The 55124-nt window shown below is 64.2% G+C and carries 52 protein-coding genes and 5 pseudogenes (1 of these 57 running past the window's edge); 22 read left to right on the top strand and 35 right to left on the bottom strand.

From position 1 onward, the window contains the following. The 5 genes and pseudogenes from B5D38_RS04165 to B5D38_RS04185 form a co-directional block, all read right to left on the bottom strand. Positions 1-188 (bottom strand): annotated as a pseudogene (locus B5D38_RS04165) (replication initiator protein A); the annotation flags it as partial. Beyond that, positions 188-469: a helix-turn-helix transcriptional regulator gene (locus B5D38_RS04170; RefSeq protein ID WP_078707140.1), complete on the bottom strand. Its 282-nt coding sequence runs from the start codon at positions 467-469 to the stop codon at positions 188-190. The pseudogene B5D38_RS04165 and the gene B5D38_RS04170, both read right to left, overlap by 1 nt. A 131-nt stretch (positions 470-600) precedes the next feature. Beyond that, positions 601-1140 carry a DUF2285 domain-containing protein gene (locus B5D38_RS04175; protein WP_078707141.1) on the bottom strand — a complete coding sequence of 180 codons (540 nt, stop codon included), beginning with the start codon at positions 1138-1140 and terminating at the stop codon, positions 601-603. Next, positions 1046-1372, bottom strand: a complete 327-nt coding sequence (locus tag B5D38_RS22165; protein ID WP_165690783.1) for a transcriptional regulator domain-containing protein — start codon at positions 1370-1372, stop codon at positions 1046-1048. Before B5D38_RS22165 ends, B5D38_RS04175 begins: the two co-directional genes overlap by 95 nt. 121 nt (positions 1373-1493) lie before the next feature. Beyond that, the gene (locus B5D38_RS04185) at positions 1494-1757 is read right to left on the bottom strand and encodes a DNA -binding domain-containing protein (RefSeq protein ID WP_116002575.1); all 264 of its coding nucleotides are present in this window, start codon (positions 1755-1757) and stop codon (positions 1494-1496) included. Between the two features lie 183 nt (positions 1758-1940). On the opposite strand from B5D38_RS04185, the gene B5D38_RS04190 reads away from it, so the two are divergent. Beyond that, positions 1941-2165: a helix-turn-helix domain-containing protein gene (locus B5D38_RS04190; RefSeq protein ID WP_078707142.1), complete on the top strand. Its 225-nt coding sequence runs from the start codon at positions 1941-1943 to the stop codon at positions 2163-2165. A 65-nt stretch (positions 2166-2230) separates the two neighbouring features. Here the strand turns inward: B5D38_RS04190 and B5D38_RS04195 are convergent, their stop codons facing one another. Further along, positions 2231-2557 carry a DUF736 domain-containing protein gene (locus tag B5D38_RS04195; protein WP_078707143.1) on the bottom strand — a complete coding sequence of 109 codons (327 nt, stop codon included), beginning with the start codon at positions 2555-2557 and terminating at the stop codon, positions 2231-2233. Positions 2558-3254: 697 nt separating this feature from the next. Here B5D38_RS04195 and B5D38_RS04200 point away from each other — a divergent pair. The 4 genes from B5D38_RS04200 to B5D38_RS04215 all read left to right on the top strand — a co-directional run bounded on the left by B5D38_RS04200 (position 3255) and on the right by B5D38_RS04215 (position 7415). Next, entirely contained in the window at positions 3255-4346 is a 1092-nt protein-coding gene (locus B5D38_RS04200; RefSeq protein WP_078707144.1) for an ABC-three component system protein, read from the top strand. Continuing rightward, on the top strand, positions 4331-4837 hold the full coding sequence (locus B5D38_RS04205; protein WP_078707145.1) for an ABC-three component system middle component 2: 507 nt from the start codon (positions 4331-4333) through the stop codon (positions 4835-4837). The genes B5D38_RS04200 and B5D38_RS04205 overlap by 16 nt, the downstream gene beginning before the upstream one ends. Further along, the gene (locus B5D38_RS04210; protein ID WP_245318822.1) at positions 4834-6714 is read left to right on the top strand and encodes an ATP-binding protein; all 1881 of its coding nucleotides are present in this window, start codon (positions 4834-4836) and stop codon (positions 6712-6714) included. The genes B5D38_RS04205 and B5D38_RS04210 overlap by 4 nt, the downstream gene beginning before the upstream one ends. Positions 6715-6851: 137 nt before the next feature. Further along, positions 6852-7415 (top strand): flavin reductase family protein, encoded by a 564-nt coding sequence (locus B5D38_RS04215; RefSeq protein WP_078707146.1) that lies wholly within the window; start codon positions 6852-6854, stop codon positions 7413-7415. Between the two features lie 8 nt (positions 7416-7423). Here B5D38_RS04215 and B5D38_RS04220 read toward each other — a convergent pair whose 3' ends face one another. The 6 genes from B5D38_RS04220 to B5D38_RS04245 all read right to left on the bottom strand — a co-directional run bounded on the left by B5D38_RS04220 (position 7424) and on the right by B5D38_RS04245 (position 14380). Next, entirely contained in the window at positions 7424-8350 is a 927-nt protein-coding gene (locus B5D38_RS04220; RefSeq protein ID WP_078707147.1) for a DUF2493 domain-containing protein, read from the bottom strand. Between the two features lie 391 nt (positions 8351-8741). Then, a complete protein-coding gene (locus B5D38_RS04225) occupies positions 8742-9806 on the bottom strand; it encodes a DUF7146 domain-containing protein (protein ID WP_078707148.1) in 1065 nt (354 codons plus the stop codon). Positions 9807-9904: 98 nt separating this feature from the next. Next, a complete protein-coding gene (locus B5D38_RS04230; protein WP_078707149.1) occupies positions 9905-12064 on the bottom strand; it encodes a ParB/RepB/Spo0J family partition protein in 2160 nt (719 codons plus the stop codon). A 182-nt stretch (positions 12065-12246) separates the two neighbouring features. Further along, a complete protein-coding gene (locus tag B5D38_RS04235) occupies positions 12247-12762 on the bottom strand; it encodes a GNAT family N-acetyltransferase (RefSeq protein WP_078707150.1) in 516 nt (171 codons plus the stop codon). Further along, positions 12750-13016 carry a type II toxin-antitoxin system TacA family antitoxin gene (locus B5D38_RS04240; protein WP_078707151.1) on the bottom strand — a complete coding sequence of 89 codons (267 nt, stop codon included), beginning with the start codon at positions 13014-13016 and terminating at the stop codon, positions 12750-12752. Before B5D38_RS04240 ends, B5D38_RS04235 begins: the two co-directional genes overlap by 13 nt. A gap of 161 nt (positions 13017-13177) precedes the next feature. Beyond that, on the bottom strand, positions 13178-14380 hold the full coding sequence (locus tag B5D38_RS04245; protein WP_078707152.1) for a DUF932 domain-containing protein: 1203 nt from the start codon (positions 14378-14380) through the stop codon (positions 13178-13180). Positions 14381-14806: 426 nt separating this feature from the next. Here B5D38_RS04245 and B5D38_RS04250 point away from each other — a divergent pair, with 426 nt between their 5' ends. Genes B5D38_RS04250 through B5D38_RS04265 form a run of 4 tightly spaced genes read left to right on the top strand, consistent with a single transcriptional unit; the run spans position 14807 to position 17092 of the window. Beyond that, positions 14807-15016 carry a transcriptional regulator gene (locus B5D38_RS04250; protein WP_078707515.1) on the top strand — a complete coding sequence of 70 codons (210 nt, stop codon included), beginning with the start codon at positions 14807-14809 and terminating at the stop codon, positions 15014-15016. After that, positions 15013-15636 (top strand): GNAT family N-acetyltransferase, encoded by a 624-nt coding sequence (locus tag B5D38_RS04255; RefSeq protein WP_078707153.1) that lies wholly within the window; start codon positions 15013-15015, stop codon positions 15634-15636. The genes B5D38_RS04250 and B5D38_RS04255 overlap by 4 nt, the downstream gene beginning before the upstream one ends. A gap of 11 nt (positions 15637-15647) precedes the next feature. After that, a complete protein-coding gene (locus B5D38_RS04260) occupies positions 15648-16127 on the top strand; it encodes a helix-turn-helix domain-containing protein (RefSeq protein ID WP_078707154.1) in 480 nt (159 codons plus the stop codon). A 29-nt stretch (positions 16128-16156) separates the two neighbouring features. Continuing rightward, positions 16157-17092, top strand: a complete 936-nt coding sequence (locus B5D38_RS04265) for an ImmA/IrrE family metallo-endopeptidase (protein WP_078707155.1) — start codon at positions 16157-16159, stop codon at positions 17090-17092. On the opposite strand, the gene B5D38_RS04270 is transcribed toward B5D38_RS04265, so the two are convergent. From B5D38_RS04270 to B5D38_RS21800, 4 genes are read right to left on the bottom strand one after another with little or no spacing between them, the layout of a single operon-like run. Continuing rightward, positions 17062-17454, bottom strand: a complete 393-nt coding sequence (locus B5D38_RS04270; RefSeq protein ID WP_207552888.1) for a ubiquitination-like system serine protease family protein — start codon at positions 17452-17454, stop codon at positions 17062-17064. The two genes, B5D38_RS04265 and B5D38_RS04270, sit on opposite strands and share 31 nt — an antisense overlap. Continuing rightward, positions 17451-18848: a ThiF family adenylyltransferase gene (locus B5D38_RS04275; RefSeq protein ID WP_207552889.1), complete on the bottom strand. Its 1398-nt coding sequence runs from the start codon at positions 18846-18848 to the stop codon at positions 17451-17453. Before B5D38_RS04275 ends, B5D38_RS04270 begins: the two co-directional genes overlap by 4 nt. Continuing rightward, on the bottom strand, positions 18848-19228 hold the full coding sequence (locus B5D38_RS21795; RefSeq protein WP_116002577.1) for an E2/UBC family protein: 381 nt from the start codon (positions 19226-19228) through the stop codon (positions 18848-18850). Before B5D38_RS21795 ends, B5D38_RS04275 begins: the two co-directional genes overlap by 1 nt. Beyond that, on the bottom strand, positions 19225-19716 hold the full coding sequence (locus B5D38_RS21800; protein WP_116002578.1) for a multiubiquitin domain-containing protein: 492 nt from the start codon (positions 19714-19716) through the stop codon (positions 19225-19227). The genes B5D38_RS21795 and B5D38_RS21800 overlap by 4 nt, the downstream gene beginning before the upstream one ends. A gap of 122 nt (positions 19717-19838) precedes the next feature. Between B5D38_RS21800 and B5D38_RS04285 the strand changes: the two genes are divergently transcribed. After that, positions 19839-20201, top strand: a complete 363-nt coding sequence (locus B5D38_RS04285) for a helix-turn-helix domain-containing protein (RefSeq protein WP_207552890.1) — start codon at positions 19839-19841, stop codon at positions 20199-20201. After that, positions 20198-21094: an ImmA/IrrE family metallo-endopeptidase gene (locus tag B5D38_RS04290; RefSeq protein WP_078707157.1), complete on the top strand. Its 897-nt coding sequence runs from the start codon at positions 20198-20200 to the stop codon at positions 21092-21094. The genes B5D38_RS04285 and B5D38_RS04290 overlap by 4 nt, the downstream gene beginning before the upstream one ends. A gap of 638 nt (positions 21095-21732) precedes the next feature. Here the strand turns inward: B5D38_RS04290 and B5D38_RS04295 are convergent. The 4 genes and pseudogenes from B5D38_RS04295 to B5D38_RS04310 all read right to left on the bottom strand — a co-directional run bounded on the left by B5D38_RS04295 (position 21733) and on the right by B5D38_RS04310 (position 25751). Next, positions 21733-22939: pseudogene (locus tag B5D38_RS04295) on the bottom strand (IS91 family transposase). A 4-nt stretch (positions 22940-22943) separates the two neighbouring features. After that, positions 22944-23851: pseudogene (locus tag B5D38_RS22780) on the bottom strand (tyrosine-type recombinase/integrase). Between the two features lie 237 nt (positions 23852-24088). Beyond that, positions 24089-24385 carry a MerR family transcriptional regulator gene (locus tag B5D38_RS04305; protein ID WP_116002579.1) on the bottom strand — a complete coding sequence of 99 codons (297 nt, stop codon included), beginning with the start codon at positions 24383-24385 and terminating at the stop codon, positions 24089-24091. Continuing rightward, positions 24378-25751, bottom strand: a complete 1374-nt coding sequence (locus B5D38_RS04310) for a tyrosine-type recombinase/integrase (protein ID WP_078707158.1) — start codon at positions 25749-25751, stop codon at positions 24378-24380. Before B5D38_RS04310 ends, B5D38_RS04305 begins: the two co-directional genes overlap by 8 nt. 430 nt (positions 25752-26181) lie before the next feature. Here B5D38_RS04310 and B5D38_RS04315 point away from each other — a divergent pair, with 430 nt between their 5' ends. Next, positions 26182-27165, top strand: a complete 984-nt coding sequence (locus tag B5D38_RS04315; protein ID WP_078707159.1) for a CAP domain-containing protein — start codon at positions 26182-26184, stop codon at positions 27163-27165. Between the two features lie 178 nt (positions 27166-27343). Here the strand turns inward: B5D38_RS04315 and B5D38_RS04320 are convergent, their stop codons facing one another. Genes B5D38_RS04320 through B5D38_RS04330 form a run of 3 tightly spaced genes read right to left on the bottom strand, consistent with a single transcriptional unit; the run spans position 27344 to position 31304 of the window. Then, complete coding sequence (locus tag B5D38_RS04320) at positions 27344-28726, bottom strand: cytochrome c (protein ID WP_078707160.1); 1383 nt, start codon at positions 28724-28726, stop codon at positions 27344-27346. Positions 28727-28739: 13 nt separating this feature from the next. Then, positions 28740-30509: a GMC family oxidoreductase gene (locus B5D38_RS04325; RefSeq protein ID WP_078707161.1), complete on the bottom strand. Its 1770-nt coding sequence runs from the start codon at positions 30507-30509 to the stop codon at positions 28740-28742. A gap of 3 nt (positions 30510-30512) precedes the next feature. Continuing rightward, a complete protein-coding gene (locus B5D38_RS04330; RefSeq protein WP_078707162.1) occupies positions 30513-31304 on the bottom strand; it encodes a gluconate 2-dehydrogenase subunit 3 family protein in 792 nt (263 codons plus the stop codon). A 457-nt stretch (positions 31305-31761) separates the two neighbouring features. Between B5D38_RS04330 and B5D38_RS04335 the strand changes: the two genes are divergently transcribed. After that, positions 31762-32469, top strand: coding sequence for a type 1 glutamine amidotransferase (locus B5D38_RS04335; protein ID WP_078707519.1), 708 nt, complete (start codon positions 31762-31764; stop codon positions 32467-32469). 181 nt (positions 32470-32650) lie between these two features. After that, complete coding sequence (locus B5D38_RS04340; RefSeq protein ID WP_131829863.1) at positions 32651-34873, top strand: methyl-accepting chemotaxis protein; 2223 nt, start codon at positions 32651-32653, stop codon at positions 34871-34873. Between the two features lie 117 nt (positions 34874-34990). Here B5D38_RS04340 and B5D38_RS04345 read toward each other — a convergent pair whose 3' ends face one another. Further along, complete coding sequence (locus tag B5D38_RS04345) at positions 34991-36712, bottom strand: SulP family inorganic anion transporter (protein ID WP_078707520.1); 1722 nt, start codon at positions 36710-36712, stop codon at positions 34991-34993. A gap of 218 nt (positions 36713-36930) precedes the next feature. Here B5D38_RS04345 and B5D38_RS04350 point away from each other — a divergent pair, with 218 nt between their 5' ends. Continuing rightward, positions 36931-37320: a lysozyme inhibitor LprI family protein gene (locus B5D38_RS04350; RefSeq protein ID WP_165690784.1), complete on the top strand. Its 390-nt coding sequence runs from the start codon at positions 36931-36933 to the stop codon at positions 37318-37320. Positions 37321-37356: 36 nt separating this feature from the next. Here the strand turns inward: B5D38_RS04350 and B5D38_RS04355 are convergent, their stop codons facing one another. Genes B5D38_RS04355 through B5D38_RS04365 form a run of 3 tightly spaced genes read right to left on the bottom strand, consistent with a single transcriptional unit; the run spans position 37357 to position 40199 of the window. Continuing rightward, the gene (locus tag B5D38_RS04355) at positions 37357-37593 is read right to left on the bottom strand and encodes a FeoC-like transcriptional regulator (protein WP_078707165.1); all 237 of its coding nucleotides are present in this window, start codon (positions 37591-37593) and stop codon (positions 37357-37359) included. 18 nt (positions 37594-37611) lie between these two features. Beyond that, entirely contained in the window at positions 37612-39930 is a 2319-nt protein-coding gene (gene feoB, locus B5D38_RS04360; RefSeq protein ID WP_078707166.1) for a Fe(2+) transporter permease subunit FeoB, read from the bottom strand. Between the two features lie 35 nt (positions 39931-39965). Further along, a complete protein-coding gene (locus tag B5D38_RS04365) occupies positions 39966-40199 on the bottom strand; it encodes a FeoA family protein (protein ID WP_078707167.1) in 234 nt (77 codons plus the stop codon). Positions 40200-40617: 418 nt separating this feature from the next. Here B5D38_RS04365 and treS point away from each other — a divergent pair. Continuing rightward, positions 40618-42333: pseudogene (gene treS, locus B5D38_RS04370) on the top strand (maltose alpha-D-glucosyltransferase); the annotation flags it as partial. Positions 42334-42445: 112 nt separating this feature from the next. On the opposite strand, the gene B5D38_RS04375 reads toward treS, so the two are convergent. Beyond that, positions 42446-43633 (bottom strand): NnrS family protein, encoded by a 1188-nt coding sequence (locus B5D38_RS04375; RefSeq protein WP_078707168.1) that lies wholly within the window; start codon positions 43631-43633, stop codon positions 42446-42448. A 273-nt stretch (positions 43634-43906) separates the two neighbouring features. Between B5D38_RS04375 and B5D38_RS04380 the strand changes: the two genes are divergently transcribed. Further along, a complete protein-coding gene (locus tag B5D38_RS04380) occupies positions 43907-44608 on the top strand; it encodes a Crp/Fnr family transcriptional regulator (protein ID WP_078707169.1) in 702 nt (233 codons plus the stop codon). Positions 44609-44618: 10 nt separating this feature from the next. Here B5D38_RS04380 and B5D38_RS04385 read toward each other — a convergent pair whose 3' ends face one another. The 7 genes and pseudogenes from B5D38_RS04385 to B5D38_RS04415 form a co-directional block, all read right to left on the bottom strand. Then, a complete protein-coding gene (locus tag B5D38_RS04385; protein ID WP_078707170.1) occupies positions 44619-44912 on the bottom strand; it encodes a DUF6522 family protein in 294 nt (97 codons plus the stop codon). After that, the gene (locus B5D38_RS04390; protein WP_245318825.1) at positions 44909-45217 is read right to left on the bottom strand and encodes a DUF1858 domain-containing protein; all 309 of its coding nucleotides are present in this window, start codon (positions 45215-45217) and stop codon (positions 44909-44911) included. Before B5D38_RS04390 ends, B5D38_RS04385 begins: the two co-directional genes overlap by 4 nt. Positions 45218-45356: 139 nt before the next feature. Beyond that, a pseudogene (locus B5D38_RS04395) lies at positions 45357-45722 on the bottom strand (response regulator transcription factor); the annotation flags it as partial. 509 nt (positions 45723-46231) lie between these two features. After that, positions 46232-46585: a MarR family winged helix-turn-helix transcriptional regulator gene (locus B5D38_RS04400; protein ID WP_245318827.1), complete on the bottom strand. Its 354-nt coding sequence runs from the start codon at positions 46583-46585 to the stop codon at positions 46232-46234. A gap of 441 nt (positions 46586-47026) precedes the next feature. Then, entirely contained in the window at positions 47027-47407 is a 381-nt protein-coding gene (locus B5D38_RS04405) for a response regulator (RefSeq protein WP_165690785.1), read from the bottom strand. Positions 47408-47502: 95 nt separating this feature from the next. Beyond that, complete coding sequence (locus B5D38_RS04410) at positions 47503-48135, bottom strand: response regulator transcription factor (protein WP_078707174.1); 633 nt, start codon at positions 48133-48135, stop codon at positions 47503-47505. Further along, positions 48132-50384 (bottom strand): ATP-binding protein, encoded by a 2253-nt coding sequence (locus B5D38_RS04415; RefSeq protein ID WP_131829864.1) that lies wholly within the window; start codon positions 50382-50384, stop codon positions 48132-48134. Before B5D38_RS04415 ends, B5D38_RS04410 begins: the two co-directional genes overlap by 4 nt. A gap of 580 nt (positions 50385-50964) precedes the next feature. Here B5D38_RS04415 and B5D38_RS04420 point away from each other — a divergent pair. The 5 genes from B5D38_RS04420 to B5D38_RS04440 form a co-directional block, all read left to right on the top strand. Further along, positions 50965-51789 (top strand): N-acetylmuramidase domain-containing protein, encoded by an 825-nt coding sequence (locus B5D38_RS04420; protein ID WP_078707176.1) that lies wholly within the window; start codon positions 50965-50967, stop codon positions 51787-51789. A 56-nt stretch (positions 51790-51845) separates the two neighbouring features. Beyond that, positions 51846-52565, top strand: a complete 720-nt coding sequence (gene otsB, locus B5D38_RS04425; RefSeq protein WP_078707177.1) for a trehalose-phosphatase — start codon at positions 51846-51848, stop codon at positions 52563-52565. A gap of 111 nt (positions 52566-52676) precedes the next feature. Beyond that, positions 52677-54071, top strand: a complete 1395-nt coding sequence (locus tag B5D38_RS04430; RefSeq protein ID WP_078707178.1) for an alpha,alpha-trehalose-phosphate synthase (UDP-forming) — start codon at positions 52677-52679, stop codon at positions 54069-54071. Between the two features lie 149 nt (positions 54072-54220). Continuing rightward, on the top strand, positions 54221-54862 hold the full coding sequence (locus B5D38_RS04435) for a 2-dehydro-3-deoxy-phosphogluconate aldolase (protein WP_078707179.1): 642 nt from the start codon (positions 54221-54223) through the stop codon (positions 54860-54862). Between the two features lie 188 nt (positions 54863-55050). Further along, on the top strand, positions 55051-55124 hold the beginning of the coding sequence (locus tag B5D38_RS04440; RefSeq protein WP_245318828.1) for an alpha/beta hydrolase. 682 nt of this gene lie beyond the right edge of the window; only the first 74 of its 756 coding nucleotides appear in the window; its start codon is at positions 55051-55053; its stop codon lies beyond the right edge, outside the window.

Below are 55124 nucleotides of genomic sequence, written 5' to 3' on the forward strand. Positions count from 1 at the left end.
GGCACCGCCTCGACGCGGATGACGATGGTGCCAGCGCGATAGTCGATCGGCGCCAGACGCTTGGACTTGGCCAGAGAGAAGAACGGATAGGCCATGAGGTCCTGGGCGTCGCGCGGGGCAAGATCACCGGGCAGCGCCCGGAAGAGATCGAGCTGCTCGCGTTCGGCCTTGTGGGGATGAGCCGGCATCAGCGGGCGTCGCGCCCAGTGGTCCGCAGCAACGGCGAGGCATGCCGCTTGGCGGGAAGCAGCGAGCCGCGCGGATCGGAAGTCGAGGTGACGGCGCCGCGGTCGGCCCAGGCCTGGAGATCGTCGAGGCAATAGACGACACGGCCGCCGAGCTTGCGGTAGGCGGGGCCGGTGCCATAGGTGCGGTGCTTCTCGAGGGTGCGGCCGGAAAGACCAAGGAAGCGGGCGGCTTCGGGCGTGCGGAGATAGCGCGGCGGCAAGCCGGGGATGGTGGGCGTCATGATCGGGCCTTCGAGGGTTGAATGAGGCCGCCGGCGATCGGCGGCGAACGAAGGCCACGGTGGCGGAGAAGCGCCGCGCAGAGGGAGGGCGAAGAGGGAAAGCGAAAAATCGCCCCCTCGGCGGCAAAGGGTCAGTCGTGGCGGCGATGGCGGAAGAGATCGCGATAGCCGCCGCCGACCAGGCGGGTGCCCTCGCGCACGAGCCGTTTGACCTTGTCGCGCAGAGACGAGGTCTTCCACATCTCGTCGGCGAGCCGACCGGCACCGAACAGGACCGCAGCGATCTCGCGGTGGGTGGCGCCACAGCTTCGTCCGTCGAAGGCCTGCAGCGCTTGCCGGATGGTGTGGCGCCGCTGCGGCGTCAGCCGATCGTCGGGCGGAATGCGGCGACCGGCGAGCACATGCCGGTAGCGCTCCAGCGCGCGCAGCCGGTCAGGAAGATCGGCATCCAGCGGAACGATGGCGGCAAGGGCATCGTCGGCCGCGATGCCCGGCAGAACGAAGACATGGAGGGAGGAGAGGCCGGCGCCGAAGGCAAGGTCGAGACCATCAGTGCCAGCCGGAGCGGCGCCGGCGTCAGGCGGCGGAGCAACCTCGCCGGCAACAGGGGCAAGAACCGGCTTCTGCGTCAGCAGCACCGTCGCCGGATCGACCTCGGCCGTCCAGAACACCGTCGCATCGTTCGCCGTCTCGCTCGGTGCCGTTGGGAAATCGGATCCCCCAGCGCAGCCGCATCAGGCGCGCCAGATGCGCGGCGTTGCGCGCATGGTCCTGCACCTCGGCAAAGTCGCGCTGATAGTCCGGATTGCGGCGCAGGCACTCCCAGGCGAGATCGGAACCCGTGAGATCGTCGAGATAGTCGTAGTCGGACGAAGACCGCCATCGCGATGCATCAGGCACCATGGCATCCTCCTTGCCGCAAAACGCGCGGCTGCTGATGCCTTGAAAGATTCCCGCTGCGATTGTGCTTGGGAAGTCCGCCTGCCGGCATCACCCGATGCGGCGCCAGCATCACGGGGTGCAGTCAGTGCTGCTCTTCGCGCGCGAGAAAGCGATAGCCGGTCGTGCTCATCCAGCGGGCGCGGGCGAGATGGGCCTCATAAACATGCCTTGCGCGCTCCGGCTCCCGTGCCGGATCAAGCCCGAACAGCACAGCAGCCACCTCCTGCCAGTCGGCGCCGTCGGCCGCCGCGTCGAGAAGCCGCACGTAGAGCTTCACATGCGCGCGGTCGTAGTCGGTCAGCCCGTCGCTCTCGGGCGGCGCATCGTGTAGTGGCGAAGTGATCATGGCGGCCCTCGCAGAGGCTCCAGCGTCGGCGCTGCGATAGCACGGCGGCGGGATCGGCAGAAGCAGCGAAGCGGCACCAGATCGCGGCCCTCACTCCCGGCGCCGGATGTCGCCAGCATCGGCCTGTTGAATACGCACTATAGTTGATAAACTCATAGTATGTAAACGCGGCACGCCTTGCGCATGGATATGCGCAAGCTGGTCGGCCGAAACTTCGCCCGACTGCGTCGGGCTCAGGGCCTGACGCAGGAGGATGTCGAGGCGCGCTCCGGCTTCAGCCAGCAGTATCTCAGCGGCCTGGAGCGAGGGCGGCGCAATCCGACGATCATTACGCTCTACGAGCTCGCCCAGGCTCTCGGCGTCAGTCATGTCGATCTGGTCCAGCCGGACGATGAGGACGATCGTTGACGCGCCATCCTGCGACGCTGTGAAAGCTCCCTGGCCGGCCGGAGCCGACCAGGGAACGAGGTCCGTCAGTCGCCGGTCCGGCGGCTGGGGCGAGACCAGATCAGGCTGTAGCCGTCGCCGTTCTCGTCGTCGAAGAGGTTGGCGAAGATCGGAGCGGTGAAGCTCGGATCGTCGAGCTTGAGGCCGAGATAGTCGCGGCCCTCGCTGGAGCGCTTGGACCATGCGGCGCCGATTTCCACTCGACCTGCATAGACGCGGTGGCTGGGAGCGTTGTCGCTGGTGGTGCGCACCTCGGGAACGATGCGGACGTTCTTGGCCTGGACGGAAAGGGTGACGATTGCGCCGGTGAACTCGTTGTCGCCGGTCTTCTTGAAGGTGCCGATGGTCGCCATGGTGGTTCTCCTTGATCTCTTGTCTTCGAGCCCGCACCGTTGCGGCCTCGATGGCGATCGACGGGCCGAGGGCGATCGGCGCCGCATCCGCTTGCGGGCCGCAGCGGCAGCGGAGGATGGCAGCCGGACGGCTTTCTTGATCCGCGCGGAATGACGGCGTCCTCGGGGCCCCACGCGGCTCGCCGCGTGGGGTGGGGACCTGACAGGGGAAGAAAGTTGGCCGGCGCCATTGCGGCCAAGTCGATCGAGGCGCAGCCGGCCTTCGGCCAGATCAGCCCATTGAAGAGGCCGTTCGGGAGCGCTCGATCTGCGGGAAGATCAATGGAGACGTCACGGCCGGCGAGAGGAATCAAGGCCCGGCAGCACGTGGGCGCCTCGGTCGTGGACCTGCCCTCGGCGTTGCCTCGCCACATCAAAGAGATACGCGCCATCGGCGACAATCAGCGGCGTCAGGCGCCAGCATCAGGGCTATGCCATCAAGAAATGGGCGCCGATACTGCGCGGGCGGGCGTCGTATCCGGATCGCTGGACAGAGGTACTCCTACGATTGCCACCGTGCGTAGAATCGGTGACAACGGGCCGTCAGCCGAGTGTCAGCTTCCGGGCTGGACGGGGGAGGCAGACAAATTGAACCGCGTGAGAGAGAGACCTTTCTCCGTGAATGCCTTACGTTTGTCGCGGATGCTTTGGGGGAGACGTGACTGCCCATTTCGAAGACATAGGAGCTCCGCCTACCGCTGGCGCGCCGCTGAGCGCAGATCAGGCTGTCGCCGGGCCACGCATTCCGCCCCAACAGCAGATTCTCATATACTCCGCCGAAGAATGGGAAATTTTCATTCAGGAGTGGGCGCACTACTGCCTCAAGCAGGAATACATCAAGGTGCAACGCGCGAGCGGTGCTGGCGACAAGGGAATCGACGTCGCCGGGTTTGCCGGCGTCGCTTTGCTACAGGGCGTTTGGGACAATTACCAGTGCAAGCACTATGATCACGCGCTCTACCCGAGCGACGCCTGGCCTGAGATTGGCAAGATTCTCTGGTACTCGTTCAAGGGAGATTACAACCCGCCAAGGCGCTACTACTTCGTAGCTCCCCGAGGAGTTGGCACGACGCTCGCAGGCTATCTGGGCGATGTGGCGAAGCTCAAGATGCTGCTAATCGAAAATTGGGACAAGAATTGCCGCAAGAACATCACCGATACACAAGAAATCGCCCTTGAGGGCAAATTCTTCGAACATGTGAAGACGTTTGACTTCTCGATTTTCGAAGCCAAGACCGCGCTTGAGATTATCGAGGCTCACCGGGCGAGTCCGGTTCATATCGCCCGCTTTGGCGGCGGTCTGCCCAATCGTCCGGACCCCGGTGCGCCTCCCGAGGAGATCGCTCCGCCCGAAAGCAGGTATGTGGCGCAACTGCTCAGCGCCTATGCCGAGCATACCAATGCACCAATTCCCGACGTTTCCGCCCTGAAAGCATGGTCCAAGCTCAACGACCATTTCGGCCGCCAGCGAGTAGCCTTCTATCATGCGGAGTCGCTCCGCCTCTTTGCTCGCGATACCGTGCCGGAAGGGACATCTGAGTCCCTACAGGATGAGATTCACGCAGGCGTGGTCGATGTTTGCGAGGCGGATCACTGCGACGGCTATGATCGCGTCTGCGCCGTCACCAAGGAAGCTCGGAATCTGCCTATCACATCGAACCCGCTTATCGCACGAGCGAAGGTGCAGGATCGCGAAGGCATCTGCCATCAACTGGCCAACGAGGATCGGTTGGAATGGTCGAAGCCGTAGCCCGACGCAAAGTGCCCGCCACCTTCAATGGGGCCCTAGAAGCGGGCGTGCGCGCTGTTGCTTTGCTCGCCGCCGCGCACCCGTATTCATTCGACTTGCAACGCTTGATCGCATTCGATTATTTGCTCGTGCATACGGCCGATGTTGGAGGACCCGCGAGCCTTCACCCGCCCGCTCCCCTTCATCCCGCAGAGCTGCTCGTACGCCGTAAACTGGTCGAACAGGCTTTGCTGCTCATGATGACCCGCGACCTTGTGCAACGAGAGGTCTCGACCGAGGGCATCCGTTACCGCGCCGGAGAGAACGCGACACCATTTCTGCAGGCGCTTCAGTCCGGTTATCTCGGCGCGCTCAAGGACCGCGCCGCGTGGCTCGTCGGTGAGTTCGGCGCCCAGTCGGATACGGACTTCCGCGCCCTGATGCGGCGCTTCTTCGACCGCTGGGTTGAGGAGTTTCAGGTGGCAGAAAGCAGCCTTGGGGTGGAGTCGTGATCACGCCAGGCTTGCGCATCCGCCATCTTGCATTCCATGGCCCGAACCGCGAAGCGGCTGCAGTCGAGTTTGGCGCAGGGCTCAATCTTCTCTATGGCGCCTCCGATACCGGCAAGTCGTTCGTCGTCGAAGCCATCGATTTCATGCTTGGCGGGAAAACCGCGCTGCGAGACATTCCCGAGCGCATCGGTTACGATCTCGTGTTGCTCGGTATCGAAACCATGGATAGCGAGCAGTTCACGCTTTCCCGGAGCGCAGACGGCGGAAATTTCCGCCTGTTTAGGGGCCTTTATCTTGAGCCACCACCAGCTGATAGCGAGGCGCGCGAACTTGCTGACCAGCACAGCGAGCGGAGTGCCGATAACCTTTCGAGCTTCCTCCTCGAAAAGTGCGGGCTGAATGCCAAGCGAGTGCGCAGGAACAAGCGGGGTGACACGAACAGCCTCAGCTTCCGCAACCTCGCGCGCCTGATGATCGTCACGGAAACTGAGATCACCTCTCAGCGCTCGCCGCTGACCGACGGCAACCCCACTGCCGACACGCCCAACTTCGCGACTTTTAAGCTTCTGCTGACCGGCGTAGACGATTCAGCGCTCGTCGCGCAGAGGGCCGCGACGCCGGAAGACCAAACGCGCGAAGCACAAATCGAGCTGCTCGACCAGCTCATCGGCGAGTACCGGGACCGGATAAAGGGGCTCGCGAAACAGCCGAAGGAGCTGGAGGACCAGCTAGGACGGCTTGAGGGCTCGCTTGACGCATACACACAGCAGCTCACGACCAGTGAAGCGGATTTCCGCCGCCTTTCGGGGCGGCGACGCGAGTTGCGCGAACGACTGGAGCAGGGAAAGGATAGGCGCGCCGAGATCACTTCGCTGTTGGAACGGTTCGACCTTTTAGGGGAGCATTACCGCTCCGATGTAGATCGGCTTCGCGGCATTGAGGAAGCGGGTACTTTGTTCAGCGTGCTCGGTCATACGCAATGCCCGCTTTGCGGCGCGCCACCCGAGCATCATCAGCGTGATGCTGAGTGCGGTGGAAACGTGGAGGCTGTGGTAGCTGCCGCCCGCAGCGAGATTGCAAAAATCGAGCTGCTGCAGAGAGAGCTTGATGACACTGTTGCCGCGCTACGCCGCGAGGGAGCGGGATTCGACCGGCGCTTGCCGAAGGTCGAGGGGGAACTTTCCTCCGTCTCGTCTGAACTCGAGGGCTTGACTGCGCCGAAGCTCAGGCAGCTCCGCGCCAGCTACGGCGAACTGGCAGATAAAAGGGGCGAGGTGCGCGAAGCGCTCGCGATCTACCGCACGCTTCAGGATATGGAGAAGCGGCGCGAAGACCTGGAGCGGGGAAGCGACCAGCGCGCCGCCGCTGTGTCGGATGGCGACCTTCCAACGACAGTGGCGACAAACTTTGCGCAGCGCGTTGAGACCATCCTCAAAGGCTGGCACTTCCCAGGTGCGGACCGCGTGTATTTCGACGCAAAGGCACGGGATCTCGTTATCGGTGGGAAATTGAGAACGGCGCGAGGCAAGGGCCTTCGCGCAATCACCCATGCCGCCTTCACCATTGGCCTTCTTGAATACTGCCGGGAGAACAACACGCCCCACCCTGGCTTTGTGGTCCTTGATTCCCCATTACTGGCGTACCGCGAGCCGGAGGGGGATGACCTAGACCTAATAGGCACAGACCTAAACGCGCAGTTCTACTCGTACCTAGCTAAGCTACCTGTGGACCGCCAGGTGATCGTCATCGAAAACCGGGACCCGCCATCCGAAGTTTCGGCCCGTCCGAACGTGCTCATGTTCAGCAAGAACCCAAATAGCGGCCGCTACGGGTTCTTCCCCCTGGCTGCGGGCGTAGTAGGTACTGCCGCTGAATAGTGCGAACAGCGAGCTTCCAAGTGTCTGCACTGGGATGGTTTGCCATCTCCCAGCATGGTGCGTCTTCGGCGCCAAATCGCCGTCTGAGCGTAATTCGATCCGAGATCGATCCCGTCGAAGCCGAGCCGGGCACACAGATGACCAAGATCCCTGAGAAGCGCGACTTTCCAGTGAGCCAGGTGCGGCGCTACCTGGAGCCGGGGTCGATCGTGCTGGTTTCGTCGAAGTGGCGGGACAAGACGAACATCATGACGCTGGGCTGGCACACGGTGTTGGAGTTCTCGCCCTCGCTGGTGGGGCTGATGATCTCGGGCGGCAACCACAGCTTCCGCATGATCCGCGAGAGCGGCGAGTGCGTGATCAACCTGCCGACGACGGCGCTGACCGACACGGTGGTCGGCATCGGCAACACCAGCGGCGCTGACATCGACAAGTTCGCCGAGTTCGGACTGACGGCCGAGGAGGCGTCACAGGTCGACGCCCCGCTGATCGGCGAGTGCCACGCGAACTTCGAATGTCGGCTTCATGACGACGCGCTGGTCCAGCGCTACAACTTCTTCATCTTCGAGGTGGTGAAAGCGCATGTCGCGCCGTCGCCCGAGCATCCCGAGACGCTGCACTATACCGGCGACGGCGTCTTCATGGTGGCGGGCGAGATCATCGACCGCCGCTCGTTGTTCCGGCCGGAGATGCTGGGCTGACGCGGCGCTTACGCGCCGCCGAACCGCCAGACGGGAATGCCGAGCTTGCGAGCCTTGTCGGCAAGGTTGGCCTGGATGCCGCTGCCGGGAAAGACGATGACGCCGATCGGCAGCGCCTCAAGCATATGGTCGTTGCGCTTGAAGGGTGCGGCCTTGCCGTGGCGGGTCCAATCCGGTTTGAAGGCGATCTGCGGGATCTCGCGATGATCGGCCCAGCGGGCGGCAATCCGCTCGGCGCCCTTGGGCGAGCCGCCGTGCATCAGCACCATGTCAGGGTGCTTGGCGTGGACCTGGTCGAGCTTCTCCCAGATCAGCCGGTGGTCGTTGAAGTCGAGACCGCCGGTGATGGCGACCTTCGGTCCCGCCGGCAGGAGCACTTGCGTTTCGGCCCGCTTCTTCGCGGCGAGGAAGTCGCGGCTGTCGATCATGGCGGAGGTGAGAGCCTTGTAGTTGACCATGGAGCCGGTGCGTGGACGCCAGGATGAGCCGGTGTGGCGCTCGAAATGCTCGGCGGCCTGGTCGCGCATCAGTTCGAAGGCGTTGCGGCGCTCGATCAGGGTCTGGCCCTCGGCCGTAAGGCGCTCCAACTCGACCGACTTCACCTCGGAGCCGTCCTGCTGCTCCCGGCTGCGGCGCTGCGCCTGCTCGTTGGTGTCGAGCTCGCGCTCGATGCGGCCCGTGGCGCGGTGGAAGAGATTGACCGTCGACCAGAGCAGATCCTCGAGATCGGGTTCGAGGCGCGTTTCGCCGAGCGTGGCGACAAGGGCGTCGAAGATGTCGGCGATGGCGCCGGCGACGGCGTTGCCATCGGGAAGTGGCCGCGGGTCCGGCTCGTTCTCGAAGGGGCGGAAGCCGTAGAGCTGAAGCTCGGCGAGGACGTGGCTCGTGGGGGATGCGCTGTGGTGGGGCTCGAAGGTGTCGTCTTCGCTGGTCATGGGATGCTCCTGTCTTGCCTGGACCGCGCCCGCCGCGGCCTTCCATGGCGCCGCAAGACGGTGGACGGGACGGGCCTGCACCCGGAGCGACCGGCATGATCGCCGACAGGCTTTCGGGATCGGATAAGATCATGCCGGGAAGGAGCGAAAGGGCCGCAGCGACAGCGGAGGATGGCGAGAGCCGGTTGTTTTGCCTCGCGCTGCAAAGGCCCTGCCACAAATTCGTGGAAGGGCCGGCGGAAAAGAACCGGCACGAGCCATTGCCGGCCTGTCCCGTCTGCCGTCCGGTCGCCCTCTCAGGAAGGCCCGGGCGCGGCTCTTTGCGAAGAGAACGGAAGCATCTGCAACGAAGGGACGACGCCGGCCTTGGCCCAAGCGCGACATCCTTCCTTCAGGCCGGTACCGAGCGATCCAGAAAGCGCGCGACGTCCTGCGGGGCAAGCTGGACGCGGACAGAGGTCCGCAGTGCGTCGATGCCGAGGTGCTGCAGATCCTCGTTGTAGTCGCCGAGGCTCGGCACCAAGGGCAGCGCCTCGATCCCGGCCGCCTCGGCCCTTTCGGCGAGGGCTCCGCAGACGCCGATGCCCGCCGGATCATTGTCGCGAACGAGATAGAGCCGGCGCAGCGTGTCGGGCAGCAGCAGGGCGGCGAGATGCGCAGCGGAAAGAGCGGCCGCCATCGGCATTGTCGGCAGGACACAGTGCAGCGACAGCACCGTTTCGATGCCTTCGCCCGCCGCCATGACGTCGTGCGCGACACCAAAGCGGACGGCGTGTCCGGCGAGGTCGCCCATGGCGCGGCGCGGCGTGTCGATCGGCGCCTTGCCGAGGGTCGCCTCGCTAAAGCCCACGGGATCGAGATAGGTGCGGTGGACGCCGGTGAGCCGACCGGCGAGATCGGTGACGGCGGCGATCATCGCCGGCCATGTCTCGGTGGGGACATGCTCGCCCGGTCGATAGAAGCAGCGCGGGTGGAACCGAAGGGCAGCCGTGCCTTGCAGCGCAGCGATGCCGCGTCGGCGGAGATAGGCTTCGGCCAGCGTGCCGGCGATCGGCTGGCTCATGGCGAACAACCGCCGTGCCGCTTCCCGCGCGCCAGATGGCGCCGGCAAGGCTTCATAGGTTGATGGCGCTGGTTCCGGCTTGGTCTGCGGCAGGCTGAGAAAGCGGCGCACTTCCGCCAGAACCGCGGCGAAGTCGGCAAGGCCGCAGCTCTCGCGGATGATGTCGAGGAGATCGCCATGCTCGCCGGTGGCCGCATCGGTCCAGTGACCGGCCGCACCCTTGCCGGTATCGGGACCAATAAGCCGGACGAACATCGATCGGCCGGGTGTGTTGTGAACATCGCCGACCGTCCAGTAGCGGCCTTGGCGGCGACCATTGGAGAGATAGTGCCGGCAAACGGCTTCGGCGTTTTGGGCCATCCGGCGCGCCAAATCATGCGGGGTCTCCGTCATGATAGAATCCTCCAAAGGAAAGGCCCGCCGGCGGAGCTCCACGAAACACATTCGCGAAGGCTCCGACCGACGGGCCGGCAAGACTGGATCGCGGTGAGCTATTCGGCGGCGATCGGTTCGACCGCGTCGGCCTCATCAGTGTCGGCGAGGCTGTCCTCTTCGACCACGACCGTTTCGCCGCCGTCCGCTGCCGTTTCCTCGATGGCTGCGTCCGGCTCCGCCGCATCGGCGCCGTCGATGCCTTCCATGGCGTTGGAGACTTCGGCGTCGCTCTGGACCTGCGCGGTCTCATGGCCCGGCGTGCGCAGCGGCTCCGGCAGCCAGCGCGTGCCGGCCAGCAGCGTCTCAGCCTCCGCCGCCATGTCGCCCTTCTTCAGATGAGCGATGCGATCGGCAGCACGCTGGCCCTTCGCGTCCGCGACCGCCTGGAGAATGTGGGCCTTGGTGACGCGGCCGAGGAAGCTCTCCACCGTTGGCGTCCAGCCCGCCGCGGACATGTCGAGATCGACGGCCTCGGCCAGCCGATCGGCATGGGCAAGCGCCCGCGGTCTCCGGTTCCAGGTCTCGTGGGTCGCGTTGACTGACAGGGAGACGACATGGGCGAAGAGCACTGAGCGGCTGTCGGCGTCGAAGGCCTGCAGCGCATCCCAGAGTTCGCCGGGCTCCTTGGGCAGGACCTTGGCCCAGTCCTCGTGCCGGCGGCGGATCGCTTCAGCCGAGGCGCTGTCGGCAAGACCCGGCACCTGAATGCCGAAGCCGGCGCTCTTGAGATCGAGCTCCAGGCAGCTGTCGAGGCTATAGGTGTAGAACACCTTCAGCGTCAGCGCATGCAGGGCGGCGAGGAAGGCAACGTCCGGCCGCTCGCCCAGCGCCTGACGCAAGGCCAGCGTCCGATGCGCCGTCAGTTCCGTCATCAGCCGGTCGGAGATCGGCGTCAGGCCTTCATCTTTCTCCGGTTCTGGGGATGGCGACGAAGGCTCGACCGTGGCGGTATCGCGGTCACCGTCGCCGGTTGCGGCAACGCCATCGGCGTTCTCTGCATCGGCTGGCGCTGCTTCCGGCTCGACGGGCCGCTCGTCCTCGGGACGGACGAAACCGCGCTCGACGCGCAGCATGCCGTCATGGCCGATGCTGACGAACGTGCCGGCTCTCGCCACCTCGTCGGGGTCGAAGGCCGGAGGCCGCGCCTCGAAACCTTCCAGTGCCGTCTCCAGCTCTCCGAGACGCTCGTCGACCGCCTCGGGAAGCTCGTCGGCATCGGAGTGCTCCTCCGTCAGGCGATCGTATTCTGCCTGCAAAGCGTCTCGCGCCGCTTCCTCCTCCGCCGTCAGCGGCATGGGCTCGCCGCGCAGTTGGCGCAGGCCGAAGCTGTGGCCATAGGCGAAGTCGGGCGCCACCTCGATCCACTTCCAGCCTTCGGCGGCAATTGCTTCGGCTTCCGCCGCGAGCTTCTCGACGACCAGTCTGTCGACGAGAGCGACATCCTGTAGCCAACCGCCGTCATCGCCCTGGAAGAGATCGCGCAGTACCGTGCCGCCGGCCTCGACATAGGCCTTGAGACCGATGAACTGCGCCCGCTTGTCGGAGGCGCGCACCGCGCCTTCGGTCAGCATTCGGCGAATGGTATAGGGCTGCCTGTCGTAGGCGTGCTGCAGCCGCTCGAACACCTGTTCCTGGCGCTCGTGATCGCCGGAGACGGAGAACGCCTCCAGCTGTGCAAGCGTCATGCCGTCCTTGGCATAGTCGTCGAGAAGCTTCGGCGAGACCGAGGCGAGCTTCAGGCGCTGCTTGACGACGTTGACCGAGACGAAGAAGGCCGCGGCGATCTCCTCTTCCGACTGACCTTTCTCGCGAAGGGCAAGGAAGGCCCGGAACTGGTCGAGCGGATGCAGTGGCGCGCGCTGGACGTTCTCGGCGAGCGAATCTTCCTCGGCCGCGATGTCGGTGTCGGCCTCGCGGATGACGCAAGGCACCGGCGCGGTCTTCGCCAGCCGCTTCTGCTTCACCAGCAGCTCCAGCGCGCGATAGCGGCGCCCGCCGGCGGGGATCTCGTACAATCCGGTCTCGGCGCCATCGGCATCGACGACGGCGCGGACGCTGAGGCCCTGCAGGAGGCCGCGCCGGGCGATGTCTTCGGCCAGTTCCTCGATGGAGACGCCGGCCTTGATGCGCCGGACGTTCGACTGGCTGAGCACCAGCTTGTTGAAGGGGATGTCGCGCGAGGACGACAGCGAAATCTTGCGAACGGCACTGGCCATGGTGGGATGCTCCGCGACGAGCGCCGAGAGCCTTTCTCTCGGACGGGAAACTCGTCACGAAGCGAAGCGCCGCCCTCTTCCTTTGGGAGGGCAGCGCCGCGGCAACGATGGTCAGGAAGGCGGAAACGCAGAAGCCGGAGCGGTGGCCTGGGTGGCAGGGAGCACTCCGGAACCAGCGGCTTTCAGCCCGCGCCGAAGCCATTCCGCTCGAGGTCCTTGATGCGGACGATCATGGCGCGTCGCGGATCGCCGGGAAGCTCCTCGAAGCCGAAGCGGCGATAGAAGCCGCGGACCTCCTCATCAAGCGGATGGGTGAGAACGCCGAAGCTGCCAATCTGCCGGGACACCAGGACCGATGTCGTCAGGGCATAGAACAGCAGCGATCGGGCAACCCCCATGCCCTGGAACCGACGGTCGACGGCAAGCTGGCCAAGCAGGAAGATCGGGATCGGGTCCGGCTTGTTGCGTTGCGATGCCTTGGGCAGGAACTCGCGCTCGATCTGCCCGGTGCTCAAGGTGACGTAGCCGGCGATGGCGCCGCTTTCGCTGTCTTCGAGCACGGTGGTCCGGGAGACGCCGAGCTGTTGATTGCGCCAGGCGTGGCGCCGGAACCACTGGTTCATCGACTCGCGGCCGCAGTCGAAGCTCTCCCGGTCGTCGCTCTCGTCGAGCGGCCGCGGCGGCTTTAGTCGCGCCATGCCGGCACGGTCTTGGCGAGATCGCTGAGACCCGGCACATCCTTCGCCGGGCTTGCCGCCCAGGCCTCGACCTTCTCCCACTCGGCGGCGGGAATGACCACGAGGTTCTGGTGGACAAGATCGAGTTCGGCCGCCTCCACCGCCTTGCGGCGGATGAAGTCGCTCAGGTTCGTGCGGGCCTGCTCGGCCGCTGCCTCGAGAAGCTCGCGCTCGCGAGCCGAGATGCGGACGCTGACCGGTGCGAGATGGGCCATGGCGATGCTCCGAAGGTCGGTAGGACAACAGCATACATGATGGCGGAGACAAAAGCGATCAAGGTCGTCGGGCGTCTGGTCGAGACCGGAAACCAGACGATACACGAACGCTGAACGGCAAAGCCGGAGACACGGCATTCCCCATCTCCGGCTTGGCGCCATCACGCTGCCCGGTCGAGCAGCTTCTTCGCCCGTGCTTCCATGTCGAGCCGGGCATCCTGGTGCGGCTTGTCGCGCGCGACGGCGGTGATGCCTTGCACGAAGTCGAAGACGCTCTCCGGCTTGCGTCCTTCCTCGGCGAGCACCGTCTCGATGATCTTCGCTGTCTCCCCCTTGGAGAAGCCGCGCTTGCGCAGGAATTCGGTGCGGTCATCGTCGCTGCGCGCGACGATCTTCTCTCGTGCGGCCTTGATGCCGTTGATGAAGGGCATGGGCGAGGAGTTGGCAAAACGGGTCAGCGCCGGCCCCGCCTCATGGGCGAAGCGCGAGGCGGCATACTTCGAATGGCGGATGGTGATTTCCTGGAAATCCTCAACGCCCCAAAGATTGCGGTTCTGGCAGACCGCCCGGAGATACAAGCTCGCGATGCCGAGCGTCTTGGCGCCGACCTCGGAGTTCCAGCAGTAGAAGCCCCGGAAATAGAGGTCCGGCGAGCCATCCGACAGCCGACCCGCCTCGATGGGATTGAGATCGTCGACCAGGAAGAGGAACACGTCCCGGTCCGAGGCATAGAGCGTCGTCGTGTCCTGCGTGATATCGACCTGCGGATTGTAGATGCCGGTCGACCAATCGAGCACGCCCGGCACCTTCCATCGCGTGTCGCCGGTGCCGTTGCCGGCGATCCGTTGCACCGCCTCAACCAGCTCATGGTCGAAGATGCGGCCGTAGTCCGGGCCGGTCACCGCGCGCAGCTCGACGCGGCCATCCTCGATCTCCAGCGTCTTGACCTGCTCGGCGCGGTGCGAGGTCAGGCCATATTGCAGATTGATGCCGGCGAGCGGCGCCGGAAGCTGGCGCAGATAAGCCGCTGGCGCGCCGACGAGGCTCGAGAGCTGGCCGAAACTCCAATGGGTGGGCGCAACGGGCTGCTCGGCGCCCGGCAGCATCAGCGCCAGGCGTTCAGGATCGTCGCGACTTGCCTCGACACGGATAGTGGCACTCTCGACCGTCCGCGTGCGGCTCCGCTCGGTCCGGCCCCGCACGGCGGCATGAAGCTCCGACAGCGACAGATAGCGCTCGTCCGCCGGCCGCGAGAACCACTCCGACGACACGCGGCCGCTCGTCCCGCCGCGGCTTGCATCCACCTTGTAGCCGCCATTATTGCGCTCAACACCAGCGTCGCTCAGAATCTCCACCTGGGTCATGGGACATCTCCATGACGGGCGCCGGAGACCCTCTCTCTGGCTTCCAACCCGTCACGGAAATCTCAGCCAACCTCTTGCTCTCTGGTCAGGCAGAGGCAGAAGTCCGGCGGCAATCTTCAATAGCTCCGGTCCGGCAGCAAGGCGCCATATCAGCCGTTGGTGCTATTTCCAACATCGCCCGCAAGCGGACATCGCAGACCGCCCGCCGGCGGTCGTGGTTGCGCCAGAAGCGGGAGTCGCTACGGTGTACGTCAGAAAAGCGCCTTCGCGGACTGGCGGGTTCCAGACATCTGGCGGCTTGTGCGACCTTCATGAATGCTCTGGGTTGAGGTAAGCAGAGTGCCTCTGCAGCTGGATTCTAGCTATTTTTTAATTGACATATGCTCATTTTATAGCTACAAAACAATGGCATCTATGAGGATTGCCATGAGCAAGAAAACCATGACACTCAACCTCACCGAGGCTGAAATGAGTGCCCTTGAGGCGCTGTGCGCGAAGAAGGACCTCAGCAAGATCGGCCTGATGCGGCAAGCCCTGCGGCTCTACCAGATGATCGACACCCGGGTGGAGCGCGGCGGCAAGCTGTATTTCGAGGACGACCAGACGAGAGAAAAGTCGGAAATCATGATGCTATGACATCGTATTCCGTCTTCATCATCGATGCGTCCTTACGGCAGCCCGTCGAGGCCGAACTGCTCGATACCATCGGCGAGCGACAGCTGCTGGACTGGCAATTCCAGTGGCGCCGGACCCTGGAGACCTATCTGCGGCGTCTTGCCGAAAACGGAGTGACCCGGCAGGGTCTCAACTGGCCGCAAAGCTGGCATTGGGACTGGCGCGCAAAGGTCGACGAAGTGCGCGGTCTGCTCGGCCACACGGGCTATAGCGTTATCTGCCGGGATGTGACCCAGGGCATGATGCGGCTCGATCTGGCGAGCCGCACGGCACGTCTCGACGAGCAGGCCGGCAAGCCGCTGGTTTATATCGACTACCTCGAAATCGCGCCGTGGAACTGGCACGAATCCTATGCCGATCCGCCGCTTTATCGCGGCATCGGCCAGGTGCTGATCCGGACCGCGATCCAGAGGAGCTTCGACGAAGGCTTCCACGGTCGTGTCGGCCTTCATTCCCTGCCGCAGGCGGTCACCTTCTACGAGCACTGCGGCTTCACCAATCTTGGCACCAATCCGAACGAATATCGTGGGCTGCTACCCTATTTTGAGATCACGACGGAGCACACCAGGACGTTCTTATGAGGAGAAGCGCAATGACCTACAGCACGACTGCTGACTGGGCCCTCGCCAGGGCGGCGCTCGATGAGACGTCGACCCCCGGCGCAGGCCCCCTTTCTGCCCGTCCCCATGTGCCGGGCGAAGCCTTTTGGCTCCGAGGCGAGGAAACCCGTCTGGCCTTCGCCCGCTTTGTCAACATGGCGCGTCGCCAGCGCGGCTGGTCGATCGAAAAGCTCGCCGATGACGCCGACATCGAGGTCGGCGAGCTGATGAGCATCGAGCAGGATGCCCATCACGAACCGGAACTGCGCACAATCTGGCGGCTGTCCGAGGTTTTCGATGTCTCGCAGGCGCGATTGATGGAGCTGGCAGGGCTGGCTTCGCCCAAGGACACACAGGCCATCGAGGAAGCTGTCCGTTATGCGGCGCGCTCAACGGCCATCACCGCCCTGACAATTGAGGAGCAGGCCGCCTTTGACGGCCTCGTCTCCGTGCTGCGCGACAAGGCGAAATAACGGGCCGACGGCGGCCCGGGGAGTTCACGATGGCGCGGAACTATATCCTGAGACGCAAAACCCAGCAGGAAATCGACGAGCGTGTCGAGCGTGTCCTGGCGCGTCTGGGGAATCCCGAACCACCACTCGACCTCCGGGTCGTCCGCGATCTGCTTTCGCTCGATCTGACCTACTTCCGGAATGATGACCCCTCGCTTGCCGATGAGGTCATCAGCCGCATGCGCATGGCCAGCAAGCAAATCATCCGGCGTCCCATGCTCTTCTTCGAGGCCGTCGCCAAATTCGATCTGCGCGCGCTCTATCTGCCGGACAACAAGCGCATCCTGCTCGATCAATCGCAGCCCGAACTGAAGCACCGCTGGCATGAAGCGCACGAAATCGGCCACAGCATCATACCCTGGCATGAAGGGGCCATGCTCGGCGATGATCGCTTCACCCTGAACCAGAACTGCCATGACCAGGTCGAGGCCGAAGCCAATTTCGCGGCCGGCCGCCTGCTTTTCCTCCGGGACCGCTTCACTGCCGAAGCCCGCGACCACGCGCCTTCCATCGAAGCCGTGCGCGCGCTCAAGCCGGTCTTCGGCAACACCTACACCACGACCTTCTGGCGCTCTATCGAGACCTGGGGTGTGTCTTTGCCGATTGTCGGCATGATTTCCGACCATCCGCACCCGGCGCGCCGGTCGGCCGATTTTGACCTCGCCACACCCTGCGAGCATCTGGTTCGCTCGCCGGCCTTTGCCGCCGGGTTCAGCGGGGTCGGGGAAGCCGAGGTCTTCGAGCTTGTCTCAGGCTATTGCCAACCGCGACGGGCCGGGCCGCTGGGCGAGGCCGAAATTGTGCTCACCGACGACAATGGCGATGCCCACGTCTTCCGGTTCGAGAGCTTCAGCAACAGCTACCAGACGCTCACCCTCGGGGTCTATCAACGCCCCTACGCGCCGTTAGTCCGGTTCGGCACCTGACGGTGACCGCTATCGCGACACCATTGGACCTGGCCCTGCTTGACCCAGAAGTGACAGCGGCAGGCGTTGAGCTGGCGCACGGAGGGGTCGATCGTCGGCCGCAGCAGCCAGTCGAAGCGCACCGCCCACCGGGGTCGCCGCGATTGGCTCAGCGAGAGCTGGATCTTCTCGCCGCACCCGCCCGGACAGCGGAAGCAGGCCCATTTATCGAGGGCACCGTCACGCACGACGACCAGCGACCCCGCCTGGAGCTGTTCCGGTGTCGGATGCCGGGGGGTGACCCGCGCAACCAGATCGGTGCGGCCGATCAGCCGGCACCGCTCGGCAATCCAGCGGCAAAGATGGCTAAAGGCGCGCATCATCTGATCCGATCCATGAAGGGGTCCATGTCGCCCCGGCCCCAATAGTCCTCGCGCGCGCAAATCGGACAGTGCGGCGCCTGAAGGGCGCCGCGCTTGCGCTCGATGCCCCGGTCCAGCCGGCGAACCCGCTCCCAGGCCCAGCCCCCTTCACCGCGATAGTCGGTCAAGCCCTGTAGCAGCTCATTGACGGCAAGTGCAGCCGTCTCGGTGGTGAAGGTCACCACGGCCGGGGCCGGGTTCTGACCGCCACGGACATAGGCCTCGCGCTTCTGCCGCTCATAGTCCTCCGGCGCTTCCCGCCGCAACGCTTCCTCGCCGGCGATCCTCGGATCGACAACGCCACGGCAGGCCAGACAAGGGGCGCCGGGGGTCAGCACCGTGACCCGCGCCGACATGTCCCGCATGGCCGCCGACGCGGGCTCGATCGCAAGCCCCATGTCGATCACCGGGATCAGATAGAAATGCGAAAAACGATTGAGAAACATCCGGCCGGTATGGTCATCCGTGCAGCCGAAAATCACGTCGCAGGCTTTCAGCGCATCCCGTGCGGCTTCAGCCTCGATCCAGCCGCGATGGGTGTGGACACGCACGCCGAGGCCTAATTCCGTGATCTCGCGCGCGAGTACCTCGACCTTCGGCCGCATGGCGTCGGCATCTGCCCGGCGCGCGCCATGGAGGCGGTTCAGATTGGAGGTCTCGACGATATCGTCGTCGAACAAGGCGAGCTGACCGATGCCGAGCCGGGCCAATAGCATCGCCGTGGCGCTGCCCGTGCCGCCGCAACCGACGACGCCCACCCGCATCGCCGCCAGATGGCCGTTGACGGCTTCGCCGAACAACAGGGCCTGACGCACCAGCGCCGCGTTCGAGGTGCCGGCCTCGCCACCGAAATAGAGCAACCGGGAGCCGACGCTCCGGACGATGTCGGCCGCGACCGGTTCCTTGTCATCGAACCAGGCGCGCGCCATGAAATGATCGCCGCCGGCAAGCAACACACTTGCCATGATCGCCTCAGCGCCATTGCGGTTGCGCAGCAGCCGGTAAAGGTCGCGTTCGTTCGTGTAGTCCTGCCGCGAGAATGCCCGCATGCCGGCCGGATGGCTGTGCGCGATCGCCGGCACCAGACCCTGTTCGGCCGACCGGCGGCACAGGCTCACGAAGGAAGCCGTCGACCAGGTGACATGCCGGGCACTCGCCGAAATCTCGTCGTCCGCCGGGACGGGAATGATCTCGTGAGAAACCAGCCGAAGCCGGCGGCGTCGGGACCAGGGGTCCATCCCCACAGTGTTGCGCCCGAACAGGACATAGGCCGAGGCCTCGATCCCGTCCGGGCGTCGCAGCAGGTTGCGGAGGGTGTCGGCATGGCGCGCCTGCAGGGTCACATCGAGCTGCATCACGCGGCCTCCTGCAGCGCATGTTCGACCCGCTTGAGCATGGTCCAGATGCCGTCCACGCCCGGACGCCAGTTATTGTTGTGCCGGGACCATCGCTGCCACTTCTGATTCTCAAACTGCTGGGGCTGATCCGCGCAGTTGGGATAGCGGCTGGATCGCACCAGGCTCAGCCAGGGCAGCGCATAGAACATGTCCGGCGGCGTGTCGGGATACCCGCGCGGGAGGAGGATCAGGATATCCGCCGTGACGACCTGAAATTTCGCGGTCGGCAGGACGAAACCCGGCAGGATGACGCCCTTGCGGCCGCCATCCTCCACTTCCCGGAAGGCCAGTCCCCGTTCCTCAAGATAGCGCCGATCGGCGGTCGGGAGGAAGCTCATGCCCCGCCCTCCGTCGTCTGGCTGATGCCGGTGAAGAAGCGTTCCAGGCCCTTGCCATCGAGCCGCACCAGCTCGGTGTCGCCGATCGGCCGATCCTCGGCGCCGCGCACCTCCAGCCAGACGCCGTAGGTCTTCGGGTCGACCTGCGCGAGCGTCTTCAACACCCGCCCGCTGATCGCGCAGGCGCCCCATTCCAGCACCTGACCGTCGAGCTCGATCCGAAATGACTCGGCCCCCGGAAAGATGAGGAAGCGTTCGACCTGACCGCCGCGCAGGTCGGTCGTTTCGTCCTGGCGCAGCTCTTCGAGCTCGCCATCCCGCAGGATCTGGAACACCAGATGTTCCTCGGGGATGCGCACGCCGGCGGCTTCGAGGATCTGCCGGCCGGTCGGCACCGGATCGTCGATCCGCACCGGCCGGAAATTCAGGTCGGCGTCCCCCACACTGATGCGGAAAGCGCCGTCGTGTCCGTTCTGCTCTGCAGCCATGATGGCCTCCTATGCCTGTCAAACGGCGAGGCCCTTGCCATTGGCGACCTCGACATGCCATTTATGTCGAGTAGTATAGGAGGGCGCTCGCAGAGCGTCAAGATAAACATGTCGAAATCGCCATGACCATCGGACACGAGAAACCATCGGACATCTTCAAGGAACGACTGCGCGCCGCGCGCGAGAGCCTGCGCCAGATGAGTCAGGCCGCTCTGGCCAAGGAGAGTGGCCTGCCGCCCAGCTCCATCGCCCATTTCGAGGCCGGCACCCGCAAGCCGTCCTTCGACAGCCTGCGCAAACTGGCCAACGCGCTCAGCGTGACCACGGATTTTCTGCTTGGGCGCACGCACAATCCCGAGGGCGCGGCCGAGGCCGATCCGCTCTATCGCGACATGCAGAAGCTGAATGATGAAAACCGACGGCAGGCCGCCGACTTCATGCGCTTCCTGGCCGAGAAGCATGACAAGGAGGCCGGGAAAAAATGAACGGCGACCCCGACCTGAAACAGAAGCAGCTCATGCGCCGCGCCGAGCTGGTGCTCCAGGAGCACGGACTGCTGACGCTTCCGGTCGACCTGGACGCGCTGGCTCAGGCTGCCGGCATCCACCTGCGCGAGATGGACCGCAAAGCCGAGGGCGTGTCCGGCATGCTGCTGCGCTACGGCGACCAGTTCGGCATCATGTACGCCACCCACATCGACAATGAAGGCTTCGAGCGCTTCAGCATCGGTCATGAATTCGGCCACTACTTCGTCGAAGGCCATCTCGATCACATCCCTTTCGACGGTGGGGTGCACCGCTTGAGGGCCGGCTTCATCTCCTATGATCCCTACGAACGCGAGGCGGACTATTTTTCGGCCGGGTTGTTGATGCCATCCTCTCTCATTCGCCCGGTCCTGCGGCGAGCGCAGGAGGGGTTGCCGAGCGTCGAGGCCATCCGCTGCGCGGCGAAGGCGTCGCTGACCGCTTCCGCCATCCGGTATATCGACGAGACCGACGATGCCGCCGCCATCGTCGTCAGCCGGCAGGGCCAGGTCGATTACTGTTTCAAGTCCGAATCCCTGAAGCAGTTGAAAGGACAGAGCTGGCTCCGCAAGGGGGCGGCCCTGCCGGCGGGCACGCTCACGGCGTCGATGGCCGCCCGCCCGGCGACCGAACGCCGTGGCCGCCGGGATGAAACCGAAACCGATATTCTCGACTGGTTCGGCGGGGATCGCGCGGTGCGCGTGGTCGAACAGGTAGTTGACCTTGGCTGCTACGACCGAGTGCTCACCGTCCTCTCCTGCGCGCAGCTTGTCGACGACACCTATCGCGACGAAGACGATTCCGACGAGTCCGACGAAGCCATGGAGGCGCGCTGGACGCCGCGCTTTCGCTGATGAGCAATGACACCGTGTTTTGGGCCACTTCGGCTAGTGGACGATGCTCGGCATTCCCACAAAGGCTGGAGCTGTATCGACACCGAGGGCCTTGGAGCCCCGGAGGCCGTTGGCGAGGCGTCCGAGCGGCAGGTCATCCGTTATCCCCATTCCATGCCACCAGAATGATCCTCGTTTCTTCACCCAGTACGCCGCGACGACCGGGATGGGGTGCACAGCGGTTGTTCTCGCGAGGGCTAAAACCAGCGTCCGCTTCGGGTCAGGTTGAGAAGTCGCGTCGGTCAACCGCTACGTCCGCTTCGATTGGTGGCTTGCCAAAAAGCTGCCAGTCCGCTTACGTACAGGGTTTCGGGCGCCGCGAGGCGTACGAAAGCCTCCGAAGAACGAACCCGTGGGATGCCAGGGGGAGATCTATGAGGTTTTCGTCTGACGGCTGTGCCGGGATGAATCGCGCTGATGTCTGGGCGGCGCTGATTTTGACGTGTGGTGCCGTCGTTGTCGATCGGATGCCGATGCCTGGGAAGCCAGAAGCGGCGGGACGGCGGCGATTGCGATGCCGATATCGGTGTGCCGCACGCGGCTGACTATGACCCGGAGCGCGTTGTCTCGGATCGGTGGTGGCTTGATGCCATGCCGAATCATGGCGAACAGTCCCAGTTTGACGATGGGCGTGGCGGCGGCCCGCGCGGCTGTCGCCAGCCCAGGATGATCCCGACGACGGTCATGCGTCCGCCACAGCAGGGACAAGGCGGGCGAGTATCGGGCGGCTCGGAGACTTCCTGCTGCTCGTCACCGGGTGGTTGCGTCGGGGACGGAGCATCGAGGAGCTTGCGGATGCGATCGAGGCTGGCCTTGCGGTCCGGGCCGGTCAGGAACCCGTACTGCCGGATGCGGTGGAATCCCTTTGGCAGGACGTGAAGAAGGAAGCGACGGATGAACTCGTTGGCCGCGAGCGTCAGAGTGCGATGGCGGGCAGCGCCGTCCTGGCGGTAGTCCTTCGCGGAAGGTGACGCTCGCCCCGTCGAAGGCGAGGATGCGCCGCGACGAGATCGCGACGCGGTGGGTGTAGCGCGACAGATAGGCGAGCACTGTCCTTGGCCCCGCGAAGGGCGGCTTGGCGTAAACCATCCATCGCTTGCGCCTCACGGGCGCGAGATGACGGGCGAAGGCTCGTGGCTCGGCCAGATGTGCCAGGGTGCCGACAAAGGCGAGGCTGCCGGCATCGTGAAGAGCAGAGAGCCCATCGAGGAACAGGCGTCGGAACAGCGCGCTGAGAACCTGGACCGGCAGGAGGAAGGCAGGGCGCGCGGAGATCCTGCGCGTTCCGTCCGGCAAGAGGCCGCCGCCCGGCACGATCATGTGGACGTGAGGATGGTGGGTCATGGCCGAGCCCCAGGTGTGGAGCACGGCGGTGAAGCCGATGCAGGCACCCAGATGCCTCGGATCGGCGGTGATCCTCGTCATCGTCTCTGCTGCCGCCCGGAACAGGAGGCTGTAGATGGCGGCTTTGTTCTGGAAGGCGAGCGCCGCGATCTCGGACGGCAGCGTAAAGACAACATGGAAGTAGCCGACCGGTAGGAGGTCGGCCTCACGCTCGGCAAGCCAGTCGCGGGCGGCCGCGCCCTGGCACCTCGGGCAGTGTCGGTTGCGGCAGGAGTTGTAGGAAACGCGCAGATGAGCACAGTTGTCACAGCCCTCGACGTGGCCGCCAAGGGCTGCGGTGCGGCAGTGCTCGACCGCCGACATGATCTTGAGCTCGGCCAGGCTCAGATGTCCGGCCTTGGCGGCGCCATATAGAGGCCCTGCGGCACGAAAGATGTCGGCGACCTCGATCGAGGCGCGCATGGCCTCAGCCGGGTGCAGGTCCTTCGCCGTCGAACAGGGCAAGCCTGTCGAGGGGGCTGACCACGGCTCGCAGCATGCGTGTGGCGACCTTGGCGTAGAGCGCGGTCGTATTGAGCTTGGCGTGCCCCAGCAGAACCTGGATGACGCGGATGTCGACGCCGTCTTCCAGAAGGTGGGTGGCGAAGGAATGGCGTAACGTATGGGGACCGACCCTTTTGGGAATCTCCGCCGCTCGAGCCGCGTCCACCACGATGCGGTGAAGCTGCCGGGTCGAGATCGGCCGTGTCCAGGTCTGGCCGGGGAACAGCAGCCGTCACGATGCAAGACGCCTTGTCGGTGCCCCTCGATCCACCATTGCCGCAGGAGGGCAAGAAGATCGGCCGACAGCATGGCGTTGCGATCGCGGCCACCCTTACCGTGTTCGATGCGCAGGATCATGCGGGTGGAGTCGACGTCAGCCACCTTCAGGGCTGCGACCTCGGCGACACGCAAGCCCGCGCCGTAGGCGACCGAGAGAGCCGCCAGATGCTTGAGGCAGACTGTCGCGCCGAGCAGGCGACGCACCTCGTCCGGGCTCAGGACATCGGGCAGTTGGCGCGGGTGATGGAGACGCACCAGCTTGCGAGCGAGATCGGGCCGGTCGATCGTATGAACGAAGAAGAAGCGCAGCGCCGAGACAACGGCGTTAATGGTCGGTACGCCGAGGCCGGCCTCCTGCTGGACGATCTGGAACCAGCACAGGTCGTCGGCGGTCTCTGTGTCTGGTGAACGCCCAAGGAATGTCGCCAGGCGCCCAATATCGCGGAAGTAGTTGCGCTGCGTCTCGCGCGGGAAGCGCCGCAGGTCCATCTCATCGATCAGGCGCTGGCGCAACGGGCTGACCGGTGCTGCGGGAACGAGAAAGGTCGTCATTTGGGAGGCTCCGTTCGGTTGAAGGGAGCCAAATCGTCCGCCCATGCCGGCCAACGCTCAATCAGACCATGACGCTCATATCAGGCCGCACATGACGAAGCCGCCGCCCATCCCGCGCCAGCGGGTTCGTTCTACGGCCCAAATCTTCCGTCCCGAAGCGATGCGGAGAAGTTTTCCGCTGCAGCCACCTCATCGAAGTGCAAGGCGCGACGACCGTTGAATACGACCCGCCCCCACTCAAGGCGGCCCATTCCTCGGAATCCCCTTCGACGCCGCTCTCGCGGGCTCCTTGCGATATTGCTCGGCCCACGCTTCCAAGTCAGGTAAAGCGTAGCGCACATAACGGCCGAACTTGTAAAACGCTGGACCGTCGCCGAGCGAACGATAGCATTCGAGCGTGTGAGCTTCCAACGAGAGATAGAGGGCGGCCGCCTCGGTATCGACGAAGCGGATTGGACCAGGATCTCGAGAAAACACGGCACGGCTGATGATTTCAGCTGTTGGCCAGCGGCGCTGAGGATTTTCCTTAGCCATTGGCGGCGGTTCCCTTGCTGGATTTCCGCCCGGCATTTGCTGGCGGCAGTGTTCGTTCCTTATCTTTCCGATGACGATATGGGCGGTAATTCCCAAGGCTCGTGCGGCTTGGAGCAACAGCTTCAACCGAAGACGGCTTCGCTTGCCCGCTTGGTCCCTCAACTAGCCGGCCTTTCGCTGTCTCTGCCGGTACGGCCAAGACAATCTCCCGGCGTCTTGCCGCGACGGCTTCGGCAGCGGCCCGGAGCGGATTGTCCTCATTGTGGACGTAGCGCATGAACATCTGGACGGTTTTGTGGGCCGTCAACGCCATGCCGACCTTCACCGGCACGCCCGAGTTGGCGATATCCGTTGCCGCGCGATGCCGGATGCCGTGGGTGCCCACATGCGGCACACCTGCGCGTTCGAGGATGCGCCTCCAGCCGGCGTGATAGGTACCCTCCGTCATCGGTTTTTCGGGGTCAAAGATTGCCGGGCAGACGTAGGGCGAATTTTCGATGCGAGGCGCTTGGGAGAGCAGGCGGTGGCCTTCCTCGCTGAGGGGCTTGGTCATGTCGCCGGTCTTGCTATCGGGCCAGGTGACCCGACGGCTCTCGAAATCGACCCAGTCCCAGCGGAGGTTGAGGATCTCGGACATGCGGGCTGCGAACTCGAACTGGAGACGGATGGCCAGCGTCAGAATTGGATGCTCGAGCCCTTCGGCATCGGCGCGGTTGAGATAGACGTATAGCTTGCGCAGCTCATCGTCCGTAATGAAGCGGGTCTCACCCTTCTCTGGATATTTTTGGACGTGCCGGCACGGGTTGGATCCGTCTGGACGATATCCCCAAACCTCGGCGAGATTGAACATCTTGCGCAGGCAGGCAAGGGTGCGGTTAGCGATGATCGGGCGATCCGACATCCCGCTCATCATCGCGAAGACGTCGGCGCGCGTGACGTCCGGAACCTTCAGCTTTCCCAGACGGGGAAGAATGTGGTTCTTGATGTTCATCTGGTTCGTTTCGACCGTGCTCGGCTTGTTGTGGTGCTTCGAGTAGTCCTCGATGAACCGATCGCAGAGTTCCTTCACCGTCGGCGCCGCCCTCATGGCCGTGCGTTCTGAACTTGGGTCATTGCCGATACGGACGTCCGCCAGCCAATCCTGCGCGATCTTCCTGGCCTGCTCGACGGTCAATTCACCGTACCGGCCGATCGACGGCTTGCGGCGGATCCCGGATCGCGTCTGATAGTTGAGCATGAAGACCTTCCGTCCAGCGGGCGTGACCTTCACCATGAAGCCGGGTATGAGCGTATCGCGGAGATCGTAGTCGCGTTCCTTCGGGCTCGCGGCCTCGACCGCCGACTTGGTGAGTTTGAGCTTGGGCATTTTCCACCTCCTGAGAGGCTGGAACCAGGTGCGATATAGGTGCAACTAGGGATCCAACCGTAGCGTACAACCGGCTGGAACGGGAACCCGGATCAGAGATGAAAGTCCATACGGATCAGTCTCTTATCGGGTTCTAGCGTATGGCCGGATACACAACGGATAGCCTATTTTGGCGCGCTCAAAATCCAGTTCTGGTGACAGAGTGTCGGTTCGATTCCGACCACCCGCACCAATCGAGACCAATACTCCTCTTCAGACAAAGCTTGTCGAGATATCATGGTCACGAGCATGGACCCGCGCGGCGCAAAAGGCTTGGCACGATAAGCAGCGTGGGCGCCGATGCGGTCTTCGCCAGCGCCACCGGAACGCGTGTTCGTCATTTGCCGTTCCGGATTGAGGACTTCCTCGCAACAAGCTGAAGGTTCGATCGATGGCGATCCATTCAGATCAACGGCACTCGGTCGCTAGACCCATGTGCTGCTCGGCGGCCGTCTTCGTGGCGGTCCTTCTGGCGAACCGTGAAGCACCCGCCGCGCCGCCCGATAAACTCGATCAATGGCGCGAGCAGGCCCTGGAGTTGGTCAACGAGGATCGCAAGGGCGAGGGGCGCGAGGCTCTTACGCTCGGCGATGCGCTCGACGAAGCGGCGCAGTTTCATGCGAACGACATGGCCAAGCGCAACTACTATTCCCACACCTCGCCGGAGGGGAACGACGTCCAGGATCGCTTCATCGACGTCGGCGGCAGTCGCTGGGAACTAGTAGAGGAAAACATCGCCCGCTGCTCCGGGTGCCGGCCGCCCATCACCGCCGAAACGATCCGCGAGCTTGAGAAGGGCTGGATGAACAGCCCACATCATCGCGAGAACATCCTGCGCCAAGGGATCAGCCGCTTCGGCTTCGGCATCGTCCTTGATGACAAGGACGGCCTCTACGCCGTGCAGACCTTCGCCGGCCCCGGCACGCCGCGTGGATCGGAGGCGGACGAGGCGCCGAAGGTCCTGACGTCCGACGAGATTTCCGCAAGAGCCGCGCAACTTCTCAATCAGGCGCGGAAGAAGGAGGATGTCGGTACGTTCGAAGTGAGCGCCGCTCTGACCGAGGTCGCGCAGTCGCTCATGCCTGATCCAGCATCTGAGAACCTATCCTTGAGCACCGGCGGGGGCCTCTTGGAGGCGCTGCCCGCCAACCAACGGACCAAGTGGCGGTCGCTGTCGGTTGTCTCCGCCGCCTGCGGCGGATGCGGAACCCGCCCGACGCTGGAAGATCTGCGCTCGTTCCGTCGGCAATGGCTCGACAACCCGCAATACAGCCAGCGACTGCTCGATTCAAAGATCAGCGCGATCGGCTTCGCGCTCCAAACCACGGGATCGGGGCGCAAGGTCGCCGTGCTGGTACTGGGGCAGCCCCGCTAGTCAGCGGCGACCGTGTTGCGCGACGTCGGCAACCTTCTCCATTCTTTCTGATGCGCTGGAGACTTCATGCGCTCCAGCGGAGATGGTCGCCGGCTTTTGCAGAGCCTTGCTCAGGCTTGTCGCCCGACGCCGCTGGCGCCGGGCGGTTCTGCCGGAAACGGCGGGACGCCTAAACGCCTCATCGTCCCCCGCTCTGCTCGGCAGCCTGTTCGCCACCCTGTTTGCGCAGCGCCGACACGCTGTCCGCCGTGACCGCACCGGCGTTGTTCGACCAGCCCTGCCGCACGAAGGTCGCCAGCGCCGCAACCTCGTCATCCGACAGCCTGTCGGCGAAGCCCGGCATTCTGAGGCGGTACGGGCGCTTTGCGGTCGAGGGGAGTTCGGCGCCGTTCAGGATGACGCTGATCAAGCCTGTCGCGTTCTGCGAATTCACCAGCGAGTTGCCGTCGAGTGGCGGAAAGACCTCGCTCGCCCCTTTTCCGTCGTTGAAGTGGCAGGCGTTGCAGTTATCGAGATAAAGGCGTGGTCCCAGCGCCATCCCTGGATCGGCCGATGCCAAGAGCTTTGATGTGTCGTTCTCACTCGTCGCGGGCGTCGGCGTGCCGGCCGGCGATTTGTCGCCCGAGGATGCTGGCGCTGAGGACTCCGGCGCCGGTCCGTTCGTTCCGATCCTGCGCAGGTAGGCGACGACGGCGGCCATGTCATCGTCGGTGAAATATTGCAGAGAATCCTCGACGACGAGCGTCATCTCGCCGGTCACGGCCTGATGGGCGTTGCGGCCGGTGGCCAGGAACAACGCGAGCTGCTCGGCGTCCCAGCTCTGCGGAGCGCTTGCGCCGCTGCGCAGGTTCGGCGCTGACCAACCGGCGATTTCGCCGCCGGTCAGGAAGGCGTCGTCTGCCGCCGTATAGCCGGCCTGGGCAAAAAGGTCGTTGCGAGGAGAATGGCAGGCCCCGCAATGGCCCGGCCCCTGGACGAGATAGGCGCCGCGATTCAACTGATCGTCTTGGAACGGTGGCACGAACTGCGCATCCGGCAGGGCGACCCAGTTCCAGGCCCGGATTCCCCAGCGCTGATTGAAGGGGAAGTCGAGCTTCGTTTCCGTGACCTGATTGTTCACCGGCTTCAGTTCGTCGTGGAAGTAATGATAGAGCGCGCGAACATCTTCCTCGCTGAGCTTGCGATAGTTCGCATACGGCATGGCGGGATAAAGATGCGCCCCGTCCTTGCGGATGCCGTCGTAAAGCGCGGCGCGGAACTCGTCGAGCGTGTAGCTGCCGATGCCGGTCTCGTTGTCGGGCGTGATGTTGGACGAATAGATGATGCCGAACGGGCTCTCGATCGGCCGTCCTCCGGCGAAGGGCTTGCCGCCCTCGGCGGTGTGGCAGGCGGCGCAGTCGGCAAGGCGCATGGCGTAGGCGCCCGCACCGTCGGGGACCTGATAGTCTGCGGCGAGCGCGGTCTTCGGGCCCGTCGTCTGGACCGGCACAAAGATGAAGGCGAGGAGGGCGATCACCCCGACGACCACGAGGGCGGCAAGGATTTTCAAGAAGGTTCTCATCGTTCGGCCCTCCTCACATCAGGGGCCGCGGGTTCGGCAGATAGTCCGTCCGGATCGCGTGTGCCGCCCAATAGGCCAGGGCGCCCACCGCGCCCGTCGGATTGTACTGGATGTTCTGCGGAAAGGCGCTGGCGCCCATGACGAAGACGTTGTGCTTGTCCCAGGCCTGCAGATAGCGGTTGATGGCGGAGTGCGCCGGATCGGTGCCCATGATCGCGCCGCCGACATTGTGCGTCGTCTGATAGGGACGCACGTCGTACATCGCGCCTTCGCTCTTGTAGCTCGATTGCCAGCTTTGGGCCCCCATCGTCCCGGCGATCTCCTCGATGCGGGAGCGCATGAACTGGGTCATGCGGATGTCGTTCGGCTTCCAGTTGAAGGTCATCCGCATCAACGGGCGGCCGTGCCGGTCCTTGTAGGTCGGATCAAGATCGAGATAGCAGTCCCGGTAGCTCATGTTCGAACCGTGGCTGCCGATCGACATGGCGTGGCCGTACCATTCCTGCACGCCCTTCTTCCATCCGGCACCCCAGGAGGGCGTGCCGCGCGGCATAGAGATGCCGCGTATCGGCTGGCCATTGGTCGTGCCCGACACGATGTAGCTGCCGCCGATGAAGCCTTCCTTGGCGAAGTCGATCTGGCTGATCGCGAAATCGTCGATCACCATACCGTTGGAGCCCGCTCCGACGAACGGGTTGAACTCCTTGTCGGGGAAGAACAGCGTGGTGCCCCCGTTCATCTGGTAGGCGTAGTTCTTGCCGGTCACACCCTGTCCGGAGTTTGGATCGTAGGGCTGGCCGATCCCCGACAGGAGCATCAGGTGCACGTTGTGCAGGGAATAGGCCGCCAAGATCACCATATCGGCGGGCTGGAACACCTCTTCCCCGGCGCTCTCGTCCCAATAGGTGACGCCGGTTGCGGTCTTGCGATCATCCGCCAGCTCGACGCGCAGCACCTCCGAATTAACCCGGTACTGGAAGTTCGGCTTGCGCTTCAGGGCGTCGAGCACGCAAGTCTGCGGCGACGACTTGGAATAGTTGAGGCAACCGTAGCGCTCGCAGAAGCCACAGAAATTGCAGGGGCCGAGCTGCATTCCATAAGGATTGGTGTAGGCCTGCGAGGCGTTGCCGGCGGGGCGCGGAAACGGGTGATAGCCCATGTCGCGCGCGGCCTTGGCGAACATCTCGGCGTCCAGAGTATGAGGCAACGGCGGCAGCGGATAGTCGCGGCTGCGCGGTGCCTCGAACGGGTTGCCGCCTTCGATGATCTTGCCGTTGATGTTGCCCGCTTGGCCCGAGATGCCGGCAATGTACTCGAACCGGTCGAAATAGGGTTCCAGCTCCTCGTAGGTGACGCCCCAGTCCTCGATGGTCATATCTTCGGGGATGATGTCGAGGCCGAAGTTCTCCTTGATATGGCTGCGCAGGATGAATTCCTCGCGCATCGGGCGCCATGTTTGCCCGTTCCAATGAACGCCAGCGCCGCCGACGCCGTCCCCCGGCAGGAAGGAGCCCAGATGCCGGTAGGGCAACGCCGTCTCGTCGAGTGTCCGGCGGATGGTGAGCGTCGAGTTCTTGGGTCGCTGAAAGAGTTCGTAGCGGATGCCGTAGCGCAGCTCGTCGGCGATCTTGGGATATTCGAAGTCGGGAACCGTCTTGCGGTCTTCGCCGCGCTCCAGGGCGAGGATCTCCAGGCCTTCGTCGGCCAGCTCCATGCCGAGAATCGCGCCAGTCCAGCCCAGCCCGACGATGACGACATCCTTGCGAGGATCGGTGCGTGCCATGCCTCAGGCCCTCTCGCCGGAGATGGAGACGGGGCCGAGCTTGTAGGGCACGTCCCACTTGTCAGCCCACTCGCGGTAGGCGGCTCGGGCGCCAGGGAAGCCGATATGGAGCCAACCCTGCATCTGATAGTTGCCGCCATACTGCGGATCGGCGAAGTAGCCCTCCTTCGTGTTCTGCAAGAGCAGCGAGAAGAAGTTTCGCAGTTCAGGCGCAAGATTGAGTTCTCCGCCACCTCCCGATGCGACGGCGACCTCGCTGGTCGCCGACCCTGAGGACTCGGCCACTTCCCCCTTCGGGGCCTGACCTGGTTGGGTCTTTCCACCTTCCAGAGTCCGCAACGCCTCGTCCTGTTGGGCGGCTTCGAGATCCGCGAACCCACCGCCATAGCGTTGCTGGCACCAGCCGTTGAATGCCTCAATGCCTTTGCGATAGATCTGCGCCGGTGGCAAAGGGGACTGGAAGCCGAGTTCGGCCGGAGCGTCGGGTTGGTACGGCCCCTCCATGTACCAGTCGGCCGCCTGGCCGAACGGCCCGGCCATCTGCAGATCGATGAATACCGGCACGCGCGCCTCGATGGCACCGGGACCGTTCCCATCCGACGGAATCAGCCGCGCTGTCGCCGCCAGAATGAATGCCCATTCCTCAGCCGTGAAGAACTTCCTGTCGTAATCCTGCAACGACACGGGTTCGCCGTCCTGCGCATGGGCCGGATCATAGAAAGCCCATGTCAATGCGCCTGCGGCCGTGCCCTGTAGCACGAAGCGTCTGGTGGGCATCCATGGATCATGGGACATCGGTGTCTCCTTATCAGTCCCCGACGGAGGGGCTTGGCTGTCGGGGATGGTGCGAAACGTCTGCGGAAACCGGCGCCTCGCTGCGGCAATCGTGGAAGAAGAGTCCTGGAGCACCGTTCCGCATGATTGGGCGCGCGTCACACCGGGATCTGTTGCCTTCGTTCCGCCATAAAAAACTAGAGCCGATCGCTTGATCAGCAAGCCTTTCGTTCGCGAGCTAAAGGAGTCGCGGTCGAATGCGGAGCGACGGGTCGGCGGGTGTCGGTCGCGCCCATCATCGCAAAGCGGCTCCCGACACGCTGAGGGCGGATTCTGGAGGCGATCTCATCAAAGCCGAGCGGCCTTGAAGACGGCTTGCCGGCCCTTCCGCCTTGTGACAATTTTCGGGGCTGCAGTCTTCTTGAGGTCGGTCGTTGCGGCGGCTCGCCCCTCCCTCTTTTACGGATTCTCCCGCTCGATGACCCGCGTTACCATCGTTCAAACCGGCTCCGTCAAACCCGATTTGGAGCCGCGCCACGGCACCTATCCGCAGATGTTCGAACGGATGCTGCGAAGCGTTTCGCCGGACGTGGCGATCGATGTCGTCTCGGTCATCGATGGAGAGCGCTTGCCCGAGCCTCAGGCGATCGAGGCCGCGATCATCACCGGCTCGGCCTATGGCGTCTACGACGACATCGATTGGATGGAGCCGCTCATGGATTTCATCCGAAAGGTCTACGTTGCCCATAAACCGATGGTCGGCGTCTGCTTTGGCCATCAAGCCATCGCGCAGGCCATGGGCGGCACCGTGACGAAGTCGGAGAAAGGCTGGGGCATCGGCCGTCATGTCTACAACGTCGTGGAGGATAATGGCCTGATCGCCGAGCGCGACCTCGCCATCGCCTGTTCTCACCAGGATCAGGTGGTGGTGCCGCCGCCGGAGGCGCGAGTGTTTCTTTCCTCGGAGTTTACGCCCTATGCCGGCCTTCTCTACGGCAATGGCAAGGTGATGAGCGTTCAGCCTCATCCGGAATTCACCGCCGATTACGCTCTGGCGCTATGCGAGTCGCGGCGGGGCATCGCCCCCGAGACGCTGATCGAAGAGGCGGAACGGTCGCTTGATCTTCCTTCGGATCGCGCGATCCTGGCACGGGCCATCACCCAGTTTCTCGGCGCGGCGGACTGACGAAAAAGGCAACTCAGCCGCCCGACGCGTCGAAAGTATCGCGCAGAAGAGATTCATGATTCGTTGGCGTTGCAACTGTACCTTCCTGATGAAACGGCGAGGGTGGGCTTCGCCGTGAACGCCATCTGCGTTCGCCGCGCATCAGACTGCACGGCGCGGACGCAAGCCAGGGGATGGTATCGTGAAGCTTCGTCCCGGTTCTCTCTCTGCCAAGCTGATGCTGATCGCGGGAGGCACGATCTCCATCATCATGATCGTCGCGATCGGCCTGCTCGTCGCCAACGCGCGGCGGAACACCGAGCGGCTACTGCTTGAAAGCGCTCAGTCGCAAGCCGAGGTCGTCGCCGGAAAGATCACCGCCGAGCTTGCCGAAGCCGCTTCGGCCGCCAAGAGCATGACGGGAGCGATCGCCGCCGCCCAGCAGACCGGCATGCGTGACCGGCAGACGATCATCAATATGCTGAAGAGCAACGTCGACAACTATCCGAATATCTTCGGCAGCTGGATGGCCGAGCGGCCAAGGGCCCTCGACGGCCGCACGGGGGGAGAGGCATCCGGCTTCGCCGGCTCCAACAAGGATGGCGTGTTCGCGCCGTACTGGACGAAGAGCGCGTCCGGCGGGGTCGACTACTCGACCTTCAACGTCGACTATGACGCCCCGTGGTATAAATTGGCTTCGGCCTCGGGCAAGGGTGCCATCACCGAGCCCTATATCGCCTCGGAAGTCAAAGTGCTGATGTCCTCCATCGCCTATCCGATCATCGTCGGCGGCAAGGAGCTGGGCGTCGGTGGCGTGGATATCAGCCTCGCGTCCCTCCAACAGAGCCTGGAAGCGCTTCACCCGCTCGGCGACGGACGTGTCTTCCTCGTCTCGGGCAGCGGCAACTGGCTCGTGGCGCCCGATGCCGGGTTGAGAATGAAGCCCATGGAGGGCAGCGACGCGAATGCGGTTCGTGAGGCCATGAAGGCAGTCACGCCGCGCGTCGTCGGCGACCTTGTCGACGGGCAGGGGGTGGCCGTCACGCGGGTCGTTCTGCCGTTCGCTGTGCCCGATCTTCAGCAGACATGGGCCACCATCGTTGAAATTCCGACGGCCACGCTCGAAGCGCCGGCTCGAGCTGAAGCGAAGATGCTGATCATCGGCGGCATTGTCAGTCTGGTCACGATCCTCGCCGCGCTGTGGCTCGCCACCACGTTCATCGTCAAGCGGCCACTCGCCATGTTGCAGACCTCGGTCGATCGCCTCGGGCAGCAGGACTACGCGACGGAGGTCTCCAACCAGATCCGCGGCGACGAGATCGGCCGCTTTGCCCGCGCCCTGGAGAGCTTCCGCCACGCGCTTGCAAGCGGCCGGGAGGCGGAACAATTGGCCGAGAAGGAGCGCCAGCAGGCGGAGCGGCAAAGAGGCGCCAACGAAGCCGAGCGTGCCGCCAACGCCGAGGAACAGGGCCAGGTTGTCGCTGCGGTCGGTAAAGCGCTTTCGGCGCTTGCCGATGGTGATCTCACCCACAAGCTCGATCGCGCCTTCCCGCCGGCCTACGAAGCTCTTCGGCACGACTTTAATCGCACCGTCGAGCGGCTTCGGGAAACCATCGGCATGGTGCGCAAGGCGGTTGCCGGCATCGACAGTGGCAGCGAGGAAATCGCCAGCGCCTCGCAGGATTTGGCGCGGCGCACCGAAGGCCAAGCGGCGAGCCTCGAGGAAACCGCTGCCGCGCTCAACGAAATCACGGCGCGGGTGCGCGAAAGCGCCGATCTCGCCAAGGCGGTTGCCGGCGCGGTGCGCGACGCGCGCCAGGATGCCGAGCGCTCGGGAGAAATCGTCCACAACACGATCGAGGCCATGAACCAGATTTCGGCCTCCTCGGACGAGATTGGCAAGATCATCGGCGTGATCGACGATATCGCCTTCCAGACCAACCTTCTCGCCTTGAACGCGGGGGTCGAGGCAGCGCGCGCCGGAGAGGCCGGCAAGGGCTTTGCCGTGGTCGCCACCGAGGTGCGCGCTCTCGCCCAGCGCTCGGCCGATGCGGCCAAACAGATCAAGACGCTGATTTCCTCCTCGGCGCATCAGGTGCATAGCGGCGTCGAGCTGGTGGGGCTAGCCGGCCAGGCGCTGGAAAGGATCGCGGAGCAGGTGACGGCGATGGACGGCCGTGTCCAGTCCATCGCCGAGACAGCCAAAGGCCAGGCGGTCGGGCTGGGAGAGGTGAACGTCGCCGTCGGCCAGATGGATCAGGTGACGCAGCAGAACGCCGCCATGGTGGAAGAGGCAACCGCCGCCAGCCAGACCCTGCGCCAGGAAGCGGAGGCGCTGTCGCGGCTGGTTGCCGCCTTCAAAACGGCTGACGGGGCGGGAGGGTTTGCGTCATCTGCTCGCCGAAACAGCCTGCGCGCGGCCTAAAGGATCTTCAGTCGGTCTTTGAGGGACGCTGAATTGAAGGCAAAGCCGGGAATGGTCCTCGACCGCTCCCGGCTTTTTTACGCTGTCTTCAATTGGCGACGGGGTTTCCCGCCGCGATCAGACTGACGTGGGTTCCTCAGGCGCCGCGCGCTCCAGCGCCGCTTCGACGGAGGAGCGGTATGTGACATGCGGCGAGCGCACACCATGGGTCAGGAGTACTCGTCTCACGGTCGAGGATGCTCCCGTGATGATCAGGTGCCTGCCTGCGTTCGCTGCGCGCCGCGCGACGAGGCCGATCGAGTTCGCCGCGCTGGAATCGAGAAAGGGCACGGCCGAGAAGTCGATGATCAGCGTCCTGTAATTGTCGCCGATGCGGTCGAGCACCGAGCCGATATTGGCCACCGCACCAAAGAAGAAGGCGCCCGAGATGCGGTAGATGACGATGTCGCGCCGCGTCGCTGTCATTGCCTCGTAAGGAACGCGGCCGGGGCGCCGATCCGAGGCATCCTCCAGCACAGGCGGCGTGTGCGCCTCGATCCCCGTCGTCTCCGCCATGCGGTGGATGAAGAGCATCGCGCCGATGGAGACGCCGACGACGATGCTGGTGGTCAGGTCGCGGAAGACGGTCAAGAGGAACGTCGCCAGCAACACCACCGCATCGCCGCGCGAGGACCGCAGAAGCAGCGCGAACGCGTGACGCTCGGCCATGTTCCAGGACACCACGGCCAGAACGGCGGCAAGAGCGGCAAGAGGGATGGCGCTGGCGAGGGGCGCGGCGATCAGCATGAACAGGAAGAGAAAGAGCGCGTGGAGGATGCCCGAGATCGGCCCGCGCGCTCCCGTGCGCACATTGGTTGCCGTGCGGGCGATGGTGCCGGTGACGCAAAGGCCGCCGAAGAGTGGCGAGGCGATATTGGCAAGCCCCTGGGCGGCAAGCTCGCAGTTGGAGCGGTGGCGCCGGCCCGTCATGCCGTCCGCGACGACGGCCGAAAGGAGGGACTCGATCGACCCGAGAAGAGCAAAGGCCACGGCATCCGGCAGGACCGCGATCACCTTGTCCAGGGAGATGGGGGGCAGGGCGGGCGAGGGCAAAGTGCGCGGAATGCCGCCGAACTTCGAGCCGATGGTGTCGATCGGCAAATCGAGCGCGAATGTCAGCAGCGCCGCCACGCCGACGGCGAGGAGCATTCCTGGGAACGCGGGGGCAATGCGCTTCAGGCCGACGATGATCGCGACGGACAGAATGGCGATGCCGGTGGCGGCGGGGCTAATGCTGCCGATCGAACTGGCGAGCACCTCGATCTTGGCGATGAACTCGCCGGGTTCCGGCACGGTGAGGTGGAGCCCGAGGAGATCCTTGATCTGGCTCGAAAAGATGATGACCGCGATGCCCGCAGTGAAGCCCACCGTCACGGGATAGGGGATGAACTTGATGTAGCTGCCGAGGCGCATCAGCCCGAGTGCCAGCAGAATGAAGCCGGAAAGCATCGCCGCGAGAAGGAAGCCGTCGAAGCCCTGACGCTGGATGGTGCTCGCCACCAAAACGATGAAGGCGCCGGCCGGTCCGCCGATCTGAAAGCGGCTGCCGCCGAGGGCCGAGACGAAGAAGCCACCGACGATGGCGGTGTAGAGGCCGCGCTCGGGGCTGGCGCCGGAGGCGATGGCGATGGCCATGGAGAGCGGCAGCGCGACGATGGCGACCGTCAGGCCGGCAATGGCGTCTGCCTTCAAGTCCTTGAGGCCGTAGCCCTCCCTAAGCACGGTGACGAGCTTGGGCGTGAAAAGATCGAGCAGGCCGGCCGAAGATCGGCCGGAGACAGATGTGGGAAGCGTGGTCATGGTCCAGGCGTCGCCGACCCAATGGGTCGGCTCAAAAAGGAGGAACTCGCCGGAACGTGCGACATTCGGACGCGCTTCGGCTGGAGATGGCGCACTTTGCCGTTTGTCTCGGCGAAGGGCAATGAAAATCCCATGCATGGGAGCTTTGACTTGTTACGCGCGATGATCTCCCATGCCGAATGGCCCGGGGCGCGGCCATCTGGGGGAGGATTAGGACGATGAAATTTAGCCGAACGGCGCGGGCGGGGCTGTTGGCGAGCCTTCTTCTAGTGACGACCGCCTGCGAAGCCGCGGATTGGCGCGAGGCTGAAACGGAGCCCTGTCGGCTTGGCAGCCTTTATGAGCGCGTCGATTGCGTCACCCAACTCACCGCGCAGTGGGATCGCCGGCTCAACGCTGCCTATGAGCGGGCGATGCACATGATCGATCCGGCGCGGGCGCGAACTCTGAGAGACGTGCAGCGCAAGTGGATCGAATGGCGCGACGCCAATTGCGGCTGGTATGCCCACCAAGCGGGCACGATGAGCCTCGAATTGGAAGCCGAATGCCTCCGTGTGACGACGAAGCAGCGGGCGGAGGAGCTGGAGGACTTCGAGGATTACTATTGAGCGCCGCCCGCAAGGCGCGCCGGCGTCCGCACGTGCTCAGTGCCCGCCGCGCCACTCGTAGATAGGATCGGGGCAGCGGCTGCAGCAGCACGCGCTGGAGCCCGCGCAGGCCTGCGGCTTCGTCTCGATACGTGCGACCTGTCCCTTGCGCTCCCAATGGGCGAGCATCGCCTCCACCGCCGAGGGCGTCGAGCCGCTCTTCAGCGCCAGTTGGTCTAGGGATAGGCGCTTCTCGGCCTTCAGAAGATCGCGCAGTTGCGTCAGTCCAGCCATGATCGATCTCCTTTTCGCCTATTCCGCGATGGCCGGAAGGGGGGCTCGCATCTGTCGTTTGCCGGCGAGATGAATGGTGGCCACCGCACATGCCAGGACCGCAAGGACCGCCGCGATCGTCAGTCCCGCGTGCAGCGGCGCCTCGGCGAAGCGGGATATCTGGAAAAAGACCGTCGCCGTGCCGTAGGCGAGGCCTGTGGTCCAGGCGATGGCAAAGCCTGTCCAGCGCGGCCCGACCTCCCGATAGATCGCCCCGGTGGCGGCGACGCACGGCATGTACAGCAGTGTGAACAGCAGATAGGCGAAGGCGCCGGCCGGCCCCGCGAAGCGCCGCGCCATCTCGCCATAGGTGCCGCTGGACACTTCCTGCTCGGCGGAGGCTTCCTCCACCGAGGAGACATCGCCGATGGAGATGCCGAGCGGATCTGTCAGCTTGTCGGCGAGCGCCGTGAGGTTCTCTGGGATGGTGGCGAAGGCTGCAACGAGGCCATCGGCGATAATGGCCGATGTCGAGCGCGCCTCGTCGCCCGCGTCGCTGCCATTGGCAGCGAGGGAGCCATAGAGCGAGCCGAGGGTGCCGACCACGGCTTCCTTGGCAAGGACTCCCGAGACGACGCCGACGACGGCCGGCCAATTGTGATCGTCGATGCCCATCGGCTCGAAGACCGGAACGATGGAGCGGCTGGCGACCGCCAGAACCGAATCCTCCGGGTCGGTCTTGCCGAAGGAGCCATCCGTGCCGATGAGGTTCAGCACCGAGAGGACGGCCACCATGATGACGATGATCTTGCCGGCGCCGAGCACGAAGCTCTGAAGCCTGTCCCAGCTATGGATCAAAATGTTGCGGATGGTCGGCAGGTGGTAGGGCGGCAGCTCCATCACCAGCGGCGAGACGTCTCCCTTGAGGAGGGTGGTGCGCAAGAGGAAGCCGGTCATCACGGCAACGCCGATGCCGATGATGTAGAGCCCGAAAACGATGTTCTGGCCATTGGTCGGAAAGAAGGCCGCCGCGAACAGCGCATAGACCGGCAAGCGCGCCCCGCATGACATGAAGGGGCTCATCATGACCGCCGCCTTGCGGTCGGCATCGTTCTCCAGCGTGCGGGTCGCCATCACCGCCGGCACGTTGCAGCCGAAGCCGACAATGAGCGGCACGAACGCCTTTCCCGGCAGGCCGATGGAGCGCATGAAGCGGTCCATGACGAAGGCGGCGCGCGCCATGTAGCCGGAGTCCTCAAGCGCCGAGAGGAAGAGGTAGAGGAAGGCGATGACCGGGATGAAGCTGGCGATGGTGCGAAGGCCGCCGCCGAGCCCGTCCGCCAGGATCACGCGCACCCAGTCAGGGGCTCCGATGGACCACAAGAAATGGCCGAGCCCCTCGACCATCACCGAGCCCACAGCCATATCGAAGAAGTCGATGAAGGCGCTCCCGAGATTGATGGTCCACATGAACATCAAATACATCATCGCCAGGAAGATCGGGATGCCCAGGAAGCGATCGAGCACAACGCGGTCGATCCTGTTGGTCAGGCTGCGGGAGGCCTCGCGCGGACGCTCCACCACCTGTGCCGTCGTCTCCGCCGCAAAGCCGTACCGACGGTCGGCAAGAAGGATGTCGAGATCCTCGCCCGTTTCCCGTTCGATGTCCGCCATCGCCTTGCGCACGGCGCTCGCCGCCGCAAGCGGCAGGGCGGTCAGGCGCGGAAGGTCGCCATCGAACATCTGCAGGAGACGCCAGCGGGCGTTGCCCGCTCCAGTTGGAAGGAGGGGCGCGACGCGCTCGATCTCCCGTTCCACGACCTCGCCGAACGAGGGCAGCGTGGCCGGAACGGTCCGGTTGCCGCCGATCTTTGCCACGGCCTGCTTGAGTTCTTCCAGGCCGCTCTCCCGGCTGGCGACCATGGGCACCACCGGACACGCAAGCTTCTCGGCGAGAGCCGATGCATCGATGGCGAGACCGGCCTGAGTCGCCATGTCCATCATGTTGAGCACGACGACGAGCGGCACCCTGAGTTCGAGGAGCTGCGTCGTCAGGTAAAGGTGGCGTTCGAGATTGGACGCGTCGATAATGTTGACGATGACGTCCGCTTCTCCCGAAATCGCGTATTCGAGGCCGATGCGCTCGTCGATCGAGTTCTGCGTGGCGCTCAGGGAATAGGTGCCGGGCAGATCCACCACGTTCACCGTCTCGCCCTGCCAGCGATAGGCGCCGGTCTTGCGCTCGACGGTCACGCCCGGCCAGTTGCCGACGCGCTGGCGCGCGCCTGTCAGGGCGTTGAAGAGGGTGGACTTGCCGCAATTGGGGTTCCCGACGACGGCGATCGTCAATCCGCTCATATCCGCTTTCCGATCAATCCATTTGGCCGGCTGTCTCAGGCAAGCTCTACGGTGACGATCTTGGCTTCGTCCTTGCGCACGGAGAGGGCCGTGCCCCGGAGATCGATTTCGATGGGATCGCCCAGCGGCGCCTTGCGTGTCACGGTGATGATGGCACCGGGCGTCAGGCCCATGGCGAGCAGACGGCGGCGATAGGCGCTGGTCTTGTCGTTATAGCCAATGACCTTTGCGCTCTTGCCAACGCCGATTTCGGACAACAATTGCTGCATCCATCTCTCCGTTCGCGACCTTCAGCACCGGCGTTCCGGCGCCTGTCGCGCGATGTTCGATGCTTGGAGCCGATCGAACGGCTGCGGCTCTATCCCCCAGGCCGACATCGCTCGCTGCATCGAATATCATGCCTCCGACCCCCTCGTCTCGACCATGCTTGTCCATGATCTTCCCGTCGGAGTGGTCTTGATAGGCGGGCAAGGAACGTAAAGTCATTGATTGCAGTCAAGTTCTGAGACGTTTCGGCAACGCCCGTTGAGGGTTGCCGACCGCAGATTTTTCCGCCGCCGTACCCGATCGTTGGTCAGGAACCAATTCGCTCCCGTGGGCTTCTTTCCAGGCGCGGAGCAGGGCGAGGTCCCGGGTCGGCGCACGAAGGGGCTTCGATAAACACCGGGTCGACCAAGCATGAAGATCATGGATACGAGTGCCGCCGCAGGCTCCGCGAGTGTCTCACCTCGCCCCTATGCCGAAGGGAAATCCGAATCTGCGGACGATCATCCGAAGCGCTCGCTCTGGTACAAAGGCGCCATCATCTACCAGCTTCACGTCCGCTCCTTCTTTGACTCCAATGGCGATGGAGTCGGGGATTTTTGCGGGCTTCTGGAGAAGCTCGACCATATCGTCGACCTTGGCGCGGATGCCGTCTGGCTGCTTCCCTTCTTCCCGTCGCCGCTCAAGGACGACGGCTACGACATTTCCGATTATTGCGGGGTCAATCCGGCCTACGGCTCCCTGGACGACTTCCGCGCGTTCGTTGCCGCCGCTCATGAGCGAGGGCTGAAGGTTCTGATCGAGCTGGTGGTCAATCACACCTCGGATCAGCATCCCTGGTTTCAGCGGGCGCGGCAGGCGCCGGCCGGAAGCCCGGAGCGTGACTATTACGTGTGGAGTGAGACGGGCCACGAGTTTTCCGAGGCGCGGGTGATCTTTCTCGACTCGGAGACGTCCAACTGGGCCTGGGACCCGGTTGCTCGCGCCTATTACTGGCACCGCTTCTACAGCCATCAGCCGGATCTCAACTTCGACAATCCGCGCGTCGTGGCGGAAGTCGAGGCGATCCTCGATTTCTGGCTCGGTCTCGGCGTCGACGGGTTTCGGCTCGACGCCGTTCCCTATCTCGTGGAGCGGGAGGACACGTGCGGCGAGAACCTTGCCGAAACCCACGATGTTCTAAAGCTGATCCGCCGGAAGATCGAAGAGCGCAATCCCGAGTGCGTCCTCCTCGCTGAGGCGAACCAGAGCCCGCAAGACACGATTCCTTATTTCGGCCGGGGCGACGAATGCCACATGGCCTTCCACTTTCCCCTCATGCCGCGCCTCTTCATGGCGCTCGCCGAGGAGCATGCCGAGCCCATCGTCTCCATCATCCAGTCGACCATGGAGCTTCCCGACGGATGCCAATGGGCGATTTTCCTGCGCAACCACGACGAGCTGACGCTGGAGATGGTGAGCGAGGAAGAGCGCGAGAGGATGTGGCAGTTCTACGCCACCCACAGGCGCCTGCGCATCAATCTCGGCATCCGGCGGCGCCTCGCCTCGCTCGTCGACGGCGACCGCAAGCGCATCGAACTGCTCAACGGGCTTCTCTTCTCATTGCCGGGAACGCCTGTGGTCTATTACGGTGACGAGATCGGCATGAGCGACAATCCCTTTCTCGGCGACCGCGACGGTGTGAGAACGCCGATGCAATGGTCGTCCGACCGGAATGGCGGCTTCTCGCGCGCCAACACCATGGAGCTCTTTCTGCCGCCGGTGGTCGATCCGCTGTTCGGCTACGAGGCGGTCAATGTGGAGACCCAGAGGCAGGTCCGCTCCTCCCTGCTCAACTTCATGCGCTGGATTATAAAGGTGCGGCGCGAGCATCCCGTCTTCGGACATGGCGCCATATCCTTCATCGCCACAAGCAACAGCCGCCTTCTGGTCTACACCCGCAGCCATGAGGGCGAGACGGTGCTGTGCGTCGCCAATCTCTCGGAAACGGCGCAGGCGGCATCGATCGACCTTTCCGATCACCAGGGGGCGACGCCGATCGACCTGTTCGGCGGCTGCAAGTTTCCCACGATCGGCGATTGGCCGTATCAGATCAGCCTGCCGGGCCATTCCTTCTTCTGGCTGAAGCTCGTCCCGGACGACGCGCTTTCCGACGATGAGGGGCTGTGCACGGACCGAGGTGTTCAGCCCAGCCTGCCGACCGGCGAAAACGATCTCGGAACGCCGACGACCCCGCCACGCGGCGCCTGACCTACGGGCGCGGTGCCTTCAGAAGCATCGGGCCGTAGCCGATGGCAAAGGCCAGGAAGGCGCCGCTCCAGCAAAGCCCGGCAAGGTCGATGACCGGCATCATTCGCGCATCCGCGTAAGGCGCCAGCACGCGGGACAGCGCGCCGATCAGCACGAGCGCGTACATGGCGATCTCAAGGCCGCCGGCGGCAAGCGGCCGGCCGGAGTGACCACGGCTCGCCCTCGTCATCACCGCCAGGGTGATGAGGCCGAAGGTGCCCGCCGTCCATATATGGAGCGCGGCCGAGGGCAGGAGTATTTCTGGCGATAGGTTCGAGAGGGCAATGAGCAGGAAGCCGAGCGGCACGGTCGCGTAGGCGACATGAAGTACCAGGAGCAGCGGCTCGTTCCGGGTGGCGAGGCCGCGCCACCTTGCCATCCTCACCGCGTTCATGATGCTGGCCAGAAGCAGGACCAGAGCGGTCGCAAGCCATTCCGGCGAGGCGGTCCACATGAGGAAGGCCAGCGTCGAAATCGCCATCGTCGCGCCATCCAGTCGGCTGAAGCCGGCGGGAAGCCTGTCGGCGCCCCGCATCTTCAGCCAGTTGCGCGTGAAAGCGGGGATGATGCGTCCGCCGATGAGGAGCACCAGGAGCATGACGAGCGCAATTCCCGCCCGCGCGCTGATATCGGCGAAGCCCGTGGCCGCTGCCTCGACGTGGAAACCGAGATCGGCAAGGGTCAAAAGAGCGACGAGGGCGACCACCCGGAGATTGCGGGCATTCTTGCCGCCGATCACCTCCCGCGCGAAGACCGCCGTGAGGGCGGCAGGGAACGCAAGGTCGATCATCGCGGCGAGCACCGGGCCGGTGAAGGCCGAGAGCGAAACGGCAAGGCGGCCCGCCAGCCAGAGGAGTACCAGCGCCAGGAGTTCGCCGCCCTGGACCGGGGGGCGACCGGTCCAGTTGGCGACGGCCGTCAGGGCAAAGCCGGCGATGATGGCGGGAAGCCCGCCGAAGAGCAGCGTATGAATGTGCCAGTCGCGCGGCGCGAAGGCGGTCGAAACCTGGATCGCGCCCGCGAAGAACGGCAGCCACACCAGTACCGAGAGCGCCATGGCAAGGGCGCCGAGAAAGAAGAAGGGCCTGAAGCCGCCGCGGAGCCAGTAGGCTGAGAGGATCGGCGCTCGATTGGCCGCGTCGGAACTCATGGGGCGTTTCCTTGACAGAGCATCGTCTGGTCTAGGGGCTATCCGACGGGAAACCGTGCGACGTTGTCGCGGCGCAAAGAAAGTGGAATGGTGGGCGCCAGTTTCCTGCGGGGACGCGTGGCGCGGCCGGCGCTTGCGTCTTCTCGCGCGACAGCGCAAACAGCGAGCGTCGCCAAAGGCTCTTCTCGCGGCGCCCGCGATCGGTCATCCATGGAGCCGAACAACAGGGGTGAAGTGCCCGTCACCCGCATCGCGCATGAAGATGGAGGTCCCATGGCCGCACGAAAGCTCGACCCATCGCTGGTGCGCGACTTCGACATCTTTCGCCAGATGTCGGACGACGACCTCGATGCCGCGCTCGCGACCGCCTCGGCGCGGCGTCTGCCGGAGGGGACCGTCGTCTTCAGCCAGGGTGCGATGGCCGAGGAGTTCTTCATCCTCCTGCATGGGCGGCTGAAGGTGGTGCAGACCACCGCCGACGGCCAGCAGGTCGTCGTGCGCCACGTCAACCCTGGCGAGGTTTACGGCATCGCGATGGCCGTCGGCCGCGACGACTATCCGGCGACCGCGACGGCGGTGGCCGAAAGCCTGACGCTGGCTTGGCCCAACCGCGAGTGGAACTCGCTCATTGCCCGTTCTCCCGCGCTCTCCCTCAGCATGCTCCAGACGGTCGGGCAGCGTCTCCAGGACGCGCACACGCGCATCCGCGAGCTCTCGACCGAGGCGGTGGAACGGCGGGTCGCCCATGCGCTGCTGCGCCTTGTGCGGCAGGCCGGCAAGCGCACGGAGGAGGGCATCCTCATCGATTTTCCCATCACGCGGCAGGACATCGCCGAGATGACCGGCACGACGCTCCACACAGTGAGCCGCATCCTCACTGCCTGGGAGGGGCAGGGGCTGGTGGCTGGGGGACGCAAGAAGATCGTGGTGTGTGACGCACACCGGCTTTTCCTCCTTGCCGAGGCAGCGGATTAGCCGCTGCGTTTCATGGCTGCGGCTTGTGGGCCGATGCCGGCAGGGGATGCGTTCCATAGTCCAGCCGCGAGCGACGGAGAACGGTTCCGCTCTCGTCGACGATCAGCGTGAGGCGCACCGCCTGATGGAAGAAGACGAGGCGGAATGTTCCCGCATCCTCGCCTTCGCCGCGATCGAGCCGACTGGTGATCGCCTGTTCGCGCAGCAGGCGCGGCACGTCGGCGACAGGAAGCTCGAAGGCCTCGGCAAGAACGGTGGCGTCAATCTCGATCCCGCCGCCCGGTTGAATGGAGACCGCGCTCATGGCGCCGGTGCCTGATTAGGATAATCGTTGATCGAATCGTCGCGGACCTGTTCGGCCGCGCCGATCGCGTCGTTCAAGGACGCGATGAACTGGGAGAGGCCGATCCCGTGTTCGCGGCAGGCGTCTTTCAACGTGTGAATCCGGCCGACCGGGCAGCCGACGCAGTGCATCCGGTGACACAGGAAAACAGGGATGGCCGCGCGATGCCGCGACATGAGTTCGTCGACGACCGTCGCATCGGTGATGGGCGCGAAAAGCATGGCCATGGGCGCAGTCCCGTTCGGATCGGACAGAACCTGGCTCATTTTGTGCCTAGGCGTCTTTGCACTGGAACAAGGATAGAGGAAGCACAAGGCTCTCCATTGGCGATGAAGCGCATTCCGACCGGCTCCGCAAGCGCCCGACGCCTCGGAGGAATGTCGATCGGATGATCCTCGATTTGTCTCAGGCGAGAGCGAGGCTTCCATCGGGGGGCAGCGTCGCCAGACCCGCGGCATCTACGGAGGCGATGCGGGGAGGTATTGGCGCTTCGTGCCGTGCCAAGGCCAGCGTTTCCAGAAGATCGGCCTCGCCGAACCTCCAGGGAAGGACTGCCGTCGCGCCAAGTTTTATTGCCATGGCCATGAAGTCCGGTCGGTCCTCGCTTGGAGCGATGATCGGATGGCTGGAGAGGACGATGACGCGGCTCTGAGGATCAAGGGCGACCATTCGGCGCAGGGTCGCAAGTCCATCAAGGCCGGTCATGAAGATGTCCGCGATGATGAAATCATAGTGCTGACGCGCGATCCACGAGAGAGCCAGCCTGCCCGAAGATAGGCGTCGACACTGTGGCCTTGCGCGCGGAGGGTCTCCTCCACGAGCCGCCCCATCTCGGTTTCTTCGTCAACGATAAGTATGCGCGGCATGGGTCCCTCCGCGAACGCCAGAATACCGGTGGCTCGCTTCCGCGAGCGGCGCCGACCAGAGAAAACCCTCATGTCGGTTTGGAAACGAAAAGTTGTCCTTTTCAACTTATACGATAAACTTACGGACGGCCGTGTCAACTAGTTGTAAATACGTAGTGCGTTGGCAACTATAAGGAAAAGGGACCAAGCGCGCTCGCGGCGTTACGCGTTGCCGCTCGTACTCCCTTGGAAACGCAGACACCGGCGAGCCAAAGGCCGCCGGTGTGAAAAGTAGAACGCCATCTTGGATATCTGCCCCGCGCATTCCGCTCTCTGCCGCGACGCGACCGTCGACGCAGCATCCGAAGCGCCCAGACGCTTGGCTGCATTCTTCAGTCGAAGCGAAGACGACATCGGGAGGGGGCAGAAAGTCGATCAGGCGTCGGAAAGGTTGTGGCGCATGCGCTCCAGGGAGGTCTCGATGACGCTTCGCGCCATCGGCTCGATCCCGCTCATCGCCCGCTCATAGGCCTTGGCGAGAAGAGGTCGCACCGCCTGGAACACCTCTTCGGTTTGTGCCGTCACCGTCACAACCTTGGCGCGGCGATCCGCCGGATCGACCCGGCGCTCGATCAGCCCGCGCGCCTCAAGGCGGTCTAGATAGGCGGTGACCGTCATCGGCTCGACGCCCATCCTCTCGGCCAGAACCGACTGGCGAACGCCGTCGAACTGCTGGATGAGAAGAAGGGTGCGGATCGCGCCGGGGGTCAGTTCGATCCCGCTTTCCATGACGCTTCTGTCAATTTCGCTTCGCAGCAGTCGAGCCGCATCCGTCAACGCGAAAGCCGCCGCTCCCATTGATTCTTGATGCTGAAGCATTTGCGTATCTCCATTCGACGGGGGCGGTCCTCGTCCGGCCCCGCCAGCGTTGTCGCTGTCCTCGTGTTACACCTTCTGATTTAGCGGAAATCATGGGTTGTAATAAGCTAGTATTTCTACCTACGAGGCTGAAGGGAAGGGAGAACGAAAGGCGGATCAGCATAGTTGATTTTCAACGGAAAGATTATAAAAAACAAATAAGATCAATACGATGGATGATATAGGACAAGTTGAGTGCAGAGCGCAAGCTGATGCGGCAGGCGTGGATGGAGCTTCGCGCGGCGCAAGCCTCGCGCAATGGCTGTGGCCGTCGAGCGACATGATCCGCAGTGCAGCGCCAGGTGTCGCCGCTCAGCGGGCAGGGAAAACTCTCGCGGGAGGCAGTTCTTCGCGTTCGAAGCAGCTCAGAATCAAATCGACGATGCTTGCGCCTGCCATGGGCTTTCTGACCAGAGCCACGGCCGAGGCCGCGCGAGCTGCGGCCTGAATCTCCGCCGTGAGGACCGATCCGGTCATGAATATCACCGGCATGGCGATACCGCGTTCGCGCAAGAAAGCCACGAGAGAAAAACCCGATTCGGAGCCGAGGTGAACGTCGACGAGCAAGCATCCACGGTGGCGATCGCTGACGAGCGTTCGAGCCCTTCGAGCCGAATCGACAGTGGCGACTGTCGCCCCTTCGGCTTCCAAAATGGCCGCGAACGAATCACCGACGTCCGGGTCGTCATCCACGACGAAGACGGTGATGCCATTGAGAGAAGTCACGCGTCAAACCTAGTCGGGCAGAGTTCTCTTGCCCAACATACACGATGTAGTTGAAAATTCAACTACATCTTGACTGGCGCGGAGCCGGCCGCGGAGCCGGCCTGATGGGCCAGACGCACCAGTTCCGCGAGATTGCGGACGCCCACCTTGCGCATGATATTGGTGCGATGGATCTCCACGGTCCTTCGGGAAATTCCAAACTTGTCCGCGATCACCTTGCTGGGTGCGCCTTCGGCGACGGCCGCCAGAACCTCCTGCTCGCGGGGAGAAAGGGTTGAAATGCGCTTGGCTGCATGGCACTGGATCGCCTGCCCCTCCTGCGCAGCCTGACGGCGCTCCAGGGCACGCTGAACGGCGGTCAGGAGATCGTCCTCCGCGAACGGCTTTTCCAGGAAGTCGACCGCCCCATGCTTCATCGCTTCGACCGCGACGCGCAGCTCGCCCTCGCCGCTGATGAAGATGCATGGCAGATCGGGGACTCGCTGGGACAGGTGCTGTTGAAGCATCAGGCCGTTCATCTCCGGCATCCTGAGATCGACGATGAGACAGCCACATTCTTGAACGTCGCTTTCCAGGAACGCGGACGGTGACGTGTAGGTCAATGTCGAATGACCGGCGCTCTCGAGAAGCGCAGCGGTCGATTCCAGCACGTCCGGATCGTCATCGACTATGCAGATCAAGCATGAGTTGGTCATGATTGCCCCCGAGCAATGGGGAGGGTGAAGTTGACGGTTGTGCCGTGGTCGTCGCTGGCGACCGCGATTGTTCCTCCATGAGCCTCCACGATGGAGCGGCAGATGGAGAGGCCCAAGCCCATTCCATGCGGCTTGGTCGTCTGGAATGGCTTGAAGAGCTGATAGTGCAGCCCGGGCGCGAAACCGGGACCCGTGTCGCCGACGCTGACTTCGATGAGATTCGCTCCAGCCGGGCGAGTTGCGATAACGAGGGTTGCGGGCTTTACCTCGGCCATGGCTTCGGCGGCATTGCGCACGAGGTTCGAGACGACCTGCTGAACCTGGACACGATCGACCGTCACGGGAGGCAGGTCGCGATGGTACTGGCGGACAACCCGAATTCTCTCATGACCCATAAGCGCCGTCTCGACGCCCCCCTCCACAACCTCGTTGACGTTCTTAACTTCTGGAAGCGTTCCAGGGTTGCCGATGAAATCGCGCATTCGCTGGATCAGGTCCGCCGCCCGCCGGGTTTGCTCGATCATCTTGCCGAGATACGTCTTGAGCTTCTCGTCGCCATCGGACCGCTGGTTGATCAGGCGCTGGACGGACGTCGCGTAGTTGATCGCCGCCGTCAGGGGCTGGCGCAGTTCGTGCGAAAGCATGCTTGCCATGTGGCCGGCCGCGTTGACGCGAGAAGCGTGAGCCGCCTCCGCCTGGAGGCGCCGCAGGCGCTGCGTGTCGGCAAGGCGATCGGTGACGTCGGTTGCCACGACGCAAGCGGCGAACACCTTGCCAGACCGGTTTCGCGCGGGCCACATGCGAAGAGAGACGTTGCGCCGCCCGCCGTTTTTGTGCAGCCAGACGCCTTGCAGTTCATCGACCTGCGTGCCTCTTGCCACCTTGAAGAGCGCGTGCCTCATGACGCTACGGTAATCCTCCGGCGCGATTGTCTCAAGCGTCGTGCCGATGACCTCCGCGGCGCTGAAGCCATAGATCGCTTCGGCTGCTGCGTTCCATGAGGTTACAGTGCCGTCGAGGCTTTGGGTGGCGATGGCGTCGAAGGAGGAGGCGACGACGGCGCCGAGCATCGCATCCCTCGACATGTAGCGGTCGAGCGCCCGCGCGAGGACGCCGGCCTCACCGGCGGCATCGACCGGCAGCGGGGTTAGCGGCTGGCCAAGCGGCTCAGAGACAGCGCGGGCCATGGTGCGCAAAGGGCGCGTGATCGATAGACCGATCGCGCCCGCCACCACCGCCGCGACGATGGCCGCGATCGCCCCGACGATCATGCTCGAGGTTTTGACGTTGCTGATGCGATCGAGGAGCGAGGGAAGCGGCAAAGTTTCGACAATGGAGACGCGCCGCGTGTCTCCCAGCACGACCGGCCAAACCGTCGCCGCCACCGGGACCCCGTCGCGCGTTTCGGCCTGGATCGCCTGCGGCTCCGTGGCTTGGGTAAGTGCCGCGAGGCGAGGCCAATCATCCTCGAAGCGAGCGGTCGGCCCATATCGGCGCGCGAAGCCATATACCGACGACGCATCCGCCAAATAGCTGCCGTCCTCGTCGACGAGATAGACCGAGCTGTCGGTGAAGGCGCGCGAGGTAAATTGGCGCAGGGCCGGCCGAAGATCGACCTTGAGCGTGATCAACCCGCACGCTTTGCCAGCGGCATTGAAGAGTGGCGTCGCCAAACGGAGCATCGGCATCGGCGGCGGCCCTATTTCCGGGTTGCCGCCATCGAACGTGATCCGCGAGATGAAGACCTCTCCCTTCCCCATATTTTGAGCCGCCGCGACGATATCCGGCTCCATCAGGGGTGTTCCAGGGGCCGTGGGCTCCGTGATTCGCACAGGGCCGCCGGCGGTCGCTCGCGATGCGCGCAACACCTCGGCGGGCTCGGGAGCGGGCGAGATCAGGCGGAGCGTCAGGTCATGAGGATTGGCGGCGGCGATGGCGCCGAGCACAGCTGCAGCTTCCTGCCGCCTTTGCTGCAGTGAATGGGGCATCGCATCGCTGGACTCGGCACATTCGCCATTCGTCGCAGCCGGAATCGGGGGCATTTCGGCAAGAGCCAGGATGTCCGAGCGTGCGCCTTCGACGAACCCTTCAAGATGGTTGGCGATGAGACCCGCGTTTGCCTTCAAACCATTGAGCGTCGTGGGCAAAACAGCCGTCGTCGTACGCTCGTAGATCAGGAGACCGACAGCCGCCGCTGTGGCCGTTACCAACGCAACCATCGCCGCAGTCAGTCGAAGTGACAGGATCACGACGTTGCACCGCTCGCGAGCGAGGACGCGGCCGACAATCTGATCGAGCGAGCAGGCTGCACGTGCATCGATAGTATACCCTCGTTACCTCCGAGAGCGGCGACGATACGCTGCCTCTCTCGGATCATGCGTGATTCGTCTCCCTCTTCTTATACCTTCAGGTTGCATTCTTGTATCTTTCTCGGAAAAGTTTCAGTCGGGGCATCGCAGAGGTGCGGCGCGGCCGCTCGTTGATAAACAGGCTTTCAGTCGATCAGGAACAATAGAGAAATTCAAGAGAAATCCTGGGTCTATGATCCATTCCTGAAATTACTCACGTACGCTACAAATATAACGTCGAACAATAAGTGAGCGTGAATTACAGTTCTGAGCCTTGGGCGTGCGCACGTCTTTCGATCGACGCAGGATCAAGCTAACGATCCATCGCCCGCTGCGAAGAAATGGGCGTCGTGTGATTGGCTCATGAAGTGTCGCCGCTCACATCGGCCGGGTCGCCCGCTGAATCCGATCGTAAACTTATCTCCCGTGAGCGCGGTCGCCGGCATCATGCCGTCCTCGACGTCGAGCAGGGGATTGAGTGATGGTTGCGATTTCGGAGAGCCTTGCGGCAGCCGCGCGGCACGTTGGCGCGAAGACGAATATCGATGCTTCGGCGCTTTTGGCTGTCGCGTTGGTGGAGACCAGCGGCAAGGCGTTCGCCATGGTTCGGGGCCGGCGCGAGCCGCTGATCCGCTTCGAGGGGCATGTCTTCGATCGGATGCTTCCCCCTCGATCGCGCGAGCGAGCGCGAGAATCGGGGCTTGCCAACCCGAAAGCGGGAGCCGTGAAAAATCCTGCCTCCCAAACGGGTCGGTGGCGCCTTCTCGACCGCGCCGCCGCCATCGATGCCGAAGCCGCCTATGCGGCGACCTCGTGGGGGCTCGGCCAGATCATGGGAATGCACTGGAAGGCGCTGGAGTTTGGCAGCGCCACAGAACTTGCCGAGACTGCCCGGCACTCCATCGAGGGGCAGTTGCTCCTGATCGCGCGCTTTCTGGCGAAGAACGGGCTGGACGCCTTCTTGCGAGCGGGAGATGTGATCGGCTTCGCCCGCCGCTACAATGGCCCAGGCTTTCGCCGCAATCGGTACGACGAGAAGATCGCCGCCGCCCTTGAAGCTGCGAAAACGGGCATCTTACCGGGCGAGATCGAGTCTCCGGCGCTGAAGGTCGGCGCGCGCGGCGCGGCCGTCACGGCGCTTCAGCGAGCCCTCGCCGCTCTTGGCATTGACGTGCGAGTGGATGGCATCTTCGGGCCAGCGACGCGGGCAGCGGTCGAAGCCTTTCAGATCAGCCGGGCGATGACCGCGACCGGAATGGCCGACGAGGCGGTCCTCGCTGCCCTCGGCGGCGGTCGTTCGGCATAGGTGTCGGCGGCTTGGCGGTGGCAGACGGAGCTTCGGGCTCTATACTGGAAGGTAAGATGACAGCACCTCCTTTGATCGACACAAGCCGCCACGCCCTTTTTCTCGACTTCGACGGCACGCTCGTCGGGCTGATCGACGATCCGCAGGCCGTGCGGATCGAGCCGGCCGCGTTCGACCGGCTTGTCGAGCTTCAGAAGCAACTGAACGGCGCGCTCGCCATTGTCAGCGGCCGCAAGATCGCCGACCTCGATCGGTTCCTGTCGCCGATGCGCTTCGCCGCCGTCGGGGTCCATGGGCTGGAACGCCGCCCGCAGCCGGGGGCGGAGGTGAGGCGGCTTATGCAGCCGTCGGCGCTGGACCCGATCCGAGATGCGTTGCGCGAGGGTCTGGAACGCGAGCCGCGGCTCAAGCTCGAGGACAAGGGCATGGCGCTGGTGCTCCATTATCGCACTGCGCCCGATCTCGAATCGGAAGCGCGGCGCCTGATGCGCGAGGCCGCGGCGGACCGGGATGACATGGTCACGATGAATGGCGATCATATCGTCGAGGTTCATCCTGCCGGCATGGACAAAGGCCGGGCGGTGGCCGATCTGATGACGGAGCCGCCTTTCGCGGGGCGGCGGCCCATCTATGCCGGCGATGACGTGACGGACGAATTCGCACTCGCATACGTTCGAGAGGCTGGAGGCATCTCGGTCAAGATCGGGCGGGCGGAGAGTTGCGCAGAGTATCGACTTGAGAATGTCGCGGCGGTTCACGCCTGGCTCGGCGCGTAGAATGAACGGGGCGAGCGGCGCTGTCAGGCGCGACGGCTACCTCGAAGGCGAAGGAGGAAAGCAAACGATGCAGCCAAGGGACGGACTGCGGCGTCGGAAGGGTTGCAGGTGATGGCAGAAAAGCAGCGTCGCCTGGTAGTGGTATCCAACAGAGTCGGGCCTCTCAAGGACGAGGGCAAGGCCGGAGGTTTGGCGGTCGGTCTCGCCGATGCTCTGCGCCGCCGCGGTGGCCTTTGGTTTGGCTGGAGCGGCGAGACCTCCGAGGATGGCACCGACAGCCCCGAGCAGACGGAGATCTACGATCATACGGCCATGACGACCATCGACATGACCGAGGAGGAGCTCGACGGCTTCTATCTCGGCTATGCGAACCGTTCGCTGTGGCCGTTGCTCCACTATCGGCTCGATCTGGCTGAATTCGATGACCAGTCGGACCGCATCTACCGGCGGGTCAATCGGCGCTTTGCCGAGCGCCTGTCGGCGCTGGTCGACGATGAGGATCTCGTCTGGATCCACGACTACCATTTCTTCTACTTCGGAGACGAGCTGCGGCGCTGCGGCTTCAAGGGGCGGATCGGCTTCTTCCTCCACATCCCATTCTGCCCGCCTGAGGTGTTCTCCGCGCTGCCCTCCAGCCATGACCTCGTCAAGGCGATGCTGGCCTATGACGTCATCGGCTTTCAGACGGAGACAGACCGGCGCAATTTCTGCGCCTTTTGCGTTCATGAGCTCGGCGGCGAGGAGTTGGACGGCGGGCGCGTGAGGGTTGGCGACCGCACGACCATTGCCGCTGCGATTCCGATTGGCATCGATGCCGAGGGGTTTGCGCGTTTCGCGCTTTCCGCCGAGGCCGTCGAGCACGAGGAGATGGTGCGCGATATTTCGCGCCACCGGCACCAGATCGTCGGCGTCGACCGTATGGACTATTCCAAGGGCCTGGTGCAGCGCATGAAGGGCTTCGAGCGGCTCCTGGAGAACCATCCCGGCGAGCGCGGCAATGTCCAGTTCCTGCAGGTGGCGCCGCTTTCCCGCTCGGAGCTGAATGCCTATGCGGAGCTGCGCGACGAACTCGAACAGCTCGCCGGGCGCATCAATGGGCGCTTCGCCCGGCTGGACTGGACGCCGATTCAGATCATGACGCGCGGCTTCACGAGGCGGGCGCTGGCCGGCATCTATCGGGCGGCGCGGGTCTGCATGGTGACGCCGCTGCGCGATGGCATGAACCTCGTCGCCAAGGAATATGTCGCCGCGCAGAACCCCGACGATCCTGGCGTCCTCATCCTGTCGCGCTTCGCCGGCGCCAGGGCCGAGCTGGAGGATGCGCTGATCGTCAATCCGTTCTCGACGGACGAGATCGCCGAGGCGCTGGAGACGGCGCTGACCATGCCGCTGGAGGAGCGTCAGCGCCGATGGGAGAGAATGCGCGAACGCGTCTTTACGGGCACCGCCGAGGCGTGGTGCAACGAGTTTCTCGATCTTCTCGAATCGGTTCCGGATGCGGCGTGATGCCACCGTCCCCTGTGGGGATTTGACGCCGGACCGGCCGCCTTCTAGACGGAAGGTGAGCCGGCCTCGCGGCAGGAGCCCCGTCCGACAGCTCGTGGGGGGAGCGGGGGCGCCAATGAAGGCCGGCAAATAACATCAGGAGCGAACCGATGGCTCAGAAGATCAAGGCCTTGACCCCCATTCTGACGGCGCAGCCCGTCATGCCCGTGGTGGCTGTGGAAAGCGCCCGTCAGGCGGTGGATTTGGCGCGCGCGCTGGCGGCGGGTGGCCTTCGCGCCATCGAAATCACCCTGCGCACGCCGGCGGCGCTCGACGCCATACGCTGCGTCGTGGAAGAAGTGCCGGAAACCGCGTGCGGCGCGGGAACCGTGCTGAACGCGCGCCAGTACGACCAGGCGGTCGCGGCGGGCGCCAAGTTCATTGTTTCGCCGGGCGCCACCATGGAAGTGCTCGACGCGGCGCGGGACTCTGCCGTGCCGCTTTTGCCGGGCGCCGCCACGCCGAGCGAGATCATGGCGATGCTGGAAGAGGGTTTCGAGCTGCTCAAGTTCTTCCCTGCCGAGCAATCGGGCGGAGCCGCGTACCTGAAGTCGCTGGCGCCGGTGTTCCCCAGCATCAAGTTCTGCCCGACCGGAGGCGTCTCCACGAAGAACGTCAACGACTACCTCTCCTTGCCCAACGTGATCTGCGTTGGCGGCACGTGGGTGGCTCCCAAGGCGGCTGTCGAGGCGGGCGATTTCGCCGAGATTACGCGCCTTGCTGCCGAAGCGGCCAAGCTCGGCAAGGCCTGATTGGACGAATGGCGGGGCTGGGCGGACTGCTGAAAGAACTTTCCGCCCGGCTTTCTCCCTGGCCTGCGCATCGTTGGGCAGCGCGACGTGCTGGCCTGCTGCTTGTTCTCGCGGGGGCCGCCGTTCTGCCTGGATGCACGTGGAGCGCCGACCTTCTTAACCTCCTGACGAGCAGCTCCGGCTTCCATGTGGTTCACGATCGCCGATATGGACCGGGAGAGCGCGGCCTCTACGACCTCTATATTCCCGACCGAGCCAACGC

Origin of the sequence: Consotaella salsifontis (genome assembly GCF_900167365.1) — a bacterium.
Taxonomy (GTDB): Bacteria; Pseudomonadota; Alphaproteobacteria; order Rhizobiales; family Rhizobiaceae; genus Consotaella; species Consotaella salsifontis.

Coding starts and splice junctions, on each gene's coding strand:
- B5D38_RS04170 (WP_078707140.1), bottom strand. CDS start 469: ATGACGCCCACCATCCCCGGCTTGCCGCCGCGCTATCTCCGCACGCCC.
- B5D38_RS22165 (WP_165690783.1), bottom strand. CDS start 1,372: ATGGTGCCTGATGCATCGCGATGGCGGTCTTCGTCCGACTACGACTAT.
- B5D38_RS04185 (WP_116002575.1), bottom strand. CDS start 1,757: ATGATCACTTCGCCACTACACGATGCGCCGCCCGAGAGCGACGGGCTG.
- B5D38_RS04190 (WP_078707142.1), top strand. CDS start 1,941: ATGGATATGCGCAAGCTGGTCGGCCGAAACTTCGCCCGACTGCGTCGG.
- B5D38_RS04195 (WP_078707143.1), bottom strand. CDS start 2,557: ATGGCGACCATCGGCACCTTCAAGAAGACCGGCGACAACGAGTTCACC.
- B5D38_RS04205 (WP_078707145.1), top strand. CDS start 4,331: ATGGTCGAAGCCGTAGCCCGACGCAAAGTGCCCGCCACCTTCAATGGG.
- B5D38_RS04215 (WP_078707146.1), top strand. CDS start 6,852: ATGACCAAGATCCCTGAGAAGCGCGACTTTCCAGTGAGCCAGGTGCGG.
- B5D38_RS04220 (WP_078707147.1), bottom strand. CDS start 8,350: ATGACCAGCGAAGACGACACCTTCGAGCCCCACCACAGCGCATCCCCC.
- B5D38_RS04225 (WP_078707148.1), bottom strand. CDS start 9,806: ATGACGGAGACCCCGCATGATTTGGCGCGCCGGATGGCCCAAAACGCC.
- B5D38_RS04230 (WP_078707149.1), bottom strand. CDS start 12,064: ATGGCCAGTGCCGTTCGCAAGATTTCGCTGTCGTCCTCGCGCGACATC.
- B5D38_RS04235 (WP_078707150.1), bottom strand. CDS start 12,762: ATGGCGCGACTAAAGCCGCCGCGGCCGCTCGACGAGAGCGACGACCGG.
- B5D38_RS04240 (WP_078707151.1), bottom strand. CDS start 13,016: ATGGCCCATCTCGCACCGGTCAGCGTCCGCATCTCGGCTCGCGAGCGC.
- B5D38_RS04245 (WP_078707152.1), bottom strand. CDS start 14,380: ATGACCCAGGTGGAGATTCTGAGCGACGCTGGTGTTGAGCGCAATAAT.
- B5D38_RS04250 (WP_078707515.1), top strand. CDS start 14,807: ATGAGCAAGAAAACCATGACACTCAACCTCACCGAGGCTGAAATGAGT.
- B5D38_RS04255 (WP_078707153.1), top strand. CDS start 15,013: ATGACATCGTATTCCGTCTTCATCATCGATGCGTCCTTACGGCAGCCC.
- B5D38_RS04260 (WP_078707154.1), top strand. CDS start 15,648: ATGACCTACAGCACGACTGCTGACTGGGCCCTCGCCAGGGCGGCGCTC.
- B5D38_RS04265 (WP_078707155.1), top strand. CDS start 16,157: ATGGCGCGGAACTATATCCTGAGACGCAAAACCCAGCAGGAAATCGAC.
- B5D38_RS04270 (WP_207552888.1), bottom strand. CDS start 17,454: ATGATGCGCGCCTTTAGCCATCTTTGCCGCTGGATTGCCGAGCGGTGC.
- B5D38_RS04275 (WP_207552889.1), bottom strand. CDS start 18,848: ATGCAGCTCGATGTGACCCTGCAGGCGCGCCATGCCGACACCCTCCGC.
- B5D38_RS21795 (WP_116002577.1), bottom strand. CDS start 19,228: ATGAGCTTCCTCCCGACCGCCGATCGGCGCTATCTTGAGGAACGGGGA.
- B5D38_RS21800 (WP_116002578.1), bottom strand. CDS start 19,716: ATGGCTGCAGAGCAGAACGGACACGACGGCGCTTTCCGCATCAGTGTG.
- B5D38_RS04285 (WP_207552890.1), top strand. CDS start 19,839: ATGACCATCGGACACGAGAAACCATCGGACATCTTCAAGGAACGACTG.
- B5D38_RS04290 (WP_078707157.1), top strand. CDS start 20,198: ATGAACGGCGACCCCGACCTGAAACAGAAGCAGCTCATGCGCCGCGCC.
- B5D38_RS04305 (WP_116002579.1), bottom strand. CDS start 24,385: ATGGCTAAGGAAAATCCTCAGCGCCGCTGGCCAACAGCTGAAATCATC.
- B5D38_RS04310 (WP_078707158.1), bottom strand. CDS start 25,751: ATGCCCAAGCTCAAACTCACCAAGTCGGCGGTCGAGGCCGCGAGCCCG.
- B5D38_RS04315 (WP_078707159.1), top strand. CDS start 26,182: ATGGCGATCCATTCAGATCAACGGCACTCGGTCGCTAGACCCATGTGC.
- B5D38_RS04320 (WP_078707160.1), bottom strand. CDS start 28,726: ATGAGAACCTTCTTGAAAATCCTTGCCGCCCTCGTGGTCGTCGGGGTG.
- B5D38_RS04325 (WP_078707161.1), bottom strand. CDS start 30,509: ATGGCACGCACCGATCCTCGCAAGGATGTCGTCATCGTCGGGCTGGGC.
- B5D38_RS04330 (WP_078707162.1), bottom strand. CDS start 31,304: ATGTCCCATGATCCATGGATGCCCACCAGACGCTTCGTGCTACAGGGC.
- B5D38_RS04335 (WP_078707519.1), top strand. CDS start 31,762: ATGACCCGCGTTACCATCGTTCAAACCGGCTCCGTCAAACCCGATTTG.
- B5D38_RS04345 (WP_078707520.1), bottom strand. CDS start 36,712: ATGACCACGCTTCCCACATCTGTCTCCGGCCGATCTTCGGCCGGCCTG.
- B5D38_RS04350 (WP_165690784.1), top strand. CDS start 36,931: ATGAAATTTAGCCGAACGGCGCGGGCGGGGCTGTTGGCGAGCCTTCTT.
- B5D38_RS04355 (WP_078707165.1), bottom strand. CDS start 37,593: ATGGCTGGACTGACGCAACTGCGCGATCTTCTGAAGGCCGAGAAGCGC.
- feoB (WP_078707166.1), bottom strand. CDS start 39,930: ATGAGCGGATTGACGATCGCCGTCGTCGGGAACCCCAATTGCGGCAAG.
- B5D38_RS04365 (WP_078707167.1), bottom strand. CDS start 40,199: ATGCAGCAATTGTTGTCCGAAATCGGCGTTGGCAAGAGCGCAAAGGTC.
- B5D38_RS04375 (WP_078707168.1), bottom strand. CDS start 43,633: ATGAGTTCCGACGCGGCCAATCGAGCGCCGATCCTCTCAGCCTACTGG.
- B5D38_RS04380 (WP_078707169.1), top strand. CDS start 43,907: ATGGCCGCACGAAAGCTCGACCCATCGCTGGTGCGCGACTTCGACATC.
- B5D38_RS04385 (WP_078707170.1), bottom strand. CDS start 44,912: ATGAGCGCGGTCTCCATTCAACCGGGCGGCGGGATCGAGATTGACGCC.
- B5D38_RS04390 (WP_245318825.1), bottom strand. CDS start 45,217: ATGAGCCAGGTTCTGTCCGATCCGAACGGGACTGCGCCCATGGCCATG.
- B5D38_RS04400 (WP_245318827.1), bottom strand. CDS start 46,585: ATGGAAAGCGGGATCGAACTGACCCCCGGCGCGATCCGCACCCTTCTT.
- B5D38_RS04410 (WP_078707174.1), bottom strand. CDS start 48,135: ATGACCAACTCATGCTTGATCTGCATAGTCGATGACGATCCGGACGTG.
- B5D38_RS04420 (WP_078707176.1), top strand. CDS start 50,965: ATGGTTGCGATTTCGGAGAGCCTTGCGGCAGCCGCGCGGCACGTTGGC.
- otsB (WP_078707177.1), top strand. CDS start 51,846: ATGACAGCACCTCCTTTGATCGACACAAGCCGCCACGCCCTTTTTCTC.
- B5D38_RS04430 (WP_078707178.1), top strand. CDS start 52,677: ATGGCAGAAAAGCAGCGTCGCCTGGTAGTGGTATCCAACAGAGTCGGG.
- B5D38_RS04435 (WP_078707179.1), top strand. CDS start 54,221: ATGGCTCAGAAGATCAAGGCCTTGACCCCCATTCTGACGGCGCAGCCC.